Below are 57,671 nucleotides of genomic sequence, written 5' to 3' on the forward strand. Positions count from 1 at the left end.
GGACCGCGAGAACGTCGCGCACGGGCTCAAGCCGGTCGCCGTCCAGTACTACGACGACCAGGCGATGCGGCTCGTCGCGGTGCAGTCGGGCCGCGCCGACGCGGTATTCAGCGTGAACTCGGTGCTTGCATACCAGAGCGCGCAACAGGGCAAGACGCGGCTCGTCGGCGCGATCAGCGGCGGCTGGCCGCGCACCGCCGACATCGCGGTCGCGACGCGCAAGGGCAGCGGCCTCGCCGAGCCGGTGACGATCGCGCTGAACGGGCTGATCCGCAACGGCCTGTACCAGCGGATCCTCGAGCGCTGGAGCCTCGGCTCCGAGGCGATCGACCAGGCGCGCACCAATCCGCCGGGCCTGCCGAAGTCCTGACCCGCCGCGCGCCATCGTCAACGTCATCCGCAGGATTCGCCGCCCATCATGTCTTACTCGCTATCGTTGCTGGACAAGAGCCCGATCGCCGACGGCACGCGCGCAGCCGACGCGCTGCGCTTCACCGTCGCGCTCGCGCAGCGCGCCGAACAGCTCGGCTACCGCCGCTTCTGGGTCGCCGAGCATCACGGCGCGCCCGGGTTCGCCAGCTCCGCGCCGGAGATCGTCGTCGCCCACCTGCTCGCGCATACGTCGCGCATCCGCGTCGGCTCCGGCGGCGTGATGCTGCAGCACTACAGCCCGTTCAAGGTCGCCGAGACCTTCAAGCTGCTCGCGTCGCTCGCGCCCGGCCGCGTCGATCTGGGCGTCGGCAAGGCGCCCGGCGGGCTGCCGCTGACGACCCGCGCGCTGCAGTGGTTCCACGACCGCGCGAAAAAGCCCGGCTTCGCCGGCCAGCTCGCGGAGCTCGACGCGTTCCTCGGCTGGGGCGTCGCCGAGGACCACCCGCTCGCGGGCGCGGTCGCGACGCCGGTGCCGCCGCAGCCGCCGCAGCGGATCCTGCTCGGCGGCTCGCCGGACAGCGCCGGGCTCGCCGCGCGCCAGGGCTGGCGCTTCTGCTACGCGGGGCATTTCAACGGCGACGAAGCCCATATCGAGCGTTCGCTCGACGCGTATCGCAACGCCGGCGGCGTGAAGCCGCTCGTCGCGCTGTATGCGGTCGCCGCGCCGACCCGCGAAGACGCCGAACGGCTGATCGGGCCGCTGCGGATCTTCAAGCTGCAATTGGCGAGCGGCCAGAGCTTCAACCTCGCCAGCGCGCAGGCGGCGGCCGAGTTCGCGCGGCAAAGCGGCGCGACCGACTACCGGATCGACGAGCTGCGCCCGGCCGTGCTCGCCGACACGCCCGAGCGCGTGCATCGCGCGCTCGACGCGCTGAGCCGGCGGCTCGACGTCGACGAGTTCGTCGTCGATTCGCCGCTGACCGACTATGCGGCGCGGCTCGCGTCGGTCGAATGGCTCGGCGGCGCGCTCGCGGCTACGCCCGTGGGCGACGCCGATGCCGATGCGGTTGCCGCAGGCTTTCCCCCTTCTTACTGACATCCACCCTGACCCGCCCATGACCAGACGATCCATCACCTTCGGCCTGATGCTGCAAGGCGCAGGCAGCCACATGAATGCGTGGCGGCATCCGAGCAACCCGCCGGACGCGAGCATCAACCTCGACTTCGTCACGCGCATCGCACGCAAGGCCGAGGACCACGGCGTCGCGTTCGCGTTCGTCGCGGACGGCCTCTACATCAACGAGAAGTCGATCCCGCACTTCCTGAACCGCTTCGAGCCGCTGACGGTGCTGTCCGCGCTCGCCACCGCGACGAAGAAGATCGGGCTCGCGGGCACGATCTCGACGTCGTACAGCGAGCCGTTCACGGTCGCGCGCCAGCTCGCGTCGCTCGACGCGATCAGCGGCGGCCGCGCCGGCTGGAACGTCGTGACCACGCCGCTCGAAGGCACCGCGAAGAATTTCGGCAAGGCGCATCCCGATCACGCACTGCGCTACGAGATCGCCGACGAGTACCTGGGCGTCGTGCAGGGGCTGTGGGACAGCTGGGACGACGACGCGTTCGTGCGCGACCGCGCGACCGGGCAGTTCTTCGCGCGCGACAAGCTCCACACGCTCGACCACCACGGCCGCTTCTTCCAGGTCGCGGGGCCGCTCAACATCCAGCGCTCGCCGCAGGGGCAGCCGGTGATCTTCCAGGCCGGGTCGTCCGACACCGGGATCGCGCTCGCGGGCAAGTACGCGGACGCGGTGTTCACGCATTCGCCGTCGCTCGACGACACGCGCGCGTTCACGCAGCGCGTGAAGCAGAGCGCGGTCGAGCACGGCCGCCGCGCCGACGACGTGAAGGTGTTCCCGGGCATCGGGCCGATCGTCGGGCGCACGGCCGCCGAGGCCGAGGAAAAATACCAGGCGATCCGCAACCTGCTGACGATCGACGAGGCGCTCGCGTTCCTCGGCCGCTTCTTCGATCACCACGACTTCTCGCAATACCCGCTCGACGCGCCGTTCCCCGAGCTCGGCGAGATCGGCCGCAACAGCTTCCGCTCGACCACCGACCGGATCAAGGCCGATGCGAAGCAGCACGGGTGGACGCTGCGCGAAACCGCGCTCGAGGTCGCGACGCCGCGGCCGAACTTCATCGGCACCGCCGAGCACGTCGCCGACGAGCTGATCCGCTGGATCGACGCGGGCGCCGCCGACGGCTTCATCCTCGGCTTCGCGGTGCAGGCGCAGGGCGTCGACGATTTCTTCGAGCTCGTGGTGCCGGTGCTGGAGGCGCGCGGCCGCTATCGCCGCGACCTCCCCGGCAGCACGCTGCGCGATCACCTCGGGCTGCCGCGCAAGGCGAGCCGCTATGCGGCGGCCGAGGCGGAGCGCGCCACCGTGGCCGACGCGCAGGCCTGACGACCATTCGGCCGGCCGCCGCCCGCGTGCGGTGCGCCGGCCGACAGACAGGCGGAACCACAGGAACCGTACGGAGCCCGTACCGATATGAGCGACACCACCCACCTCGGCGCGGCCGCGCCGCATCTTTCACCCCTTTCTCCCGCCGCGCGCGACGCAGGCACGCGCTTGCGGATCGTGCCTGCGCGGCATCGTTCGAGCGCGGCCGGCACCGCGCTCGCGCTGGCGCTGATCGCGCTCGTGCTGGCTTCGGTCATCGGCAACCCGCAATGGGGCTGGCCGGTGTTCGCCGACTGGTTCTTCGCGCCGCCGGTGCTGTCCGGGCTCGCGCGCACGCTGGCGCTGACGGCGCTCGGCGCGGTGTTCGGCCTCGTGCTGGGCGCGTTCGTCGCGCTGGCGCGGCTGTCGCGCTCGCGGCTGCTGTCGGCGAGCGCGTGGGCGTTCATCTGGCTGTTCCGCTCGATCCCGCTGATCGTGCTGCTGCTGATCCTGAACAACCTCGGCTACCTGTACGAGCACGTGCGGCTCGGCGTGCCGCTCACCGGCATCACGTTCGTCGACGTCGCGACGACCGACCTGATCAGCCCGTTCCTCGCGGCGGTGCTCGGCCTGACGCTGCACCATGCGGCGTTCTCCGCCGAAGTGATCCGCGGCGGCATCCTCTCGGTCGACCAGGGCCAGCTCGAGGCCGCGGCGGCGCTCGGCCTGCCGCGCGCGCACCAGACGACGCGCATCGTGCTGCCGCAGGCGATGCGCGCGATCCTGCCGACCGCGTTCAACGACCTGATCATGCTCGCGAAAGGCACGTCGATGGTGTACGTGCTCGCGATGCCCGAGCTGTTCTACACGGTGCAGGTGATCTACCGGCGCAATCTCGAGGTGATTCCGCTGCTGATGGTCGCGACCGTCTGGTATCTGATCATCCTCACGGTGCTGTCGGCGATCCAGGTGCAGGTCGAGCGGCACTACGCGCGCGGCGCGCTGCGCAACCCGCCGCCGTCCGCCCTCACCTTCGTGCTTGCTCGCGCCGGCGCGCTGTGGCGGCGGCTCGCGGCGCGCAAGCCCGCCGCGGCGGCGCCGGCCGCCACCGGGGCGGCCGCGCCGCAACAGGGCGGCGAGGTCGCGGTGCACGCGGTGTCGAAGCAGTTCGGCGCGCAGCGCGTGCTCGAGCGCGTATCGTTCGTCGCGCTGCGCGGCAGCGTGACGGTGATCGTCGGGCCGTCCGGCTCCGGCAAGTCGACGCTGCTGCGCACGATCAATCACCTCGAGCGCGTCGACGACGGCTTCATCGACATCGACGGCGAGCTGATCGGCTACCGCCGCGACGGCGACGTGCTCTACGAGCTGAAGGAGCGCGACGTGCTGAAGCGCCGCACCGAGGTCGGCATGGTGTTCCAGAACTTCAACCTGTTCCCGCACCTGACCGTGCTGGAGAACCTGATCGAGGCGCCGGTCGCCGTCGGCGGCGCGACCCGCGACGCCGCCGAGCGCACCGCGCGCGCGTTGCTCGCGCGCGTCGGGCTCGCGGACAAGGCCGACGCGTATCCGCGCCAGCTGTCCGGCGGCCAGCAGCAGCGCGTCGCGATCGCACGCGCGCTCGCGCTGCGGCCGAAGGTGCTGCTGTTCGACGAGCCGACGTCCGCGCTCGATCCGGAGCTCGTCAACGAGGTGCTCGACGTGATCAAGGAGCTCGCGCGCTCGGGCACGACGCTCGTGATCGTCACGCACGAAATCGGCTTCGCACGCGAAGTCGCGGACAACGTGCTGTTCATGGAAAGCGGACGCATCGTCGAGGCGGGGCCGCCCGCGATCGTGCTCGACCAGCCGACCCATCCGCGCACGCGCGAATTCCTGTCGCGGGTGCTGTGACGCCCGCCTTTTTCTCCGGACCAGCGAGATACATGCCGATGATCGACCGACGCCTGTTCCTCACCGCCGCCTTCGCCGCGACAGCCGGCCTGCCGTTGCGCACGGCGCTCGCCGCCACTGCGCTCGCGGATCTCGACCCGCGCCAGGCGGGCCGCGTGCGTGCGCCGCGCGATCCGGCCGCGATTCGCGCGGCGAGCGGCTACCGCTGGGTGCGCGACGGCGCGTTCACCGTCGCGATCTCGCCGCATGCGCCGCCGGTATCGACTTACGCGACGGACGCGCGCACCGTGGTCGGCGCGGACCCCGACTATGCGCAGCTCGTGGCCGACGCGTTCGGCCGCACGCTCGCGCTGGTGCCGATCGCGTGGGCCGACTGGCCGCTCGGGCTGAGCTCGGGCAAGTACGACGCGGTGATCTCGAACGTCGGCGTGACCGAGAAGCGCAAGGAGAAATACGATTTCACGACGTACCGGCTCGGGCTGCACGGCTTCTACGTGCGCACCGCGAGCCCGATCGTGAAGATCGCCGAACCGAAGGATGTTGCCGGGTTGCGCATCATCACGGGCGCGGGGACGAGCCAGGAGCGGATCCTGCTCGAATGGAGCCGCCGCAACGTCGAGCAGGGGCTCAGGCCGACCGAGCTGCAGTATTTCGACGACGACGCGGCCGCGCGCGTCGCGCTGCTGTCGGGGCGCGCCGACACCGAACTGAATCCGAATGCGTCGCTCGCGTACGAGGCCGCGCGTGACGGCAAGATCCGTCGAGTGGGTGTCGTGAACGCGGGCTGGCCGGCCAATGCGGACGTCGCGATCGCGACGCGCAAGGGCAGCGGCCTGGCCGATGCGTTGACGCTTGCCACCAATACGCTGATCGCCAATGGCCGGTACGGACAGGCGCTGGCACGCTGGGGATTGCAGAGCGAGGCGCTCGCGCGCGCGGAAACGAATCCGCCGGGGCTGCCGTCGTTTTGATTCGATGCGGCGGTGGGGCTGCCGTCGCATGCTACCGGCAGCGCGGGTAACGTGGCGCGGTTCGGGTTGCGCGTCTTCCGCGAAATTCGATCGATCGGCTTGTGCGCTTGATCGGCATATCGTCGAGCCGCGCTGCCGGCGGCTTCATGCGCATGCGCACTGCCACGCAGATCGCGATGCGCGGCGAATGCGCGCGAACCCTCACGATGAGATCGATGCGCACGCGGCGCTGCGCTGGCGCCGTTCACGGGTGATCGCCGGTCGCGGCGACATCGTCACCGCGCGGTGGCCGTCTGTTGCGCGGGGGCCGCAAACGCGCCCGCATACGAACGGTCGAGCAGCTTCGCGGTGTCGTACGGAGTCGGGATCACGCCGGCCTTGTGCAGGAAATCGGCGGTGTTCTGCGCGTCCTTCGCGGCGGCGGCGTCGACCGGGCCGACGCGCTGGTGCGCGTGGTCGAGCCAGCGGTAGGCGACGTCCGGTTCGAGCTTCGCGCGCTTGGCCCACAGGTCCGCGTATTCGCGCGGATGGCTGTCGACCCACTGGCGCGCGGCGACCACGCGCCGCAGGAAGTCGGTGATCTCCGCGCGCTTGCCGTCGACGGCCTGCTCGTTCGCCGCGACGAAGCTGAGCGCCGGCATCAGCCCCTGCGCGGTGACGACCGGCCGCGCGCCCTGCCGCAGCTCGAGCGTGCTGACGAACGGCTCCCACAGCGAAACGGCGTCGACCGAGCCGTTCGCGAGCGCGTTGGTCGCGTCGACCGGCATCAGGTACGCGTACTTGACCGCGTCGGCGCGCACGCCCGCGCGTTCGAGCGCGCGCAGCACGAGCTGCTGGCTCCACGCGCCGCGCCACACGGCGATCGTCTTGCCCTGCAGGTCGGCGACCGTGCGCACCGGCGAATTCTTCGGCACGAGGATCGCGACGCCGTCGAGGCTCTGGCGCGACACGGCGATCACCTTGACCGGCGCGCCGCGCGCGGCGAGCGTGAGCAGCGCGGAATCGCCGAGGAAGCCCACGTCGATCGCATTGCCGTTGAGGCTTTCGGCGACGGGCGCGGCCGCCTGGAAGTGCTTCCACTCGATCGTGTACGGCAGGCCCTTGAGCACGCCGGACGCCTCCATCGACGCCTGGATGTTGAAGTAGTTCTGTTCACCGACGTGCAGCGTGACGGTGTCCTTCGCGATGCCCGGCTGCGCGGCGAGCGCCAGCACGAGCGCCGTGACGATTCGGCTCGACAACGTGATTTTCTCCGGTAGTTGACTGGCGTGCGCATCGCAGCAGCGCCGGATAGCGCATCGAACGAAGCACACGGCGCACGCCATGAAACCGTCGACGATACGTCGATCGCCGGCATCGAACAAACGCAATATTCTGCTATCGAAAGGCGCAAATCTTCGATGGCAGGACGGCGCGCATGCCGATGTTGCAACGCGCCACGGGAAAGCCGTTCGAGGACATCCTCGACAGATATTTCGTACGCGAAATACACCGAGAACTATATTTCGCATGCAAATTACCTTTCTGAACGAGGACGGACATGACATCGGAACCCATCGCGTTTTCCGCCGCCGACGGCTACCCGTTGCGCGGCACGCTGTGGCAGCCGGCCGCCGAGCCGTCCGCGCTGGTGCTGATCCATCCGGCGACCGCCGTGCCGGAGCGGCTGTATGCGGGCTTCGCGCGCTACCTGACCGAGCGGGGCTTCGCGGCGCTGACCTACGACTATCGCGGGATCGGTTCATCGCGGCCCGCGCGGCTCACCAAACTGCAGGCCCGCATGCGCGACTGGATCGAACTCGACGTCGGCGCGGCCATCGCGTGGGCGCGCGACACGCACCGCGCAGTGCCGCTGCTCGCGGTCGGCCACAGCGTCGGCGGCCACGCGATCGGCCTGTCGGCCGGGTCGCGCCACCTGCGGGCGGCGGTGATGGTCGCGTCGCACGCGGGCAGCACGCGGCTGATCGCGCGCGCCGCCGAACGGCTGAAGGTGCGGCTGATCCTGCGCGTGCTCGGGCCGCTGACGTCCACGCTGCTCGGCTACGTGCCGGGCAGGCGGCTCGGGCTCGGCGAAGACCTGCCGGCCGGCGTGTTCCGCGAATGGAGCGGCTGGACGACGCTGCCGCGCTACTTCTTCGACGACCCGACGCTCGGCGCGGCCGAGCGGTTCGCGAAGCAACGGCTGCCGATTCTCGCGCTCGGTTTCGACGACGACCCATGGGCGAACCCGACGGCCATCGACCTGCTGGTAAGCTACCTGACGCACGCGGCGGTCGAGCGCCGCCAGATCGATCCGCGCGCCACCGGCAGCGGGCCGGTCGGGCACATGGGCTTCTTCCGCAGCCGGCCCGGCGCGGTGCTGTGGCCGGGCGTCGCGGACTGGCTCGCACAGGCGCTCGACCGGCCGCGCGATGCGGACCGCGCCGCCCCCTCCTCCACGCCAGCAGGAAACCGAGCTTGAGCGACGAACGACGACTGTTTTTGCTGTTGAGCATTGGCCAGCGGCGCGCGCAGCGCTGGGTCGACCGCAAGGCGGAAACCGATACGCACGCGAGCGCCGCGCAGGCCGGCGTGCTGTTCCATCTCGCGAAACACGACGGCGCGCTCGTCGGCGAAGTCGGCGCGGCGCTGCAACTGGCGCCGTCCGCGATGACGGGCCTCGCCGATCGCATGGCGAAGGCCGGGCTGCTCACGCGCCACCGCGATTCGGACGACGGGCGCGCGACCCGCCTGTTCCTCACCGACGACGGCCACGCCGCGCTGAAGAAGGCGCGCGTGCTGCTGCGCGAGCTGAACACGAAGCTGTGCGACGGGTTTTCCGACGACGAGCTCGATGTGGTCGCACGCTGGCTGCGCACGCTGCAGGCGCGCTTTCCGGCGGATCGCTGAACGCGAAGCAATTCCCGCAGCGATTCCGATTCGCGCTTCGATTCGGCTTTCCACTCGCGATACGGCGAATGTTCCCGCCGCCGCTCCGCCGTGTTCCCTGCAATTTTTTCTGCCCCCACGCATGCGATTCCGGCAACGCTTGCCGGCTACGCTCTGTTACAAAAAATCGCCTGCTTTCCGGGGTTTTGTTGGCCTACATTGCTTCCACCTCACGGCAATCGTCGAATGAGACGCACAGCGGCCGCGACAGCAACAAGAATCACAAGGAGTCTTGACCGATGCGCTGGCGGAACCCAGCGAAGGCGGATTGCGATGGCAGAAGCGGCGTACTGTCCGGCACGCACCGGCGCGAGATCCGAAGCGTCGACGCGCTGCGTTGAAGTCCAGGCGCACGCCCCGCGCGACGACGCGCGAGGCCGCAGCCTGTCAGGCCACTGCTTCCGCACGTCAACGAGGAGCAGTCCATGCGACGCATTACCCTGCCTCACCCGCTCGTTACCCGGCTGACCATTGCAGCCGCGCTCGCGTTCACGGCCGCCGCGCACGCGGAGCCCGTGCGCGTGTCCGGCCCGAGCCCGTTCGCCGCCTGCACGGCCGGCGGCCCCGGCACCGTGTACGTGAATGCCGAAGTCGAGCCGTGGCTCGCGGTCAATCCGGCCCGTCCGACCAACATGATCGGCGTCTGGCAGCAGGACCGCTGGTCGAACGGCGGCGCGCACGGCCTCGTCGCGGGCTACACGTTCGACGGCGGCGCGACCTGGGCGCGGACGCCGCAGCCGTTCAGCGCGTGCGCGCCGGGCGGGCTGCCCTACGAGCGCGCGTCCGATCCGTGGGTGTCGTTCGGTCCGGACGGCACCGCGTACTCGGTATCGATCTCGTTCAACCAGTCGAACAACAGCAACGCGGTCGGGGCGTCCGTGTCGACCGACGGCGGCCAGACGTGGAGCAGCCCGGCGCTGCTGATCGCCGACAACGAGCCGACGACGCAGTTCTTCAACGACAAGGAATCGGTGACCGCGAACCCGGTGAAGGCCGGCACCGCGTACGCGGTGTGGGATCGTCTCGAGCTGCCGAACGGCAATCCGTACGCGAACCTGCACACGCAGGCATTCCGCGGGCCGACGCTGTTCTCGAAGACGGTCGACGGCGGCAAGACGTGGAGCAAGGCGCGGGTCATCGTCCATGTGCCGTCGCGGCAGCAGACGATCGGCAACCAGATCGTCGTCGATCCGAAGAGCGGCACGCTCTACAACTTCTTCAACCTGATCCAGCCGCCGTTCAGCAAGGCCGCCGGCAAGGTCGCGTTCATCAAGTCGACCGACGACGGCGCGACGTGGACGCAGCCGCAGGTGATCGCCGGGTTGCAGACGGTCGGCGTGACCGATCCGAATACCGGCGAGCCGGTGCGCACCGGCGACATCATTCCCGAGCCCGCGATCGACCCGGCGTCGGGGCAGCTCTACGTGGTCTGGCAGGACAGCCGCTTCAACGGCGGCCACTACGACGAGATCGCGCTGTCGACGTCGACCGACGGCGGCGCGACCTGGAGCGCGCCGCTGCAGGTCAACACACCGACCGGCCGCGCGGCGTTCAACCCGTCGGTGCGCGTCAACGAAACAGGCGCGGTGATGGTCACCCACTACGACTTTCGCGACCTGCCGGCCGGCGATACGACGACGCTGCCGACCGGCTTCTGGCGCAAGATCTCGCTTGACGGCGGCCGCACGTTCGTCGCCGAGCGGCGCGTCGGCGGGCCGTTCGACCTGAAGGTCGCGCCGAATGCGGAGGGCTTCTTCATCGGCGACTACCAGGGCCTCGACGTGGGGCCGTCGTCGTCGTTCCATCCGTTCTTCGTGCAGACCAACTCCGGCAATCTCGCGAACCGCACGGACGTGTTCTTCGCGCCGTGATGCGCACGTAAGCGCAGCGCAGCCGCGACGTTTCGCGCGTCGCGGCTGCGCATCCGACGCTGGCGCGTCAATGCATGTCGGTCAGCACGACGCGGCCGTCGATCTTCCCTTCGCGCAAACGGGTGAAGATGTCGTTGATGTTGCCGAGCCGCTCGCGGTGGATGTGCGCGCGCACGAGTCCGTCCGCCGCGAAGTCGAGCGACTCCTGCAGGTCGCGCCGCGTGCCGACGATCGAGCCGCGCACCGTGATGCCGTTCAGCACGGTCGAGAAGATCGGCAGCGGGAAATCGCCCGGCGGCAGCCCGTTCAACGCGACCGTGCCGCCACGCCGCACCATCCCGAGCGCCTGCGCGAACGCGCTTCTCGACACCGCCGTGACGAGCACGCCGTGCGCGCCGCCGATTTCCTTCTGGAGAACCGCGGCCGGATCGGCGCTCGACGCGTCGACGGCCAGCTCCGCGCCGAGCTGCTTCGCGAGCGCGAGCTTGTCCGGCGCGATGTCGATCGCCGCGACGTGCAGCCCCATCGCGCGCGCATACTGCACGGCGACGTGCCCGAGGCCGCCGATTCCGGAGATCGCGATCCATTGGCCGGGGCGCGTATCGGTGACGCGAATCCCCTTGTAGACCGTCACGCCCGCGCACAGGATCGGCGCGATTTCGTCGAACGCGACCTGCGCCGGCAGGTGGCCGACGTAGTCCGGATCGGCGAGCACGTATTCCGCATAGCTGCCGTTCACCGAATAGCCGGTGTTCTGCTGCCCGTGGCACAGCGTCTCCCAGCCCGAGTAGCAGTGCTCGCAATGCCCGCAGGCCGTATACAGCCACGGCACGCCGACCCGGTCGCCCTCGCGCACGTGCGTGACGCCCGCGCCGACCGCCGCGACCACGCCCACCCCTTCGTGGCCCGGAATGAACGGCAGCGACGGCTTGACGGGCCAGTCGCCGTCGGCCGCATGCAGGTCGGTATGGCAGACGCCGGACGCCTTGATGTTGACGAGGATCTGGCCCGGGCCCGGCGTCGGCACCGGCACTTCCTCGATGCGCAACGGTTCGCCGAAGGCATGCACTACGGCGGCTTTCATGGTCTGCGTCATGCCCTGCTCCTGTCTGGTCGATGACCGGGCCAGTATCCGGGCTCGAGACCGCAACGACTTGATACGTATCAACGCTACGGGAAACGCACGCGATTGCGGCCGGTTCGCAGCGCGCCGTCGTGTGCAGCGCGGCCGTGCGCACGCTCGCAGCACCGCCTCGGGCCGTTGGCCGGCGTCGCCGATGAAGCGGTACGTCGGCGCATGGGCGGCATCGTCCCGGTTTTAATCAGAAATGATATAACGTATCATCTTCGATGCTTGTCCGTCGTCATGGTGCGTTATCGACACGGCCGGGCGCCGCCGGATCGGATCCGCAGCGGGTCGGTGCGCGTGCACGATGCAACAATATATCGTTTCGATGTGTGCTCGCCGGGCTGACATTCCGATCCGATTTCTACACAACTTCCAATGTCTTCACCGATCATGCGCGACCTTCGCCGTCTACCGCTTCGCCGGCTTCAGCCCGTCTCTCTGATGCTGTTCGCCGCCGTCACGCCCGCCCATGCGGCCGACCCGCCTGCCACGTCGCCGCCCGCGCCGCTCGCGCCGATCTTCGTGACCGCGAACCCGCTCGGCGACACCGACCCGATCGCCGCCACCACGCAGTTGAGCGGCGACGCGCTGACGCGCCGTCAGGCCGATTCGCTCGGCGAGACGCTGAACGGCCTGCCCGGCGTATCGACGACGACCTACGGCCCGATGGTCGGCCGCCCGATCATCCGCGGCATGGACGGCGACCGGATCCGTCTGCTGCAGAACGGCGTCGCCGCCTACGACGCGTCGTCGCTGTCGTTCGACCACGCGGTGCCGCAGGACCCGCTGACGATCGAGCGCGTCGAGATCGTGCGCGGCCCGGCCGCGCTGCTGTACGGCGGCAACGCGGTCGGCGGCGTCGTCAACACGATCGACAACCGCATCCCGCGCGACGCGATCGAAGGCGTGACGGGCGCAGTCGATGCGCGCTACGGCGGCGCGAACGCGGTGCGCGCGGGCGCCGCGCAGGTCGAGGGCGGCAATGGCCGCTTCGCGTTCCACGTCGATGCGTTCGATCGCGAGACGAGCAAGCTGCGAATTCCCGGCTACGCGCGCAGCGACGCACAGCGCGCGCTCGACGGCCCGGACCGGCCGCAGCCGTACGGCAGCGTGCCGAACAGCGACGGACGCGCGCACGGCGGCTCGGTCGGCGCGTCGTACACGTGGGCGGACGGCTTCACCGGGCTGTCGTACAGCGGCTACGAATCGAACTACGGCTCGGTCGCCGCAGACGACGTGCGCCTGAAGATGCGCCAGGAGCGCCTCGCGCTCGCGTCCGAAGTGCGCAACCTGAGCGGGCCGTTCTCGCAGTTGAAGTTCGATTTCGCATACACCGACTACCGGCACAAGGAGGTCGACCATGGCGAAACCGCGACGATGTTCCGCAATCGCGGCTACGAGGCGCGCATCGAGGCCCGCCACCGCAAGATCGGCCCATTCGAGGGGGCGCTCGGCGTGCAGTTCGGCCAGAACCGCTTCTCGGCACTCGGCGACGAAACGCTCGTGCCGAGCACGCGCACGACGAGCGTCGCGCTGTTCGGGCTCGAGGAGTGGAAGGTGTCGGACGCGCTGAAGCTGAGCGTCGGCGGCCGCTACGAGCACGTCAAGCTGCAGCCCGACCCGGCCGGCGCCGAGAAATTCGCCGGCGCGCAGCCGCGCGACGTCAACGCGGGCAGCGTGTCCGCCGGCGCGCTGTTCTCGCTGACGCCGGTGTGGTCGGTCGCGGCGAACGTCGCGTACACCGAGCGCGCACCGACGTTCTACGAGCTGTATTCGAACGGTCCGCACGACGCGACCGGCCAGTTCCTGATCGGCAACCCGAACGCGTCGAAGGAAAAGGCGGTGTCGACCGACCTGTCGCTGCGCTACGCGAGCGGACCGAACCGCGGCAGCGTCGGCGTGTTCTACAACCGCTTCTCGAACTACCTGACCGAGTTCAATACGGGCCGCATCGTCGACAGCGACGGCGACCCGATCGCGCCGGGCACGGACGGCGCACTGTCCGAGGCAGTCTATCGCGGCGTGCGCGCGGAGTTCTACGGCGTCGAGCTCGACGGCAAGTGGCGTGCGTTCGCGCGGCGCGGCCACACGGTCGACCTCGAGCTGACCGCCGACTATACGCATGCGCGCAACGTCGACACCGGCCAGCCGCTGCCGCGCATCGCGCCGCTGCGCACGACGCTCGCGGCCGACTACGGCTACGGGCCGTTCGGCGCGCGCGCGCAGGTCACGCACGCATGGGCGCAGCATCGCGTGCCGGACAACGACCTGCCGACCGCCGGCTACACGTCGCTCGGCGTGATGCTGACCTACAAGTTCCGCGTCGGCGCGACGCGCTGGCTCGCGTATCTGCGCGGCGACAACCTGACGAACCAGGACATCCGCTACGCGAGCTCGGTGGTGCGCGACTTCGCGCCGGAAGGCGGCCGCAGCGTGATGGCAGGCTTGCGGACGACGTTCTGACGTTCTGACGTTCTGACGTTCTGACGTTCTGACTGCCGACCGGTCCGCGACGCAGGTCGCGGGCCGGTCGGCGGCGGGAAACTGCGCGTTCGCGCGTCTCGCGCACTGAGTGCGTGGTCACGAGGTCCGGACGCACACCACCGACAGCGGGCTCACGCTGACCGAAGTCCGACAGGCGCACCAGCATCCGCAGGATCAACTCGCCAGCTGAAGGACACGATGGCGAGCGCGGCTGACACGACCGATCGCGCACGTGAACGCGTCGCCGAGATCGTGTGGAGCGCGGCCGACTACGAATCCGTCGAGCGCGACATCGTCGAACTCGCGCACGGGCCGGCAAGCAAGCAAGCCGAAGCGAGCGCCGATATCGACGACTTCTGAAGACAGTTGCTCGCGCAACTTGTTCGCGCGGAAGATGCAGATGCAACCTGCACGTACGAGCGCGGGATCGTGATCGCGCAGGCGTGCATCGACCGCTACGCAACCGAGTACAACTTGGCACCGGCCATCGGCTCAATCGCGGTCGCGATTCAGCGACGCACGAACAGCGCTTGCGCGTTTTTATCGGCTCGATGCGCAATTTTTATTCCCGAAGATCCGATACGGCACACGACGCGTATTGCGACCGCGCGCCATTCCGTTCAACCCGGACGCGCACTTTTAAATCAGGCGAATGACGAGTATGCTTAAAAAGCACTCCACGTTCGGACGGCGAATCGCAGCCCCTGATTCCCTGCCGATCGTACCGCGGCCCCATCGCGCCTCGCGTCGGTGGCGGCGTCCGCCTCGCGCCCTGGCCGCACGAACCTTCCCCAACCATTCGCAGGAGAGCTGGTGAGCCGTCTCGTCGTCGTTTCCAATCGCATCGCAGATCCACGTAAAGCCGCTGCAGGCGGCCTCGCCGTCGCCGTGCGCGACAGCCTGCAGGAAACGGGCGGCGTATGGTTCGGCTGGAGCGGCAGGTTGCGCGGCGAGGACGACCATCCGGGCCGCGGCGACGACGTGCAGATCCAGAACGTCGGCGGCATTCAGCTCGCGACGATCGACCTCGATCCGCAAGACTACGACGCGTACTACCTCGGCTATTCGAACAACGTGCTGTGGCCGGTGTTTCACTACCGGCTCGACCTCGCGCAATTCGACCGACGTTTCGCGGACGGCTATCGCCGCGTCAACCAGCTCTTTGCGCGCAAGCTCTACCCGCTGCTGCGCGCCGACGATGTCGTGTGGGTGCACGACTATCAGCTGATTCCGCTCGCGGCCGAGTTGCGCGCGATCGGCTGCACGAACCCGATCGGCTTCTTCCTGCACATTCCGATGCCGCCGCCGCCGATCATGGCGGCGATCCCGGAGCACGAATGGCTGATGCGCTCGCTGTTCGCGTACGACCTCGTCGGCTTCCAGACGGAAAGCGACCTGCTGCACTTCGAGCACTACGTCGAGGCGGAAGCCGGCGCGGCGCGCCTGCCGGACGGCCGGCTGCGCGCCTTCGGCCGCACGTTGTCGGCGGGCGCGTTTCCGATCGGCATCAACGTCGACGAGTTCGCGTCGCTCGCGGGCGACCGCGACGGCATCGCGATGTTCGAACGGATGCGCGACGAGTATTCGCGTCGCCAACTGCTCGTCGGCGTCGACCGCCTCGATTACACGAAGGGCCTGCCGCAGCGCGTGCACGCGTTCCGACAACTGCTCGAGCAGTATCCGGAGAACCGCAATCGCGCGACGCTGATCCAGATCGCCGCGCCGAGCCGCGAGGACCTCGGCGCCTACGACGACCTGCGGCGCGAAATGGACAGCCTGTGCGGCGCGATCAACGGCGACTACGGCGAGCTCGAATGGATGCCGATGCGCTACATCCATCGCACGGTCGCGCGCCGGCGGCTGCCGGGCCTCTATCGCGCGAGCCGCGTCGCACTCGTCACGCCGCTGCGCGACGGGATGAATCTCGTCGCGAAGGAATTCCTCGCCGCGCAGGACAACACCGATCCGGGCGTGCTCGTGCTGTCGCGCTTCGCGGGCGCGGCCGAGCAACTGAAGGAAGCGCTGCTCGTCAATCCGTACGACACGCAAGGCACCGCGCAGGCGATCCAGCGCGCGCTCACGATGCCGATCGACGAGCGCCGGCAGCGCCACGCGGCGCTGATGGCGACCGTGCGCAAGTATGACGTGCACTGGTGGCGCACGCGCTTTCTCGACGCGCTGACCGAAGCGGCCGAAGTTGCGGCGGCGGCTGCGTCCTGATTTGCGTTCGCGGGTACGCCGTTATGCGACGTGGGTAGCGCATGCGCTTTCTTGATACGCCGACCGAAGCGATCGAAGTCTATGCGGCCGCTGCGTCCTGACTGACGATCGCGGGCGAGGTGCGATTGCGCATCGCATCGCATCGCATCGCATCGCATCGCATCGCATCGCATCGTTCGCGCGCGACAGCACCGACGCCGCGAACGTTCCGCCGTGATCCGCAATTCTGCGTAGTCCGGTCCTGTCGAAGGCGTTTCTTCAGATCGTATCGATCAGTCGCATCGCGCATCCGGCCGCGCACGCGTGCGCGCCATTCGCAAAACGCGAGCAGCCACGCAGACAAAAATGCCACCGCGCCCGCATCTCGCCACGTCGCTCAATCGGATGAATGACGCAGCGCACCACAAGCGGATGTTGCTCGCACGAACCGCCCTGCCACCCCACCACCCTCGATTCCCGCCCCCGCGCCCATCGTCGCGCATAGCTCCGACAAATCCCTTTCATCGCCCCAGCCGACCGCGCTATAGTCGCGTGCATGACATTTTCGTGACAGCGCGAAGCTTACCGCCGTGAGCCCGCACGACGCCGGCTCTCGTGCACCTGCGCGCGCGCCAGCACGCACCACCCAGCGCGCCCCACATCGAACGACCATCGCCCATCCGAGGAGCACACGACGTGAACGACACCCCCGCCCGGCCCGACGACCTTCCCGACGATCCCGACCGCCGCCGCATGCTCGGCGGCATCGCCGCGCTCGGTGCGGGCGTCGCGCTAGGCGGCTGCGAGATCACGTCGGGACGTGCGCCGCGCACGGCCGCCGACCTGCAGCTCGACGAAACACTGCGCCGACACGTGCGCAACATCGTCGTGATCTACGCGGAAAACCGCAGCTTCGCGAACCTGTACGGCGATTTCCCCGGCGTGCAGCATCCGCTCGCCGCGGTGCCGCCCGCGCAGGCGCGCCAGCTCGACCGCGACGGCAAGACCCCGCTGCCGGTCCTGCCGAAGATCTGGGGCGGCCTCGTGCCGCAGGCGCAGGAAGTCGACGGCACGCGCTACATGATCGCCGAGCAGGACATCCAGAAGCTGCCGAACGCGCCGTTCCTGATCCGCGACGCGCACGGCAAGCCGCTGCCGAACAGCGTGATCACGCGCGACCTGTGGCACCGCTTCTACCAGAACCAGATGCAGATCAACGCGGGCCGCAACGACCAGTTCGCCGCGTGGGCCGATTCCGGCGGCCTCGTGATGGGGCATTACCGCAATTCGGCCGACACGCTGCGGCTGTGGAATCTCGCGCAGCAGTACACGCTGTGCGACAACTTCTTCATGGCTGCGTTCGGCGGCTCGTGGCTCAACCACATGTACCTGATCGGCGCGCAGCCGCCGCTGTATCCGGATGCGCACAAGCATCCACAGGCGGCGAAGCTGCTGTCGGCGGTCGAAGGCGACGACCCGGCCGGCACGCGCCTGAAGCTGGCCGCCGATTCGCCGGCGTCCGCGCTCGACGGCCCGCCGAAGTTCGCGCGCGACGGCGCGCTGACGCCCGACGGCTACGGCGTGAACACGATGGCGCCGCCGTACCAGCCGAGCTACGTGCCGCCGCCCGCGGGCGGCAACGCCGCGTACGCCGATCCGGACGACCATCGCGTGCTGCCGCCGCAGGGCTACGCGACGATCGGAGACCGCCTGTCGGACAAGGGCATCGACTGGGCGTGGTACAGCGGCGCATGGCAATACGCCCTCGAGCACCGCGACACCGGCGACGTGCCCGACTTCCAGTATCACCACCAGCCGTTCAACTACTTCGTCAAGTACGCGCCGGGCACCGAAGCGCGCCGCCGGCATCTGCGCGACGCGGGCCTCGGCGACGAGCCGTCGACCAACCGCCTGCTCGCGGACATCGATGCGGGCCGCCTGCCCGCGGTCACGTTCTACAAGCCGCAGGGCAACCTGAACATGCATGCGGGCTACGCGGACATCGCGTCGGGCGACCGGCACATCGCGACCGTGATCGAGCACATCCGGCGCGGCCCGCAGTGGGCGAACACGGTGATCATCATGACGCACGACGAGAACGGCGGCTGGTGGGACCCGGTCGCGCCGCCGCTCGGCGACCGCTGGGGGCCGGGCTCGCGGATTCCGGCGCTGGTGATCGCGCCGTTCGCGAAGAAGGGCTACGTCGACCATACGCTGTACGACACGAACTCGATCCTGCGCTTCATCAGCCGGGTGCACGGGCTCGCGCCGCTCGATGGCGTGGTCGCGCGCAACCAGGCGTTCGCCGCGCGCGGCCAGACGCCGCCGGGGGATCTGACGAACGCGCTCGATCTCGGCTGACGCGCGTGCGCTGACCGCGCGCGCAAAAAATCCCGCGTCGGCACCGGTGGCCGACGCGGGACCTTGTCCGCGATTGCGCCGGACGGGCCGGCGCGACGCGCGATGCGTTACGCGCCGATGCGCTGTTCGATCCGCTTCATCGTATCGAGCAGCGCGGCCGGCAGGCGGAGCTTCAGCTTGTCGAACAGCTCCGCATGCAGCTTCAATTCGTCGCGCCACTCGGTGGTATTCATCGACGTGACCGTGTCGAACTGCGCGCGCGTGAAGTCCAGTCCGTCCCAGTGCAGGTCGTCGTAGGCCGGCGACACGCCGAATGCATGCTCGGCGCCGCCGCCTTGCCCTTCGAGACGATCGAGCATCCATTTCAGCACGCGCATGTTCTCGCCGAAACCCGGCCACACGAATGTGCCGTCCTCGCCCTTGCGGAACCAGTTCACGCAGTAGATCTTCGGCAGCGTCGCGCCGCTCGCGGCGAGCCGTTCGCCCAGCATCAGCCAGTGGCCGAAATAATCGCTCATGTTATAGCCGCAGAACGGCAGCATCGCGAACGGATCGCGCCGCACGATGCCCTGCTGGCCGGCCGCCGCCGCGGTCGTCTCCGAACCCATCGTCGCGGCCATGTACACGCCTTCGATCCAGTCGCGCGCCTCGGTGACGAGCGGCACGGTCGTCGAGCGGCGGCCGCCGAAGATGAACGCATCGATCGGCACGCCGGCCGGGTCCTCCCAGTCCGCGTCGATCGACGGGCATTGCGCGGCCGGCGCCGTGAAGCGCGAGTTCGGATGCGCGGCCTTGCGGCCGGTTTCCTTGGCCGTTTCCGGCGTCCACGGGTTGCCTTGCCAGTCGGTCAGCTTCGCGGGCGGCGTGTCGGTCAGCCCCTCCCACCACACGTCGCCGTCTTCGGTCAGCGCGACGTTCGTGAAGATCACGTTTTCCTTCAGCGTCGAGATCGCGTTCGGGTTGGTCTTCACGCCGGTGCCCGGCGCGACGCCGAAGAAGCCGGCCTCGGGATTGATCGCGTAAAGCCGGCCGTCGCGGCCGGGTTTGATCCACGCGATGTCGTCGCCGATCGTCGTGACCTGCCAGCCGTCGAAGCCCTTCGGCGGAATCAGCATCGCGAAGTTGGTCTTGCCGCAGGCCGACGGGAACGCGGCCGCGACGTGATACTTCTTGCCGGCCGGCGACGTCACGCCGAGGATCAGCATGTGCTCGGCGAGCCAGCCCTGGTCGCGGCCCATCGTCGACGCGATGCGCAGCGCGAAGCACTTCTTGCCGAGCAGCGCGTTGCCGCCGTAGCCGGAGCCGAAGCTCCAGATCTCGCGCGTTTCCGGGAAGTGCACGATGTACTTGACCGGGTTGCACGGCCACGGCACGTCTTTCTGGCCCGCCTCGAGCGGATGGCCCACGCTGTGCACGCACGGCACGTACTCGCCATCCTCGCCGAGCACGTCGTACACGTCGCGGCCCATGCGCGTCATGATCCGCATGTTCACCGCGACGTACGGGCTGTCGGACAGCTCGACGCCGACGTGCGCGATCGGCGAGCCGAGCGGGCCCATCGAGAACGGCACGACGTACAGCGTGCGGCCGCGCATCGCGCCGCGGAACAGCCCGTCGAGCGTCGCGCGCATTTCGTCGGGCGGGGTCCAGTTGTTGGTCGGTCCGGCGTCGTCGCGCGACGCGCTGCAGATGAACGTGCGGTCTTCGACCCGCGCGACGTCCGACGGATCGGACTGCGCAAGAAACGAGTTGGGACGCTTCGCGGGATTGAGCCGCTTGAGCGTCCCCTGTTCGACCATCGCGTTGCACAGTGCGTCGTACTCGGCTTGCGAGCCGTCGCACCACACGACACGTTCGGGTTCGGTGAGCTCCGCGATGCGCGTCACCCATTCGATCAGCTTGCGATGTTTGACGAATGCCGGAGGAGCGATCAGCGGGCCGTGCGTCGCTTCGGCCAATGAGTTTTGCGACATCGGGGTGTCTCCAGATTATTGGACGGGGATACAGGATGCGGGGCGAGCCCGCGAGATCGGGATTGCGGTGGGCGTGCAGACTGAAGCGACACGCATCGCGGCATCGACGCGCGAGCGGAGCGCGCGTCGATGCCGCGATGCGGGCGAGAGTATGTGAACTATCTGAACGATCGCGTGAGTGTACGAACGCGAGTTTCGCCATGCATGCAACCTGACGTACAACTACATGATGGCCAGCATACCATCGCCGATATTGCGCGGGCGTTGCGTTGCAACAAGAAACAACCGTGACGATGGGTCGGGCATGTCGCTTGCGGACGGGTTGTTTTACTGGTTCGCTGCATGCTCCGCGCGGACGAAACGGCCCGGCGCTTTGCAGTGCAAGGGTTGCGCGCCAGCGGCAATTTTGGTCGGCGCCTCGCGTGGCCCACGTACGCAAGCGCACGTTGCGCGGATCCGTGTTTTCGCTACTCAGGCAAACCCTGAATTAGGTTGCGTACACAAACATCTGTTGCGAGCGCGCTGCCTACGCACCGCTCAAAACCGCGCTTTCTGCAATTCGGGCGAACACGTGCGACGGCCGCTACGACGGTGAGCTGCGACTGCCTCACGACCGAGCGCGACTGAAAAAAAACGCCAACCCGTGAACAACGGGTTGGCGTCGTGTGCCGCGGCTATGACGATTACGAGAACTGGTTCATGGTGTTGTCCTTACCCGCCGCCTTCAGCGCCGCTTCGCCGCTGAAGTATTCCTTGTGGTCGTCGCCGATGTCCGAGCCGGACATGTTCTGGTGCTTGACGCACGCGATGCCCTGACGGATTTCCTTGCGCTGCACGCCGGCCACATAACCCAGCATGCCCTGGTCGCCGAAGTATTCCTTCGCCAGGTTGTCGGTCGACAGCGCGGCGGTGTGGTACGTCGGCAGCGTGATCAGGTGGTGGAAGATGCCCGCTTCGCGCGACGCGTCGGCCTGGAACGTGCGGATCTTCTCGTCGGCGAGCTTCGCCAGTTCGGAATCGTCGTATTCCACGCTCATCAGTTGCGCGCGGTCGTATGCCGACACATCCTTGCCCGCGGCCTTCATCGCGTCATACGCCTGCTGGCGGAAATTCAGCGTCCAGTTGAACGACGGGCTGTTGTTGTACACCAGCTTGGCGTTCGGGATGACCTTGCGAATCTCGCTGACCATGCCGCCGATCTGCGCGATATGCGGCTTTTCGGTTTCGATCCACAGCAGGTCGGCGCCGTTTTGCAGCGACGTGATGCAATCCAGCACGCAGCGCGCTTCGCCCGTGCCGGCGCGGAACTGGAACAGGTTGCTGGGCAGGCGCTTCGGACGCAGCAGCTTGCCGTCGCGCTTGATGACGACGTCACCGTTGCCCAGTTGGTCGGCCGACAGCTCTTCGCAATCGAGGAAGGCGTTGTATTGGTCGCCCAGGTCGCCCGGCGCGTTGGTCACGGCGATCTGCTTGGTCAGGCCGGCGCCCAGCGAGTCGGTACGGGCCACGATGATGCCGTCGTCCACGCCCAGCTCCAGGAACGCGTAGCGGATCGCGCGAATCTTGGCCAGGAAGTCCTCGTGCGGCACGGTGACCTTGCCGTCCTGGTGGCCGCACTGCTTCTCGTCGGACACCTGGTTTTCGATCTGGATGCAGCATGCACCCGCTTCGATGAACTGCTTGGCCAGCAGGTACGTGGCTTCCGCGTTGCCGAAACCCGCGTCGATGTCGGCGATGATCGGCACGACGTGGGTGACGTGGTTGTCGATCTTTTCCTGGATGGCGGCCTTCGCGGCAGGGCCAACGGCTGCGTCCAGCTCGCGGAACAGGCCGCCCAGTTCACGGGCGTCGGCCTGGCGCAGGAACGTGTACAGCTCGCGGATCAGCGCGCTGACGGAGGTCTTTTCGTGCATCGACTGGTCCGGCAGCGGGCCGAACTCGGAGCGCAGCGCGGCCACCATCCAGCCGGACAGGTAAAGGTAGCGGCGCTCGGTGCTGTTGAAGTGCTTCTTGATGGAGATCATCTTCTGCTGGCCGATGAAGCCGTGCCAGCAACCCAGCGACTGGGTGTACTTCGACGGGTCGGCATCGTAGGCGGCCATGTCGGCGCGCATGATCTTGGCGGTGTACCTGGCGATGTCCAGACCCGTCTTGAACTTGTTCTGGGCACGCATGCGAGCGGCGTACTCGGGATTGATCGCATCCCACGCGCTGCCGTGGGTCTCTTTCAAGCCAGCAACTGCCTTGATGTCGTCTTGATACTGGGCCATGTCTATCTCCTGGAAACGAAGCGCATTTGAGTAAAGGGTTCAGCGTGCCCGCTTCGTCTGTCGAAGCGAACTGCATGGACTTAATAGTACCGCTGCACGGCGCGCTTTCGGCCAACTCTTATATAAGACATAAGATATAAATTTCTGTTAATTTTCAATGAGATAGGTCCGAGTTTTTGCGATGCAAAACACTTTTTCAAGGCACGGAAAGACAGGCGGCACGAAAGCGCCCACGCCATTTCGCAACATGAAATGGCCTTTCGGTACACGGTGCGCGCGCCTTGCCTGCCGTGCGCCCAACGCCCTTTTCTGTCTGCGGCGCGACAAAACGTCTATACTTGGATGATTCATCTATTTCGACCGCGCTACGCGCGCACTCTTACGGCCTGCCACGACATGACCGAATACCCCGTCTTCAACGGGCTGTGCGAGCTGCTGACCAGCAACGGTGCGCGGTTCCGCGTGCTCGAGCACCCCGCAGAGGGCAAATCCGACGTGATCGCCGCGATTCGCGGCACGCGTCCCGAACAGGGCGCGAAGGCGATGCTCTGCACGTTCAAGGATGGCGGCGATGCGACCGCGCTGGCAGTGATCCCCGGTCATCTGAAGATCGACTTCCGCAAGGTCGCCGACGCGCTCGGCCGTCGCAAGGCGACGCTGGCGCCGCCGGAGCGCGCGGCCGCCGTCACCGGCTGCGTGATGGGCGCCGTGCCGCCGTTCGTGTTTGACGCGAGCGTGACGCTCGTCGTCGATCCGGCGCTGGTCGAACGCAACGACGCGATCGCGTTCAACGCCGGACGCCTCGACCGCTCGATCGTGCTCGACGCGTCCGATTACGTGCGGATCGCCCGACCGCTGCTCGCCGACATCACGCGTCCCGAGACCACCGACGCACCTGCGCTCGAAGCCGCGCGATGAACCGTTCCCGCCCGACGCCGCAGCTGGAACAGGCATCGCTGATCGAACAGGTGCTGCGCATCGCCGAAGGGCTCGGCGCGATGTTCGCGCCGTTCACCGAGGTCGTCGTGCACGACCTGCGCTCGCCGAAGCATGCGATTCTCGCCATCCACAACAACCTGTCCGGGCGCGAGGTTGGTGACCCCGCGACGGAACTCGGCCTCGCCCGCATCGCGGACGACAGCTACCCGCAAGTGCTCGCGAACTATGCGAATCGGTTCAGCGACGGGCGCCAGGCCAAGAGCACGTCGATCGGCATCAAGGATTCGAGCGGCCATTACGTGGCCGCGCTGTGCCTGAACGCGGACGTCACGCTGTTCCGCGGCTTCCAGGGGATGCTGAACCAGTTCTGCAGCGTCGAAGGCGCGCCGGTCGCCGACACGCTCGATCCGGCCGGCGCCGACGCGATCCGGCAGCGCATCGATGCGTTCGCGACGCGTCTCGCGTCCACGCCGCGCGAACTGAAGACCGACCAGCGGCGCGAGCTGATGCAGATGCTGAAGGCAGACGGCTTTCTCGAGGTGCGCCGCGCGATGGAAATCGTCGCGCAACACCTGGGCGTCTCGCGCGCGACCGTGTACAACGATGCAAAATGACGGGCACGCCCGCCCCGATGATCGCCCTATCGACGAGAGCCACCGATGACCAATCCGACCCTTCCCACCTACGACGACGTCGCGGCCGCCGCCGCGCGCCTGCAGGGCCACGCGCACCGCACGCCCGTGATGACGTCGAGCACGCTCGACGACGCGCTCGGCGCGCAAGTGTTCTTCAAGTGCGAGAATTTTCAGCGCATGGGCGCCTTCAAGTTTCGGGGCGCCTTCAACGCGCTGTCGCGCTTCGACGCCACGCAGCGCCGCAACGGCGTCGTCACCTTCTCGTCGGGTAACCACGCGCAGGCGATCGCGCTGTCGGCGCGCATGCTCGGCATCCCGGCAACGATCGTGATGCCGCAGGACGCGCCGGCCGCGAAGATGGCCGCCACGCGCGGCTACGGCGGCAACGTCGTGACCTACGACCGCTATACGGAAGACCGCGAGCAGATCGGCCGCGAGCTGGCGGAGAAGCACGGGCTCACGCTGATTCCGCCTTACGACCACCCGGACGTGCTCGCCGGACAAGGGACTGCCGCGAAGGAGCTGTTCGACGAAGTGGGCGCGCTCGATGCGCTGTTCGTCCCGATGGGCGGCGGCGGGCTGCTCTCCGGCACCGCGCTCGCGACGCGTGCGCTGTCGCCGCAAGCGAAGCTGTACGGCGTCGAGCCCGAAGCCGGCAACGACGGCCAGCAATCGTTCCGCAGCGGCGCGATCGTGCACATCGACACGCCGCGCACGATCGCCGACGGCGCGCAGACGCAGCATCTGGGCAACCTGACGTTCCAGATCCTGCGGCGCGACGTCGACGACATCCTGACAGCGACCGACGCCGAACTGGTCGACAGCATGCGGTTCTTCGCAACCCGGATGAAGCTCATCGTCGAGCCGACCGGCTGCCTGTCGCTCGCGGCCGCACGCAAGATGAAGGACGAACTCGCGGGCAAGCGCGTCGGTATCATCATCAGCGGCGGCAATATCGACCTCGCGAACTTCGCCGCACTGGTTTCCAGTCCCGCCGCATGAAATCGCCGGGGGCGCGCGCCGGCGGCTGCGGCGCGCGCTCCCGGCGCAACACCCCACCGCCTCGTTCGAACGACGAGGACGCGCGCGTTCCAGCCTCATATCGCCCCGCCACGGCCAGCCGCTTTCGTCAGATGTGAAATACGCTCCGTTGCGCCCGCGACACGCCATCCGCGAGCATTCGACGCGCGGTGACGTTTTTTCGCACCCCTGCGCGATTCGACGATTGACGTGCCGGCGTGCTCGCCCTTACGCTTGCGCACCGATGGTTCCCGGAGACGGGATCAAAAGGGAACGCAGCAGAGGCCGAGCCTCCAATCTGCGGCTGCCCCCGCAACTGTAAGCGGCGAATCCGCGCCACCACGCGCCACTGGGAAACCGGGAAGGCCGGCGCGGATGACGACCCGCAAGCCAGGAGACCTGCCATCGACCCGAGGTCCAGCAGCCGCACCGGGCGGGGTGTCCCGATGCGCCGGCACCGCCGTTGGCGGTCGCCCCGTTGCATGGACGGCCCCGACCTCTGAACGCTTCGCATGTTCATTCTTACCGCCCTCGCTTCCGCGCCGGAAGCATCGCGCCGCTGCACCGCCTGCGTGCGCGGCGCCGGCTCGCGCGCACGCCGCATCTGCAACACGACCACGCTCGCCGCATCATGAATCTTCGCCACCTTCTCGCCACGTCCGCCGCATCGGCGCTGCTCTGCCCGCTCGCGCACGCGGCCGGCGACACGGCGCCTGCCGAAGCGTCGCCGCCCGCGGCCGGCACGGAGCTGCCGACCATCGCCGTGACCGACACGCGGCGCCTGCCCGAGTCGTTCGACCAGCGCTATGCGACGACGCAGGTGCTCACGCGCGCCGACCTCGAGCGGCTGTCGCCCAGCGAGCCGAGCATCACGCAGGCGCTCGCGACGCTGCCCGGTGTGACGGTGTCGTCCAACGGCGGCCCCGGCTCGTCCGCGTCGGTCAGCATCCGCGGCTCGTCGGCGAGCCAGGTCGCGGTGTTCATCGACGGCATCCCGATCGGCTCGCCGACCACCGGCATCGCGCCGTGGGCTGACCTGCCGACCGAAGCGTTCGAGCGCGTCGAGGTGATCTCCGGGCCGGCCGCCGCGTCGTTCGGCGCGAACGCGATGGGCGGCGTCGTGCAGCTGTTCACGCGCCGCGCCGCGGGTCAGCCGAACCAGACGAGCGTGTCGTTCGGCGGCGGCTCGAACAAGACCTTCGATACGCAGCTGCGCACGTCCGGCACCGTGCCGTCCACCGGCCCGCTCGCCGCGCTCGGCGGCCTCACCTACTCGCTCGGCCTGCACGACTACAACACCGCCGGCATCGACGCCACGCAGCCAGTGCTGCCGTACCACGAGGCCGGACGCAATCCGTATCACGCGCAGGATCTCGATGCGCGTCTCGGCTATGCACGCGGCAACTGGTCGGTCTCGACGTTCGCGCTGTATCACCGCTCCGACCTGTCCTACGACAACGCAGGCTTCGCGAATCGCCAACTCGACCATCAGCTGACGACCGGCGTCGCGTTCCATCTCGACATCACGCGCGACACGCAGTTCGCGCAGTCGTTCGGTTATGCGAGCGACCGGCAGTTCCTGTATGCGAACGATCCGACCATCCCGACCGACCAGATCGATTCGCAGCGCATCAGCGTGTCGACGTCGCTCACGCATCAGGAGCACGGCTTCCGGCTGTTCGGGCTGCCGCTGTCGGGCGAGACGAAGCTGGCCTACGACTTCACGCGCGAGCAGGCGTTCCTGCCTGCCGACCTGCCGGACGGCATACCGACGCGCAACGACTCGGCGTTTTCGCTGCATCAGTCGGCGACGCTCGGCAGCGTGACGATGTTCGTCGCGGGCCGGCACGAGATCATCATGGGCAAGGCGGTGAACACGGGTAACGTCGCGCTGTCGTGGGCGATCACGCCGGTGTATGCGGCGCGCGTCTCGTACGGCAATGCGTTCCGCCTGCCGTCGTTCAACGACCTGTACTACCCCGGTTACGGCAATCCGAACCTGAACCCCGAACGCAGCGATTCGGTCGAGGCGGCGCTCGATGCGAATACGGCATACGGCACGTTCAGCGCTGCGATTTACGACACGCGCGTCAACAACCTGATCGCGTACAACCCGGCGACGTTCTCGCCGATGAACATCGGCCGCGCGCATATCCGCGGCATCGACCTGTCGTACAAGGGGACGATCGGCCGGTCGACGCCGGTCAGCATCGCGGTGGGCATCCTGAATCCGCAGGACGTGACCAACGAAAGCTGGCTGAGCCGCCGGCCGCGCCAGACCTTCAGCGCGAGCGTCGACCACACGTGGGACGAATTGCGCCTGCATGCGTTGAGTACCGGCGCCACGCTTAGCTACGGCGGCACGACGTTCGACGACCCGGCCAACACGACCTATCTGCCGTCGTACCTGAGCGTGAACCTGCGCGCGTCGTACAAGGTCAACGCGCATCTGACGGTGTCGGCCACGTTGTCGAACCTGTTCGACCGCCAGTACATGACCGCCTACGGCTACAACACGTTGGGCCGCACTGCGTTCGGCAAGATCAGCTATACGTTCTGATCGCGCCGGGTACGGCACTGGCCCGCGCGGGCGGTGCCGCATCGAGTCCTCGTGCATACGCGGTCGCGCCGCGATGCGCGTCACGCCCCTGCGACGCCACGCACGCCTGCGATCAGCTGGATCGCGCCAAATCCCGCGATCACGACCGCGGACACGCGCGCGAGTGCGTACATGAGCGCCGGCGGCATCCTGGTGCGCAGCGCGGCGCTCGTGCCGCTCAGGCACAGCCACCACGCCGCCGAACCGACGAACACGCCGCCCACCATCATCGCGACCGTCGCGCGCATTCCGCTGTCGTGCGCGCCGGCCAGCGGGCCGAGCGCCGCGAAGATTCCGACGAACGACAGGATCGTCATCGGGTTGGACAGCGTCAGGCCGAAGGTCGTGACGAAATCGCGCAGCGCGGTCGTGCGCGGCAGTTCGGCGCGCGCGGCCGGCGCAGGCGCTCCCTGCCGCGCGATGGTCCAGGCCAGCCACATGAGAAACGCGCCGCCGCCGATCTTCAGCACGACGGTCAGCATCGGAAACGCGGTGACGACGCCGGCCACACCGAGCGCGCCGAGCAGTCCGTAGAGCGCGTCGGCGCATGCGGCGCCCAGGCCCGTCGCGAACCCCGCTTGAAAGCCCCGGCTCAGGCTGCGCTGGATGCACAGCATGCCGATCGGGCCGACCGGCAGCGCGATCGACAACCCGATCACGACGGACTTGATGAACAGCATGACCGGCTCCCGGCGATGTGTGATGACTGGAGAAAGCATCGTATGGAAAATCCGATCGCCGCTGAAGCCGGTTTTTAAGGAAAAATGGCGCTTTCACCTTAAAAACTCCGACGCGATGGACGAACTCGACTGGAAGCTGATCGCGCTGCTGCAGGCCAACGGCCGCATCAGCTATACGGAACTCGCGCGGCAGGTTCACCTGTCCGTGCCGGCGGTGACGGAGCGCGTGAAGCGTCTCGAGTCGACCGGTGTGATCGGCGGCTACACGGCGCGCATCGATCCGGCCGCCGCCGGCTATCCGGTCAGCGCGCTGATCGGCATCACCGTGCCGCAGCCGGCGAAGGCGAAATTCCTGAAGCTGCTGGAGACGATCCCCGAAGTGGTCGAGTGCCATCACGTGACCGGCGCCGACTCGTACGTGATGCGCTTCGTCGCGGTCAGCATGGCGCATCTCGAACAGTTGATCGAGCGCGTCAATCTGTATGGGGAAACGCGCACGTCGATCGTGATGTCGACGCCGTTGCCGGCGCGCGGGCTCGCGCGGCCGGCCGTCGCGAGCGATTTTCCGGCGAGGCGGTGAAGCGGTTTCGGCAGGCGTGGGGGAACGTGGGGGCAAGTCGCGCGATGTGAGCTGTGAGATGCGAGAGGCATCGCGCCCACAGCGGCCGCCCGTGCATCGGCGTTTCATCGCAACGCGCGCAGCGCGTCGCCAACGCCCGCCGCGCGCCTCACACCAGCAGCGTCGCGATCGCCCACCCGATCAACACCGCCCCGAGCGCGCGGCCGATGCGCTCGCCGCCGGGCAGGTTCTTCTCCACGAAGACGATGAGCGACAACGCGGCGATCCAGACGAGATTCATCACGCCGCCGACGAACAGAAGCGCCATCAGCAGCCAGCAGCAGCCGACGCAATACGCGCCGTGACGCATGCCGAGCACGAACACGCCCCACATCCCCGGCCGCCAGTGGGTCGCAAGAAAGCGTACGGGCGAGCGGCATTGCCGCAAGCACGCGCGCTTGAGCGGCGAGAACTGATACGCGCCGGCCAGCGCCAGCACGATCGCCGAGAGCGCGGCGCTCTTCGACCACAGCATCAGGCCGGAGATCAACCCGGCCGGCTGCAACAGCATCTGCAGCGTCGCCGCTGCGACCGAGAACGCGAACCACGCGGCGAGATAGCCGGCCAACAGGCACGCGGACGACCACGCCGAGCCGTCCCGCCGCCCGCCGCTTTGCCGCAGCACGCGCCGGTACAGCAGGATGAGCGGCGCAGCACCGGGCGTCATCATCGCGATCATCATCGTCCACCACATGACGATCACGGTCGCCAACGACGGGTCCATGCGGCCGATGCCGCCGGCCAGTCGATGCGGAAACAATGCGACCGCCGTCATGTCGAGCGCCGACATGCCCATTCCCGCGCCTGTCCACAGATAGCTCCAGCAGGCGGCGACGAGCGCGGCCATGCCGAGCAGCGTGACCACGCGCTCGCGCCCGAATAGCTCGTCGACCGGGATCATGCGCTGGCGCGATGCCGGACCACCCCGTGGTTGTTCAGATGCAGCCGCGCGAACTGCGCATAGCTGCGCTCGAGGTCCAGCGCGATGTTTCCGCGCGAACGGCTGGTGCCGGAGCCGATCTCGGCCAGTTCGTATTCGAAGCCGTGCGGCAGGTCGATCCGGGCGCGATGTTCGGCGCCCGTCACCGGATTGCGGATCGGTTCCCCGACGACGTCGAAAACGCCTTCGACATGAATCCGGCCGCGTCGGGCGTCAACGTCCACGTCGAAGTCGATCTTCGCGAAGATCGGATCGAACGCGTGCTCGAGCGTCGACGCGAATACCGAGAACATCGTGGCGAACGGTTCGGTGTCCTGCCCCGTCATGATTTTCAGAACGGCGTCGCGCTGCGCCGGGCTGGCCCGTTCGTCGACGATCGGCTGGCAGCGGCCGCGCCCTTCGTGAATCGGCCCCGGCCACTGAAATACGACCGCGATGCGCACGCCGTCGAGCCGCACGTCGCCGTAATGACCGCTGCCGATCGAAATCGCGCCCATCGCTTCGCAAAAGCCGTTGGTCGGCGGCGCGCTGAACTGGCAAGGGCAACCGTATGAGCAATTGCAGTTCATCAGTTCGGTGCCTTGAATTTCCCAGGGCGTCATGGCTCACCTCGCGCGGTCGACGGTACGTGATGCTTCGAATCTAGTGCACCGGATAGGCGAAAGCAAAGGACGCGCGAGCCGCACCGCAGCACCGGCCCGACGACGGACGCGCAGCGCGACACATACGTGCCCGGATGCGCCTCGGATACCTGCGCGCCATGTCCGACGAATGCCGACGCCCGGCTGCAACGTCGCGAATGCGGGCACCGCGCGGCGTTCCCGGTTCATACTGTCACGCTGTCGACGATCGTCCGACCGTCGCCGTCCAGGATGCCGTCATGCGCTTGCAAAGTGCGTTGCTGTTTCTCATCGGCACCCTGCTCACCGCGGGCGGCTACGGAGCGACCTTCCTGCTGTCGATGCGGTTTCACGAGATGGGCGGCAGCGATCTCGACACCGGCGCGGCGCTCGCCGCCGCGACCGTCGGCACCTTCGCCGGCCTCGCGGTAGTCGGCTGGTGTGCGCGCCTGCTCGGCGCCGCGCGGCTCGCCGCGCTGTGCGCGCTGTGCATCGGCGCGGGCGTCGCGGGCTTCGCGCTGGTCGGGCGTGCGCCGTACATCGATCTTCCGTCCGGGTTCCTGGTCGGCTTCGGCTGGGGCGCGTTTCACCTCGCCGCACCGATGATGCTGGTCGAGCGGATCGCCGGCGCGGCCCGAACCGAATGGTTCTTTCGGTCGGCGACGTTCCAGATGACCGGCGTCGGCGCAGCGCCGGCTTTCGCGGCATATGCAATGCGCGCACTCCACTGGTCGATCGACGACACGCTCTATGCGGTGGGCGCGCTGTGCGTGCTCGGCGCGCTGCTGCTCGAAGCATTCGGACGCCTGCATCCTCGGCCGCCCGCCGCCGTACGCGGCGGCCGTTGGGTACGCGAACTTCGCGCGATATCGCGCACGCGCGCTGCCGCGCCGATCGCGATGATCGCGCTCGGCACCTGCGTGTTCGCCGGCCTGATGACGTTCCAGATGTCGCTGATGCCGGACCCGCACGCGCGCGCCGGCACATTCTTCAGCGTTTATACGATGGCGGTGTTGACCGCGCGCTGGCTGCTCGGGCGTTGGGCCCGTCACGCAAACGCCGACACCGCGACGAAGAGCCTCCTCGCGATGATGCTGCTCGGTGCGCTCGCGATGTTCGGCGCATCCGCTCACCCGTCGCTCCAGTCGCTCGCCGCGGGGCTGCTCGGCGCGGGATATGGTCTTGCGTATCCGGTGATTCAGGCGCAGGCGCTGGAAGGATGCGCGGCCGAGCAACAGCACGGCGTGCTGACGTGGTTCGTCGCCGCGTACTTCGTCGGCACGTTCGGCTTTCCGTCGATCGGCGGCTGGGTGATGGTTCACGCGGGCAAAGGCGTGTTGCTGATGCTGATCTCGAGCTGCGCGCTCGCCGCGCTGTCGCTCGCGATTCTGCACGACCGGCCGGTCTCGGCGCGCCCGCAGTGAGCGGCCGGAGGACGCGCCGGTTAACCGGCTTTCCTCCGCGCGCGTGCGACGGCGAGCCACGCCATCGCCGCGCCGGCGGTCCATGCGCAGGTCAGCAGCAGGTCGACGTTCATCATCCGTTCGAAGTTCGAGTCGTTCTCGAAGCTGCAACGGCGGCTGCCAAGAAATTCGATGCAACCGCTGACAATCCACTGAACGTGCATGAACACGTGATAAATGGCGAAGGCCGAAGCGATGACGGCGACGCGCAGACGTAAGGTCGTTTTCATTCGGCGCCGGAGGCGGTGGCTGATCTGACGACGATCTTATGACAGCGGCGTCGCGGCTGGCAATCGATCGGAGACGGACGTCTCGATCCGCGTGCACCGCGGCCGTTCGCCATCGGCATATACCCCGAGACGATCTTCGCTCGAACGCGCGAGAACTCGGCAACGGTAATGGACGCGTGGCGCGACGCCCTCTCGCAGCATTGCCGGCAGCCGTGGAAATCGAAGTCGATGCACCGTTTCCCTGGCGCGCGATGCTGCCATGCAGCGACGTGCGGCGGGCACGCGGTTTGCCCGGGCGTGCACACCGTTTTCACGCGCTCCGCACCGGCCTGCTGACACCATGCTGGCAGCAGGCGGTCGCTACGCTCACGTGATTTCCCGTCGAGGAAGGCCCCATGCCCGATACCGGAAAACGCACCGCTGCTGCCGGCCGCGTTGCCACGCGCCGCGGCGTGACGCTCGTGACCCTGTGCATCGCCGTGCTGGTGGCGCAGGTCGATACGGCCGTCGTCAATCTCGCGACGCGCGCGATCGGCGCGTATTTCCACGCGGGCGTCGGCGCGCTGCAATGGGTCGTCGACAGCTACAACCTCACCTACGCGGTGCTGCTGTTGAGCGGCGGGCTGCTGGCCGACCTTTACGGTCGGCGGCGGATCTTCATCGCGGGCGCGGCGGTGTTTAGCGTCGCGTCGCTGTTGTGCGCGCTCGCACCGTCGGTCGCGGTGCTGATCGCCGCGCGTGCGCTGGCCGGCGTCGGCGCTGCGCTGCTGCTGCCGGCGTCGCTCGCGATCGTTCGCGTCGTGTGGCGCGGTCCGGTGGAGCGCGGCCGCGCGCTGGGCGTATGGGCCGCCTGCAACGGCGTGGCGATGGCGATCGGCCCGACCCTCGGCGGCGTGCTGATCCGACATTTCGGATGGCGCAGCATCTTCTTCGTGGTCGTGCCGCTGAGCGTCGCGGCGATTCTGCTCGCGATTCGCGCCGTGCCCGAGTCGTCGGATTCGCGCGGCCGGCACTTCGACGGCGGCGCGCAAGTGACGGGTGCGCTCGCGCTGGGCTCGCTCGCGTATGCGGCGATCGTGTTTCGCGATGCGCGGATCGGCAGCACGATCGCGGGCTGTGTCGCGATCGCGTCGTTCATCGGCTTCGTCGCGATCGAACGGCGCCACGGCGACGCCGCGCTGGTGCCGCTCGACCTGTTCCGCGCCGGTGCGTTTCGCGGCGCGATCGCCGCGACCACCGGAATGACGTTCGGCATGTACGGCGTACTGTTTCTGCTGCCGTTGATGTGGCAGAGCACCGGCCGCCTCGATTCGACCGGGGCCGGTCTCGCGCTGCTGCCGATGGCGCTGGTGTTCGTCGCCGTGTCGCCGTGCTCGGGGCGCTTGTCGGAACGCATCGGCACACGGACGACGACGGCAGGCGGCGTCGCGGTGATCGCATGCGGGCTCGCGGCGATCGGCGCGTCGGCCGCGTCGCCGCAGCTGCTCGGCGCCGAAATCGGCCTGGCGCTGACAGGGCTCGGGATGGGGATCGCGACAGGCCCGCTGATGACCGTCGCCGTGGGTGCGGTGGACGCGGCGCGCTCGGGCACCGCGAGTGCGCTCGTCAACGTCGCGCGGATGACCGGCGCGACGCTCGGGATCGCGGTGCTCGGCACGCTGTTCGCGGTCGCGCATGGCGGCGTCGCAGGCTTGCGCGTGGCGATGCTGGTCGGCGCCGCGGTGCAGCTTGCGGGCGCGGCCGGATCGGCAATTGCTGTGCGGGGTGTGGAGCGGGCGGCGTGATGCCGTGGAGCGCGTTACGGAGGGTCGCGGCGCCGCTATGGCGTGCAGCGCGACCGCGCATGCCGATGAGTGTACGGGGCGACGTCCGCGCGCGGAGCAGCGCGCGACCTGCGGCCCACTACGGCCCACATACGGCCACACGCGGGCATTCGATCGGGTGCACGACGCGAATCGCGCGGCTCGTCCCGCTGCCCGCCTGCGGCCCGGTGGCCCGGCCGCTAGTCGCGACCGGACGTAATTGCGGTCGGAGCAGCGTGGCGCGCCCGACCGTTACGACTTAGCGGCGCGCTTGACCGGCGCGCGGCGGACGCGGCGAATTCGCGTCCTTGTGCCGGAAATTGATGCGCCCCTTCGTCAGGTCGTAGACCGACAACTCCAGCGTCACGCGGTCGCCCGCGAGAATGCGGATATGGTTCTTGCGCATGCGGCCCGACGCATATGCGCCGACCACCACGCCATTTTCCAGCGTGACGCGATACTTGCTGTCCGGCAGTACTTCGTCCACGATTCCGTCCAATTCCAGCAGTTCTTCTTTTGCCAAACCAATTCCTCCAGACAAGATGATTGACCGCGACGGCTGCGCGTTCGTCGGCGCCGTACCCGGTAACGGGACGGCAGCCGGCGGATGCCGGGATTCCAGTCGTTCGGACGGGCGACGCGCCCGTCCTGCAAGCAGAGCCCGGTGCGATGCGATGATCGGGCGGTCGATGGCGGTGATGCGAGCAGCACCGCGCGAAGTCAGGACCGCGCCGCGTGCAGCGTGGCGACGGTCTACTCGGGTTGCAGCACGGCCGCTCGCGACGCGGCGAACGCATCGCGAGGGCATTGGATCGCACGTCGTATCGACATGCGAAGGATGAAGGAAGCACACGACCGATGCATCGCGCGATTTCGCGATGCATCGGTCGTGTGCGTCGAATGCGCAGCACGCCGGCGCGAGCCGGCGTCCGTGCGCGATCCGTGGCGCGGCGGCCGCCCTGGGGCGACCGCTGCCGATACGGCTTACAGCGGCGTGATGTTCGATGCCTGCAGGCCCTTCGGGCCGCGCTTCACTTCGTAGCTGACCTTCTGATTTTCGGCGAGGGTCTTGAAACCCGTGCCGCGAATCTCGGAAAAGTGCGCGAACAGGTCATCGCCGCCCTTGTCGGGCGTGATGAAGCCAAAACCCTTGGTTTCGTTGAACCACTTGACGGTACCGGTATCCATAAATACTTCCTTAAAACAAATGAAAAGACATGCGCCCGTGACGGGCACAGAAAGAATCAAAGAGGGAGAGACCAACGTGCACCGCACGACATCGCGCGGCCAATGATGAGCAATCGAGCTTCTTGAAAACTTCGGCCTCAGACACTACGCGGTAGTGAGCGATACGTCAAGCTCTTTCGGTGAGACCGGCGGGCGAGACGCGTGCTTGCGCGTTGCCCGACAGGCGTCGGCCGCGTGGTGACGCGGGGTACGCGCCTCGCTTTTCGGTGGCAGCGGCGTGCGGGCCCGGGCCGAACGCGCGACGCAACCGCGGCGACTCGCGATCCCGCGCGCGCTGCGCTCGCATCGGCCGCGCGACCACATCGCATCGATTACACTCGTGCCACCCGATGCGCGCCGAATCCGAGCGGCACGCACCGGGCGTCGAGCTTCCCGGGTCTCATAACCACAACAGGAGCCACCATGCGCCGCCCGCTTCGTTCGGTCTTGCCCTGCATCGCCGCCGCCGCGACGTTCGCCGCCACGCCCGTTTCATCGCCCGCCTGCACGCGGGTCGTGTATCTGGGTGCGGACGACGACGTCATCACGGCCCGCTCGATGGACTGGAAACAGGACATCGCCACGAACCTCTACATCCTGCCGCGCGGCATCGAGCGCAGCGGCGAGGCCGGGCCGAACTCGCTGAAATGGGTGGCCCGATACGGCAGCGTCGTCGCGACGGGCTACGACGTGTCGACCACCGACGGGATGAACGAGAAGGGGCTCGCGGCCGAGTTGCTCTGGCTCGTCGAATCGAAATACCCGGCGTTCGACCGGAATTCCAAACCGGGCCTGACCATTGCGGCATGGGCGCAGTACGTGCTCGACAACTTCGCGACCGTTGCCGAAGCGGTCAGCGCGCTCGAGAAGGAGCCGTTCACGATCGTCACCGACAACGTCCCTGGAGAACAGCGGCTCGCCACCCTGCACCTGTCGATGTCGGACGCCACCGGCGACAGCGCGATCGTCGAGTACATCGACGGCCGGCAGGTCATCCATCACGGCCGGCAGTATCAGGTCATGACGAACTCGCCGACGTTCGATGCGCAGCTCGCGCTGAACGCCTACTGGAAGCAGATCGGCGGCACGGTCTGGTTACCGGGGACCAATCGCGCGGCCGACCGGTTTGCGCGCGCGTCGTTTTACATCGACGCGATACCCAAGAGCGAAGATCCGGGCATCGCACTCGCGAGCGTGTTCAGCGTGATCCGCAACGTGTCGGTCCCGTACGGCATCACGACACCGGACGAGCCGAACATCTCGTCGACGCGGTGGCGCACCGTTGCCGACCACAAGCGCATGCTCTATTTCTTCGAATCGGCGCTGACGCCGAACACCTTCTGGATCGATCTCAAGAAAGTCGACTTCGCCGCCGGTGCGCCGGTCAAGCGCCTCGACCTCGGCAAAGAGCAGCGCAATACGTTCAGTGGGGAGGTTTCCGCCGCGTTCCGTCCGGCCAGGCCGTTTCCGTTTCTCGGGCTCGGCGCCGCGCAGGCGCGCTGACACCGCGTCGCACGCGGCTCGACACGGGCGGCATGGTCCATGGCTACCCGCGATGGGCTCGCTCACAATACGCGCGAACGGTAACGGCCCGCGTCGGCTCCGTGCTGAGCGCAGCGCTTCGGTTGTGAAGAATCCGCTTTCCGCGCGCGTGCGCCAGCTTCCTCGAAGCGCGCCGACCCGCTGCGTGCAGCGCCATGCGCCACCCGCAGCGGGCCTCCCCGGCACGACATCCCGCAAGCAAGCTTGCTGTTTGACGGAGCGAACCTGTAGCCCGTTCATGTCGCCGATACGACGCAACCTGCGTCCGACACGAACCGCCGCGATCCTGCGGCTCGATCCGATACCCCGATATTTCGATGTCGTTTTGCGCCGCTCCCGCGATTCGTCGTTGCCATCTGTCGCGGTGTCGAGCGGCACGGGCATCATCGCAAGGCACGTGCCAGGCGGCGCAGACCGTTGCGGCGCAAGCATCGCCGTTGAACGTAGGCTGTCGTTCGGCAGCGCAGCCGATGGAAATGTTGCAGGAACGCATCCGTTTCCGGCCAGTCACGGGCGGCGGCGCGGTGCAGCGGCCGTGGCTCGTACTGCAACGCGCGAAGACAAGCTCGCGCGGCAGCATTCGTCGGGGAAAAGCGTTTCATCGATGTGACAACGGGCGATGGCTCGGGGCGAAGCGGAAACGAATCGCGCGGACGATGCGCACGCAACCAGTCTGCGGGAAACGAATCGGCATGCACGGGTACGCATCCGGTGCCAGGCCCGCCCGTCGGAGCGACGCAGATCCGGCATTGCCGAAGTGAGGCTGCGGGTCGGGCTTGCGCGTCCGACGCCCGTTCGCGCCCGCGCACGTCGTGCGCTCTACGCCGGCCGGCCCGCAACCGCGCGGCGGCGGCCGGCGACATTCGGATCGTCCACCACCGCGCATGCCGCGAACCGCACGGCGCGATCGACCAGCATCCACCCAGCGCTCATGTGCACCGCATGATCGCCGCGGCTTTCCGGCGCCGTCCGGAATCGGTACCATCGTGGTCTCGTCAACCGGCGCACGCGCCGACGCGCCCGCCGCGGCCGCGCCAACCTGCGCGTCGCCGGCCATCGCTCGCCCAATTCCTTCATGTCCCGCGAACCCTCACACCCCGCCCTGCTCTGGATCGTCGCATCCGCGTTCTTCATGCAGACGCTCGACACGACGATCGTCAACACCGCGCTGCCTTCGATTGCGCAAAGCCTGCACGCGTCGCCGCTCGCGATGCAGCCGGTGGTGGTCGTCTATACGCTGACGATGGCGATGCTCACGCCCGCGTCCGGCTGGCTCGCCGACCGCTTCGGCACGCGCCGCGTGTTCTCGGTCGCGATCCTGATGTTCTCGCTCGCATCGGTCGCCTGCGCCGCGTCGCACTCGCTCGGCCAGCTCGTGCTCGCACGCGCCGTGCAAGGCGTCGGCGGCTCGATGCTGCTGCCGATCGGCAGGCTGTCGGTCCTGCGCGGCGTGCCCGGCGAACAGTACGTGTCGGCGCTCGCGTTCGTGTCGATCGGCGGGCAGCTCGGCCCGATCTTCGGGCCGACGCTGGGCGGCTGGCTCACGCAGGCGATCTCATGGCACTGGGTGTTCATCGTCAACGTACCGGTCGGCATGCTCGGTTTCGTCATGGTGCAGCGCTTTCTGCCGCACGATCGGGCGGCCCGACCGCCGCGCTTCGACTTCGCCGGCTGCGCACTGCTGTCGGCCGCGATGATCCTGCTGTCGCTCGCGGTCGATCCGCCGATGGCCGCACACCGCGCCGCGTGGGCCGCCGGCCTTGCCGCGCTCGGCGCGGCGAGCGCGCTCGCCTATCTGCCGCACGCGCGCCGCCGCGTGCAGCCGCTGTTCCGGCTCGGCCTGTTCCGCGAGCCGAACTTCGGCGCGGGGCTGCTCGGCAACCTGCTGTGCCGGATCGGCTCGAGCGCGGTGCCGTTCATGCTGCCGCTGCTGATGCAGGTGCAGCTCGGCTACACGCCGACGCGTTCGGGCCTGATGCTGCTGCCCGCCGCGATCGCGGGCGTGCTCGCGAAGAACCGGATCGCGCCGCTCGTGAAGCGCTACGGCTACCCGGCGTTCCTCGTCGTCAACACGGTGATCATCGGCGTGACCATCGCCGGGTTCGCGCTCGTGTCCGGCCAGTCGTCGCCGCTGCTGGAAGGCGCGCTGCTCGTCGTGTTCGGCGCGGCCAACTCGATGCAGTTCGCGGCGATGAACAGCGTGACGCTCAAGGATCTGTCGCACGCGGACGCCGCCAGCGGCAACAGCCTGTTCACGATGATGCAGATGCTCGCGATGGGGCTCGGCGTGTCGATCGGCGGCGCGCTCGTGAACCTGTTCGCGCGGCAATCGGGCGCGATGGCGAGCGGTTTCATGCTGTCGTTCGTCTGCATGGGCACGGTTACGCTGCTGTCGTCGGTCGTGTTCCGTCGCATCGACGCCGGCGCGTCGCCGACGCCCGCCGCATCGCGGCCGTCCGCGTGAGCGACGGCGCGGCTGAGTCGTGCCGCAAATGGTCAGCGGCGCAGCCGGCTTCGGCGTCGCAAGACGTCGGTTCGCACGACGATCTGGCCGCCTATCGCGCGTTCCGGCTCGCCCCCGAGCCAAAGCGAGCGCAGCCGTTCATCGCACGCCAGAACGTAATGAAATTGACGGCTTAATGAAAGGCGTCGCAGCACCGTCCATCTGCGGAAGTGACCGAATCGACCGACGCGACCGCACCGCCGTCCAACGCTGCAAGCAGGAAAACTGATCGCGACACCGCCGTTGAACCTCCGGCGACCGGCACGCGCGACGCTGCCATCCGAAGCATCCCGTCCACGTGTCGAAAGTCGTCTGTCACACCGCGGCAAAACTGCGCTTCGACAATGCGTGGCACCGGATTCCCGCTCGTTTCCGGCCGCTCCTCCGGGCGTGCATGCGCACGGCCGGACGGTTCCGCCTTGCGCGTGTCATCCAACGAAAATCCGATCATGTCGAACCAGGACACCTTCACCGCCGAGTCGAACGAATCGAACGCGTCGAACGAGCCGGCCGCTTCCGTGTCGCGCCGCGGCTTCCTGAAACTCGCCGGCGTGTCCGGCCTCGCGACCGCGGCGGGCGGCCTCGGCGCTGCACGCGCGGCCGCCGCGACGCCGGACGGCACGCCCGAGCAGATCCACCTGACGTGGGGCGACGACCCGGCATCGGAAGTCGTGATCTCGTGGGCGTCGCTCGCGCCGGCGGTCAATCCGCGCGCGCGGATCAGCGCCGACGGCGAGCATCCGCGCGTCGTGCACGGCGTGCAGCGCCTGTATACGGACGGCCTCAACGGCGAGACGGTGTTCACCTATCACGCGCGCGTGCACGGCCTCAAGCCGGGCACCCGCTACCAGTACGTGCTCACGGCCGACAACGACGGCAACGCCGCGCAGCCGTTCACCGCGAGCTTCACGACCGCGCCGCGCGGCCGCGCGCCGTTCCGCTTCACGAGCTACGGCGATCTCGCGACGCCGAACGGCGCATGGGTGCTGTCGTCGCCGCAAAGCCGCTACGCGGTGCAGGCGGTCGAGCAATTCCAGCCGCTGTTCCACCTGCTGAACGGCGACCTGTGCTACGCGAACCTGAACCCGGCGCACCAGCCCGAGGTGTGGCGCGACTTCGGCAACAACAACCAGACGTCGGCCGCGAATCGCCCGTGGATGCCGTGCCCCGGCAACCACGAAGTCGAGTTCAACAACGGCCCGCAAGGCTTCGATTCGTATCTCGCGCGCTACGAGCTGCCCGGGAACGGCACGCACTTTCCGGGCCGCTGGTACAGCTTCCGCGTGAGCTCGGTGCTGTTCATCTCGCTCGACGCGGACGACGTGGTCTACCAGGACGCGGGCGCGTTCGTCGCCGGCCCGAACCCGCTCGCGCCCGCGGCGAGCACCGGCCATCCGCCGATCGAGCCGGGCACGTCGTTCTACATCCGCGGCTACAGCCGCGGCGAGCAGACCCGCTGGCTCGAACGCACGCTGCACCACGCGTCGAAGGACGACGGCATCGACTGGATCGTCGTGCAGATGCACCAGGACGCGCTGAGCTCGTCGAAGACCGGCAACGGCTCGGACAAGGGCATCCGCGAAGCGTGGCTGCCGCTGTTCGACCGCTACGGCGTCGATCTCGTGCTATGCGGCCACGATCACGACTACGAGCGCAGCTACCCGGTGCGCGGCTGCAATCACCGCGCGGGCATCGACGCCGCGACGGGCGAAGTGGTCGACACGCTGCAGCCGCGTCCGGTCGTGGCGGCCGATCCGGCGCGCGCGACGTTCGACACGAGCCACGGGACGATCCACCTGATCCTCGGCGGCGGCGGCACCAGCGCGCCGCTCGACGTGTACGGCGAAAACCCCGCGACGGGCTTCGCGCAGGCGAAGGTGTTCACCAGGCCGAACCGGCCGGTGCCGGGCGCGGCGCCGAACACGTTCGTGCGCAAGCCGGCCGACGCGCTCGAGGACGCGATCTGGTCCGCGCGCCGCGATACGGGCACCGGCTACGGGATCGCGGTGTTCGACCACGATCCGGGCACGCCGGGCGGCGACACGACGATCACGATGCGCTACTACCATGCGCCGGGCGCGGACCAGCAGCCGACCGCGCAGTACGAGCTGTTCGAGACGATCGTGATGAGCAAGAAGCGCCGCGAGCATTGATCCGGTGGCCGCACGCCGCGCAGCGCGGCGCTGCGGCCTCGCGCCGACGCTGCGGACGGTCGCGCGGCATACGCGCGATGACTCATCGGCACGGCGTGACGATCCGCGCGATGCCGATCGTCACGCACCGTGCCGCGCGCTAGTTGCGCGATTCGACCGCGATACGCACGGCGAGGCCGGCCAGCACGGTGCCCATCAGCCAGCGTTGCGTGCGCGCCCACAGCGGCCGGCCGGCGAGGAAGCCGGCGATCGAGCCGGCCATGCAGGCAATCAGCGCGTTGATGCTGACGCTCACCGTGATCTGCACGCAGCCCAGCGCCAGCGATTGCGCGAGCACACTGCCGTATGCGGGCGAAATGAACTGCGGCAGCAGCGATAGGTACATCACCGCGATCTTGGGGTTCGCCAGGTTCGTGACGAAGCCCATTGCGAAGAGTCGCGCGCCGCTGTCGTGCGGCAGTTGCCGGACCTCGAACGCGGAGCGACCGCCGGGCCGCAGCGCCTGCCACGCGAGATACAGCAGGTATGCGGCGCCGCAGAAACGCAGCGCGTCATACGCGTACGGCACCGTCAGCAACAGCGCGGTGATGCCGAATGCCGCGCAGAACATGTAGAACACGAAGCCCAGCGCGACGCCGCCGAGCGACACGAGCCCGGCGCGGCGGCCCTGGCAGATCGAGCGCGAGATGAGGTACAGCATGTTCGGGCCGGGCGTGAGCGCCATGCCGAGCGATACGAGTCCAAACGCAATCAGGGTGGGCAGCGTCGGCACGGCGGGCTCCTTGCGCGATATCGGGTGACGGGTGAACGTCGAACAATGTAGTGCATGTCGGCCTGCGTCGGCATGAATAAACTGCAAGCCTCTGATGAGCAGTCTGCATCGCGCGGGCCGGCGCCCTACTTCGCCTTCTTCGCCCGCGTACGGACGGTCTTCCCGGTCCTGGCACGCTGCGCGTCGACCAGCCCCACGAATTCGTCGACGACCGCGTTGCCGGCCGCCTTCCACGCCAAGCGCACGGACCGGTGCAGCCGCGGCGACAGCTCGAGCACGCGACCGCCGAAGCGCGAGTACGTGAGCGTGATGCGCGGAACGATCGAGACGCCCATCCCGGCTTCCGCCATCGACAGGATCGTGCGCATCTCGACCACGTTGAACGCCGCGCGCAGCGACGCGCCGTTGCGCGCGAAGTAATCCGCGATCACCGGCCCGCAGCCGGCCTTCGAGAAGATGAAGGGCAGCGCGGCGAGCCGCTTCGGCGACACGCTGTGGCGGCCTTCGAACAGGTCGGGCGCCGTCACCGCGACGAACTCCTCGTCGAGCAGCGGCAGCGTGTTCGGGAACGTCTTCGCGCCGGCGACCACGCCGATGTCGGCCGTCCCATCGTCGATCCAGCCTTCGACCTCCGCATCGGTGCCTTCGAGCAGCACCGCGGTCACGCCCGCGTGCGCGGCTTTCAACGCCTCCAGCGCCGGCACGACGAAGGCAAGCGACACGCTCGGCAGCGACGCGACCACCAGCCGGCCTTCGAGCTTGCCGCGCGACAGCGCGAACTGCTGGCGCAGCGTATGCGCGTCGCGGACGACGTTCTGCACGTACGGCCACAGGCGTTCGCCGGAAGCGGTCAGCACGACCGGCTGGCGGTCGCGCAACAACAGCTTGACGCCGGTGAGGTCCTCGAGCTCGGTCAGCGCGTGGCTGATCGCGGACTGACTGCGGCTGAGCCGCTCGGCCGCGGCCGTCAGCGAACCGAGTTCGACGACGGCCGCCAGCGCCTGCAACTGCGCAAGCGTCATCTGGTTTCCTTGTTTCGATGCGTGAACCGTCTGCATGATACGGTTGATTCGCATGAACCGGATCGAAGCGGCGCTGCAGCATGTGCGCGATGCCGGCGCGGCTCGGGTAACATGCGGCGTCGCATCGGGCCGCGCGCTGCAACAGCACGGCCCGGCTCGATCCGACAACCCGACAACACGACAACACGACAACCGCGTGCACGCGCGCACGCGTCGGCAATCGACATGAATCTGACGGAAGGTGTGCTGGTATCCGCCCTGCACGGGCTCTCGCTGCCCGATCTGGCCGGCATCGCGGTTGCGCTGCTGCTGGGCGGCATGGTCAAGGGCATCACGGGCATCGGCGTGCCGCTGGTGGCGATGCCGATCCTCAGCCAGTTCCTGCCGATTCGCGATGCGGTGCTGCTGCTGTCGATGCCGATCATTCTGGGCAACATCCCGCAGGCGCTGGAAGGCGGCCAACTGCTGGCCACCGCGCGCAAGATCGCCGCGCCGATCGTCGGCACGGTACTCGGCAACATCGTCGGCGTCGTCATCCTGCTGGCGATGAACGCGCGTCACGCGCAGGCCGCATCGGGCCTGCTGCTGATCGTCGCCGCCGCGCTGATGCTGAGCGCGCCGAAGCTGACGCTGCCGCCCGCATGGCAACGGCCGGTCGGCTTCGTGCTGGGTTTCGGCGCCGCGCTGATGGAGAGCATCGCGTCGGTGCCCGGCCCGCTGCTCGCCACGTACCTCATTTCGGCGGGCGCGACCGGCCGCGCGTTCACGAAGCAGATCGCGATCATCCTCGTCGTGTCGATCGTCACGCTGATCACGACGTTCAGCGGCGCCGCGCATGCGAGCGGCGCGGACCTCGCGATCTCGACCGCGGCCAGCGTTCCCGCGATCGCCGGCATGTGGCTCGTCCGGCCGCTGCGCGACAGGATGTCGCCGCGCGTGTTTCGCACGGTCGTCCTGCTGTTCGTGCTGGCCGCCGCCGCGCAGATGATCTGGAAATCGGCCGTGCTGCGGCCTGCCGCTGCGCCGACGGCTCATGCCGATCGCGCGCGCGTCGACGGAAAATGACGGCCGCCGCGCGCCGCGCGGTTCATTGGATCGCCGCACGCGCGAGATCCGGATTGCCGCGCTACCGCCATCCGGCCTCGATCCGCAAGACGCGTTAGACTGTCCGCCATGGACACATGCCGTTATTGCCAGAGAATCCGCGACGAATGGGACTGCCACGGGGACGAATGCCGCCGGGCAATCGCGAAGGCGCTGCGCCGGCAGCGCGCGGGCCTGCCGATGGTGGCCGACCGCATCCGCAACGAGCTCCCTTCCGGCGCCCCCACCCAGCAGGTGATCGCCGTGCTGTCGCGCCAGCGCCTGCGGGCGCGCCGCGGCAACGAGGAGCGCCGCGAGCGCAAGGAAATCGACGACGCCGACAGCGTCTGAAACGGGCCGCTGGCCTCCGCCGTCCACCGTCGACCCGCGTGGGATGCATGCGGGGACGAATCCCGTTTCGCCTTCGTTTGCGCCCGCGATTATTGCCCTCACCAAAAGAATCTTTCGCCGAAACTCACGTTTACCCTGAATCCTCCGACGCCTACGATGTACTCAACCGCTTACGACATGGTGTCGAACGCGGAAAGCCAAACAAACATCGGAGGTCATCATGAAATCGCTCATCACCGCAGTCGTTGCCGCCACCGCCCTGTCCGCCTCGTTCGGCGCATTCGCGCAAAGCACCGTGACCCGTGCGCAAGTGCGCAACGAACTGGTCCAGCTCGAGCAAGCCGGCTACAAGCCGAGCGTGGCGAGCCCGCACTACCCGGACGACATCCTGGCCGCGCAAGCCCGCGTACATGCGGTCGACGACAGCGGCTACGGCGCACAGCCGGCTGCGGTAGTCGAAGGCGGCGCACCGGCGGCAGTCAAGGTGCGCCCGGCACACGACTCGGTCTACTTCGGCCACTAAGCGTGCCGCCGCGCGCATCGCGCGGCCGACGCAGATCCGGCGAGCCCGTCGCGAGACGGGCTCGCGCCGTTTCATCGTCGGGCTTCCACTGCCCGGGGACCGCGCTCAGCAGCCGTCCTCGGCCGCCGCGCGCTGCGCGCCGTCGGCGGCGCCTCCGCTGCCCAGCAAGGTCTGATACCGCACGCATGCGCTCTGCGCCGACGCCTTCGCCGCGTACATCGCGGCATCCGCCTTGACCAGCAGTTCCTCGGCCGACGCACCGTCGACCGGATACTCGCTGACGCCGATGCTCGCGCCCACCGCCATGCGCCGCTCGCCAAACTCCAGCTCCTCGGCCATCACGCTCTGGATGCGCGACGCGATGTCGCCGACCAGCTCCGGCGAGCGCACCCCGGTGATCAGCACGATGAACTCGTCGCCGCCGAGCCGCGCGGCCATGTCGCCGCTGCGCAGCACCAGGTTCAGGCGCTTCGCGACCGCGACGAGCGTGCGGTCGCCGGCCGAATGCCCGAGCTGATCGTTGATCTGCTTGAAGCGGTCGAGATCGACGAACATCACCGCGAGCCCTTCGTTCGTCAACGCCGCGTGGCGGATCGCGCCGTCGAGCCGCTCCATGAACAGCATCCGGTTCGGCAGGCCCGTGAGCATGTCGTGCCCGGCGAGATGGGTAAGCTCCTGCTGCTTCGCGCGCAGCATCGTCACCTGCATGCGAATCTCGACGCGCATGCAGTCGAAGCAGCGCGCGAGAATGCCGATCTCGTCCGAACGCCCGACCGGCAGCCGCTCGGCCGCGGGATCGTCGAACACGTGCATCGCCGCGCGCGCGAGCGCCTGCAGCGGCCGCGTGATCGCGCGCGCGAACAGGATCGCCAGGATCACCGCGAGCACGCTCGAGATCAGCACCATCCGCACGATCCGCTCGCCGAGCATGCCGGCCGGCGCCAGCACGTCGGCGAGCGGGCGCGAGGCGCCCAGCACGACGAAGCGGTTGCCTTCGGCGTTGCCGAACGGCGTGCGCACGAACGCCGCCATCTCGCCCGGCAGCGTGTCGGGCTCGGCGAGCCCGTCGAGCGTCACGTTCGTGCGCACCCCGCCGAACAGCAGCCGCGTGACTGGGAAGCTGTCCTGCATCAGCACGCGCCGCCCGCGATCGAAGCCGAAGGTCTGCGACGGATCGGGATGCACGATGAAGTCGCCCCACTCGTTCGCCATGTACACCGCGTAGTCCTGCGGCAGGTCGCGCTCGAGCCGCGCAAACACGCGCGTCAGGTCGATGTCGATCACGAGCGCGCCGACCGTCGCGCCGAGCGCATCGACGACCGGCGTGCCGACGCGCAGGATCGGCTGCCCTTCGGCGGCGTGCGAGCCGATCTCGTGATTGATCGCGATCGGCGACAGGTAGACGTGGCCCGGCGCCGTCGCGAGCGTGTCGAAGACGTATGAAAACTGGCCCTTCTCCTGAAACATCGTCTCCGGCAACACGACCACGCCGTGCGCGTCGCGGTCGACGCGAAGCCGCTCCAGCCCGAAATCCGTGCGCGCGATCAGCCGGATCTGCAGATACTCGGGATGGTTGCGCATGAAACTGTAGTACACCTGCTCGAGCCGCGTGCGCGGCGCGCGGTCGGGGTCCGTGCCGAGCGCGACGCGCGCGGACGAAGGCAGCTGCGCGAGCACCAGCGCGTCGTCGGCGACGTCGCCGAGCGCGGCGGTAAAGCGCTGCCCCAGCAGATGCGTCGACATCAGCAGGCTGTGCTGCGCCTCCTGCACGAGCATCGCGCGATTCGCGCGGTACGTGTAATAGCCGGTCGCGCCGGACGCGACGACGCCGATGCACGCAAGCAGCACCGACAGCTTCGACGTGAGGCCGAGCTTGATCATTTGTCGAAACGCTCCGGCCGGTCGCCCGACACGATGCGGCTCCACAGCGCTTCGCGGCGCGCGATGTTCTCGACAGGCTGGATCCACACCAGATGCTGCCGGCCCGCGTCGAGGCCCGGCGGCGGCGTGAGGGTATTCGCGAGCCCCTGGCGCTGCGTGAGCAGCGAGCCGATCGCCGGCTCGAGCATGTAGTTGATCCATGCGAGCGCCAGCTCCGGATGCTCGACGCCGCGCGTCATCGCCCAGCAGTCGAGCCACGCGAGCGCGCCTTCGTCCGGAATCACGTAGCCGACGTCCGCGCCGGCGCGGCGCAGCAGTTCGACCTGCTGCGTGCCGTAGTTGCCGAACATCAGCGCCGCGCGATGCAGGACGAACAGCGCGGTCGCCTCCTCGGGCAGCGTGTAGTAGGTGAGCAGGTTGCGGCGCAGGTCGATCAGCTTGCGCGCGACGATGCGCGTCTGCGCCGGCGACAGGTGGAACGGATCGGCATAGCCGAGCGCCAGCGCGGTGAACGAGAAATTGTGCTGCGCGCTGTTGAAGTCGAGCACCTTGCCGCGATAGCGCGGGTTCCACAGCTCGAGCATCGAATGCGGCGCGACCGGAATCTGCTTGCGGTCGTAGATCAGCCCCATCGACGAATACGTGAACGGAATCGCATAAGCGAAGCCGTTGCTGACGAGCCCGCCGATCGTGTCGAGCTGCTGGAAGTTCGGCAGCTGCAGCCGCCGGTTCGGTATCCGCGACAGGTCGAGCGGCGCGAGCAGGTTGTCGCCCGCATAGCGCTGGATCTCCGCGGTGTTCGCCGCGAGCACGTCATAAGGCGGCGGCGACGCGCGGTGCATGTGGCTCCACAGCGCCTCGTCCGAATCGACGAAGGTCACTTCGACGCGCGCATGGAATTGCGTCTCGAAGGCATTGACGACGTCGTTGTCCGCGTAACCCGGCCACGCGAGCACACGCAGCACGTTGTCGCCGGCCGCTTCGGCCGAGGCCGCGGATGCGCGAGCGCCCGGCACGCACAGCAGCGCCGTGACGAACAGCCGGCACACGACCCGGCTCGCGTGCAGACGCACGTGCTGACCCACGCCGATTCCCCTGATCAATCGGTCCCCGCCCGCGTTCCCCGAATGCATCCGACTGTCCTTTTTAGAGTCGATGCCTATCGTGCCACAAGACCATAAAAACAATGCGTATGCAATCGGAACAAGCCGTACGCAAGCGGTGTGCAGTCGGGCTTCGCGGGAACGACGGACGCGGCTGCGCGCGCGCTTTCCTTTTCCGGCCGCGCATCGGACAATGGCGCGCCGATGCCGCGCCGCGTCGGCGCACCTGCACGGCGACACCCTGCCCGCGCCCGTACCGATGAAACGCTACGAAACCCTCGCCCACACGATCGCCGACGAGATCCGCAACGGCAACCTCGCGGTCGGCACGCGCCTGCCGTCGCTGCGCCAGATCATCGCGCAGCACGGCGTCAGCCAGTCGACGGTGTTTCGCGCGTATTACCTGCTCGAACAGTGGGGGCTGATCCGTGCACGCGAGCGCTCCGGCTACTACGTCGCGCCGGGCGCCAGCCCGAGCGCGAAGCGGCGCGCGCCCCGCGCCGCCGCGACGCGCAAGGTCGACATCAGCGACCTCGTGTTCTCGGTGCTCGACGCCGCGACGCAGCCCGGCATCGTGCCGCTGGGCTCCGCGTTTCCGGCGCCGCAGCTGTTTCCGCTGCCGCGCCTCGCGAAGTCGATCGCGCAGGCGACGCGCCTCGTCAGCCCGTGGAACACGGTGGTCGACCTGCCGCCCGGCAACGAGCAGCTGCGCCGGCAGATCGCGATGCGCTATCTCGCGATGGGCGTGTCGCAGCCGGTCGACGAGATCGTCGTCACGAACGGCGCGCTCGAAGCGCTGAACCTGTGCCTGATGGCCGTCACGCGGCCCGGCGACGCGGTGGCCGTCGAAGCACCAGGCTTCTACGCGGCGCTGCAGGCGATCGAGCGGCTCGACCTGCGGGCAGTCGAGATTCCGGTCGACCCGCGCACCGGGCTCGACCTCGTCGTGCTCGAGAACGCGCTCGACCGGCATGACGTGCGCGCATGCTGGTTCATGACGAATTTCCAGAATCCGACCGGCGTCACGCTGCCGGCGGAGAAGAAGCGCGCGCTCGTCGAGCTGCTCGCGGCGCGCGACGTGCCGCTGATCGAGGACGACGTCTATGGCGAGCTGCACTTCGGCCCCGACTATCCGCTGCCCGCGCGCGCGTTCGACAGGCATGGCCTCGTGATGCACTGCAGCTCGTTCTCGAAGACGCTCGCGCCCGGCTACAGGATCGGCTGGGCCGCGGCGGGCCGCTACGCGGAGAAGGTGCAGCGGCTCAAGCTGATGACGACGCTGTCGGCCAGCATTCCCGCGCAGGCCGGCATCGCGAACTATCTCGAGCACGGCGGCTACGACCGCCATCTGCGCAAGCTGCGCGGCGCGCTGCAAGGGCAGCTCGACCGGATGGACGACGCGCTGCGGCGCTGGCTGCCCGAGGGCGTCGAATGGGTGCGGCCCGACGGCGGGTATTTTCTGTGGCTCGAATTTCCGCAGGCGATCGATGCGATGGAGCTGCATCGGCAGGCGATCGCGCGCGGGATCAGCTTCGCGCCGGGGCCGCTGTTTTCCGCGGCGCACGGATTCGAGCGCTGCGTGCGCGTGAATTTCGGCCATCCGTGGAGCCGCGAGATCGAGCGCGCGATCCGCGTGCTCGGCGAGCTCGTCGCCGAACCGTCGGTGCGCAAGGCCGGCTGAGCGTCACGCGCACGCAGTGCAGGCGGCGCACGTACGCGGTGCGGTGCGGTGCAAGCCCTTCGCTCCCTCGACGCGTGAGCACGGCGGCCACCCCGCCCACCAATGAAAACGGGCGACCCTCAGGCCGCCCGTTCCGCGCATCCTGCGTGCCGCGCCCGCCGCGACGCGGGCGCCGCCGATCAGCGCGCCGGCACCGGCTTGCCGAACCCGCCGAGGATCTTCTTCTCGAGCGCGACATAGTCGCGGCCGAAGTGATGCTCGCCGCCGGTCTTGATCACGTCGGCGCCGGTATTGACGAGCACCGGGCACATCGTTTCCTTCTCCTGCTCGCCGTAGAAGCACTGCACGATGCCCGGCGGCACCTTCGCGATCTCCGGCGCGACCTTCAGCGCCTTGTCGCTCGCCGGCATCCCGAGCCAGCCCGTCACGCGAATCTGGAAGTCCGCGGCCGGCGCGAAGCCGAGCAGCGACATCACCGACACCTTGTCGCGCAGCGCGGCCGGCAGCCGGTTGTACGCGAACGGCATCACGTCCGCGCCGAACGAGTAGCCGACCAGCGCGACGCTCGTCGCGTTCCAGCGCGCCATGTAGGTGCGCATCACGCGCGCGAGATCGCGGCTCGTCTGCGCGGGCGGCTTCTCGCTCCAGAAATAGCGCAGCGCGTCGATGCCGACGACCGACACGCCGTCGCGCTGCAGCGCCTCGGCGATCGTCTTGTCGAGATCGCGCCAGCCGCCGTCGCCGGAAATCACGATCGCGAGCAGGTTGCTGCCGCCCTTGGCCGGCAGCTCGATCAGCGGCAGGTCCGACACGTCGAGCTCGTCGGCCGTCCCGTCGCGCAGATGCGGCTTCACGAGCGCGACGAGCTTCGCGGCATCGCCCGCCGCCGCGGTTTCGACGAAGCCCGGCATCGCGCGGCGCACGATCGTCGGATCGGGCGGGCACGGCTTGAAGCGCGGATCGAGCTTCGGCGCCGGCTCGACCGACACCATGCCGGCAATCGTGTTCTCCGGCGCCATCGACAGGATCTGCTTCGCGATCGCGCCGCCCTGCCCGACACCCGCGACGATCGGCGCGTAATACCGCGACGACTGCGCGAGCCGTTCAAGCTGGTGGCTGACCGCCTCGGCGTCGCCGTCGAGATGGTGGCAAGTCTCCTGCTTCGCGGCCAGGTTCGCCGCGTACCGCTCGGCATCCACGCCGACCGTCATCGCGCCGGCCTTCGCGAGCGCGTCGGCGGCCTGCTGGTCGGCCGCGCTCCAGCCGCTGCCTTGCGAGAACATCACGACGAAGCCGCGCATCGCGCCATTCGGCTTCGTCACCGTGACCGGCCCGTAGCGCCCGCCGGACACGGTCTGCACCTTCACCGCCGCCGGCTGCGTCGCGAACGCGCCGCCGGCCAGCATCATTCCCGCGCAGGCGACCACCGCCCGCGCGATTCCCTTCTTCAGCATCATGAACGCCGACCTCCAGCCAGCAAAGACAGATCCGCCAGCGTGACGAACACGCCGACCGAGCCCGAAGCCGCGAGATAACGCGGCTCCCAATGCGGCTCGAACTTGCTCTTGAACGCGCGCAAGCCGCGGAAATTGTAGAAACGGCCGCCGAAGCGCCACACCATCAGCCCGACCCGGTGCCACGGCGACGGCATCTTCGCCGCGCCCATCCCCGAGAACGGCGCGATGCCGAGGCTCAGCTTGCGGAAGCCCGCTTCCTTCAGGTGCAGCGCGAGCTGCGTGAACAGGTATTCCATCGCGTACGGCGACGCTTCGGGCAGATGGCGCATCACGCCGACCGTCGCCTCGGTGTTGAGATCGGTCGTCATGAACGTGACGAACGCGATCGGCTTGTCGGCCTGGCGCACCAGCATCACCGACTGCGTCGCGAGATAGCCGTCATGGAACGCCGCGACCGAGAAGCTCTTCTCGCGCGCGTCGCGGCTGTCGAGCCAGCCGTCGGAAATCCCGCGCAGCGCGGGCAGCGCGGCCGGCACGTCGTTCGGCGCGATCACTTCGACGGCGAGCGCATCCTTGTCGCCGCGGCGCAGTGCATAGCGCAGGTGCGAGCGGTGCGAACCCTTCAGGTCGAATTCGTCGAGCGCGACGTGCGCTTCCTCGCCGAGCTTCATCAGCGTGAGCCCCGCGTCGAGATACAGCGGCAGCGCGTTCGCGCGCACCTGGTAGAACGCCGCGCGGCCGCCGTGCTGGTGCGCGAGCGCGATGAACTTGCCGATCAGCGCCGGCCATTCGCTGCGCGGGCCGACCGGGTCGTGCAGCGCGGCCCACGTGCGGCCGTGCTTCGCGTACATCAGGAACGCCTCGCGCGACTCCGAGAACAGGAAGCTCTTGTCGCCCATCAGCGCGAGGCCGGCATCGCTGCATTCCTGCGCGCGGATGATCCGCTCGGCGTCGAGCAGGTCCTGCGGCGCCGGCTTCACGAAACGGCCCGCCGCCGGCCGCAGCATCTGCCACAGCGCGAACATCGCGACGAACACGCCCGCGGCGAGCGTCGCGCGCAGCGCCCGCGGCGCGCGCGCGTCGAACGAGAAGTGCGACCACAGCTCGCGCGTGTACGGCACGTCGCGGAACGCGAAGCACAGCACCCACACCGCGAGCATCAGCACCATCGCGACCGACACGAACCAGCCGATCGTGAAGCGCTCCGCGAACAGCGACGAATGGCGCTTGAAGCGCCGGCGGCTGACGAGCAGCAGCACCAGCAGCGTGCCGAGCACGCCGGCCTCGACGAACGCGAGCCCCTTCGCGAGCGACAGCGCGAGGCTCGCGAGCGTCAGCGCGAAGGTCATCCACCATGCGGCGTCGAGCCGGCGCAGCAGCCCGCGCGCGACGAACAGCAGCGCGACGCCGAGCACACTGCAGATCACCTGCGAGCCTTCGAGCACCCACAGCGGCACGATGCCGCGCAGGATCGCGATCCGGTGCCAGAACGCCGGCGTCGCGCCCGAGATCACGAGCATCGTGCCGGTGGCGAACGTCACGAGGCTGAGGAACAGCGGCGCGAGCTGCGACACGCGCGCGGCCTGCCGCGTCACGAGGCGCCGGCGCAGCGCGCGGCCCTCGAAGCCCGCGAGCAGGCCGGCCGACAGCACGAACGGCACGCCGAAGTAGATCGCGCGATATGCGATCAGCGCGGCGACCATCTCGTGCGCCGGCACGTCGTGGCCGAGCGTGAAGACCATCGCCGCCTCGAACACGCCGATCCCGCCCGGCGTATGGCCGATCATGCCGAGCAGCAGCGCGGCCGCGTAAATCGTGATGAAGCTCGCGAAGCCGACCGGCGCGGCGGGCAGCAGCACCCACAGCGTCAGGCCGGCCGCGACCACGTCGAGCACCGCGTAGACGACCTGCGCGACGAGATCGCGCCGCGCCGGGACGTCGAACGCGAGCCATTTGAAGCGGGGCTCGACCGGACGCGCGACGCGCCCGCACGCGGCGACCAGCGCCGCCATCACCGCGAGCAGCGCGGCGCCGCCCCAGGTGAGCGCGCCGGGCGCGACGTGCAGCATGCCGGCCAGCGTCCGCGGCTCGCAGACCATGCCGACCGCGGTCATCAGCACCAGCGCGAGCGCGAGCGTGCCGCTCGTGAACACCGTCATGCGGCCGATCTGGGCGGGCGTGACGCCGGACACGCCATAGACCCGCGCGCGCACCGCGCCGCCCGTCAGCGCGCCGAAGCCGGTCGCGTTGCCGAGCGCCGAACCGGCGATCGCGGCGGTCCACAGCGCCGCGCGCGGCACCTTGGCCGCGATGTAGCGCAGGCCGACCGCGTCGCGGGCGACGAGCGCGAGATAGCTGAGGGCCGTCGCGCCGAGCGACGCGCCCCATTCGGCGGCCGACATGTGGCGCAGCTGGCGGATCACCGACCGGTAATCGACGGACGCCGACAGGTGCTGGAAGACCACGATCAACAGCAGCCCGATGCCGAGCGCAAGCAGCGGCGACAGCGCGCGCTCGTTGCGCAGCAGTGCCGAGACGCGGCCGAACATTGCCGCGGCACGGCTGGGTGAGCCAGGGTGGCGGGAAGACATAGGTTGTTCAGTGGTGGTGCATAGCAAGTCGCGGCGCGGGACGGCCGGGCGGCGACGAATCTGGCTGGTTGTTCTGCATGGGCGGTCCGCCTGAGACGATGGCAGGCGACGCCTGGGTCAGAAATTACGAGTATACGGAATTTACATTACAGAATGTTTCGATTTGGCGTCGGGCGGGTTGGACACGCCGCGCGCATCAAAAATCCGTAAAAAGAATGCGCGCTGCGAATCATACCGGGAAGCGGCGGGGGTTTTCATCAGGAGAATACCGGGAGGGGTGTGCGGCGGGAGATTCTTGCCGGCGGCTGGGTCCGCGAGCGGCGTCGGTGCGGCGACGCGGCCGGCGGAAAACGGGGCGCGAAGCGCTCGGCACGACGCAGCGCGTATTCGGCGCCAGCCGGCGCACCCTTCAGCGCAGGCGGCCGACGCCGACGGTCACGTCGAAGCGGCTCGCATGACCGACGGCGCTCGACGTGGCCGCCGCGGATGGAGAAGCGCGACGGCCGCCCCACCCGCTCAATACACGTCCCGCACGTAACGCCGCTCCTTCGCCAGCCGCGCGACATACTCGCCCGCCTTGTCGTCCGACATCCCGCCGTGCGCGGCGACCACCGCCTTCAGCGCCGCGTCGACGTCCTTCGCCATCCGCGCGGCGTCGCCGCACACGTAGAAGTGCGCGCCCTCCTCCAGCCACGCGAACAGTTCCGCGCCGTGCTCGCGCATCCGGTCCTGCACGTAGACCTTCTCCGCCTGGTCGCGCGAGAACGCGAGATCGAGCCGCGTCAGGAAGCCGCTGTCGCGCATCGCGGTCAGCTCGTCGCGGTAATAGAAATCGGTCTGCGCGTGCTGCTCGCCGAAGAACAGCCAGTTGCGGCCGCGCGCGCCGCGCGCCTGGCGCTCGTGCAGGAAGCCGCGGAACGGCGCGATGCCGGTGCCGGGGCCGACCATCACGATCGGCGCGTCGCCGCTCGCCGGCGGCCGGAAATGCGCGGACTTCTGCACGAACACCGGCACGCGGCCGTCTTCCGCGCGATCCGCGAGGAACGTCGACGCGACGCCCTTGCGCGCGCGCCGGCCGTTGTGGAAGCGCACCGCGGACACCGTCAGGTGGATCTCGTCGCGATGCGCCTTCGGGCTCGACGCGATCGAGTACAGGCGCGGCTGCATGCGCTTGAGCATGCCGACGAGCTCCGCGCCCGACAGCTCGACCGGGTATTCGTGCAGCACGTCGGCAAGCTGCTGCCCCCACAGCCAGTGCTTCAGGTCGGCCTTGCGCTCGTCGGCGAGCAGCGCGTTGAGCGCGCCGTTCGCGCTGCGCGCGGCGATGAACGCGAGCGTGTCCGGATGCGGACGCGTGATGTCGAAGTGGCGCGCGAGCGCGTCGCCGAGCCGCACTTCGCCGACGCCGCCGACCGTCACCGGCGTGTCGGCCTTCAGCGCGGTGAGGTCGAGCAGCTCGTCCACCAGCGCCGGGCAGTTGGTCGGCCACACGCCGAGCGCGTCGCCGGCTTCGTATTCGAGGTTCGCGCCCTCGGTCGACAGCGACACGTAGCGCGTGTCCTTCGCCGCGCCCGCGTGATTCAGCCGCAGGTTCGCGACGAGCCGCGACGGCGCCGGATGCGCCTTGGTCGGCAGCGCGCCCGACGGGATCATGCCTTCCGCCGGCACCGCGTGCAGCACCGCGTCCTCCTCCTTGATGCGCGCGACGACGCGCTCGAGCCAGCGGTCGGCGTCGGCCTGGAATTCGACGTCGCAATCGACGCGCGGCGACAGCCGCTTCGCGCCCAGCTCGGCGAACCGAGCGTCGAGCCGGCGGCCGTGGCCGCAGAACTGGTCGTAGTTGCGGTCGCCGAACGCGAGCACCGCGAAGTGCACGCCGTCGAGGCGCGCTGCGCCGTCAGAGCGCAGCGCGTCCCAGAACTCGCTGCCGTTGTCGGGCGGATCGCCGTCGCCGAACGTGCTCGTCATCAGCAGCACGTATTGCGCCTTCGCGAGCGACGCGAGCGGGTAGTCGGACATGCAGGTCGTGCGGATCTCGAAGCCCGCGTTCATCAGCTGCGTCGCGTAATCCTCGGTCAGCGATTCGATGTTGCCGGTCTGCGACGCCCACAGCAGCACGACCTTCGGCCGCGTGCGCACGATCCGCACGCCGCCCGGCGCGGCCGCATCGGCCGGCAGCGCGGGCGCCGCGCGTTCCGTCGCGGGTGCGGGCGCCGAGCGGCTGAACAGCCCGGCGAGCATCCCGTCGAGCCAGCGGCGCGTCGGCGCGGCGAGCGGCGCGCTCGCCGGCAGCACGGGCACGCCGCCCGCGCGGCGGCCCGCGCCGCTCCGCATGCCGCTGACGAAGCCCGCGACGTACTGGCGCTCCGCGTCGGAGAGCGCCGGCGGCGCGAGATCGGCCACGCCGAGCGCCGCCGCGAAAGTGTCGAGGTCTGCCATGTCGGATTCCTGTGAAGCCGCGAGCGATACCGGCGCAGCCTGAGCATCGGCTGCGGCGGCTGCGTGGGCGGCATCGGCTGCGGCCGCATCGAGGCGCGCCGTGTCGTCGTCGGCGGGCGCGAACGCGTTGGTGTCCGCGCGCGTCAATGCGACCGCGCAGTATTTCAGTTCAGGTTGCTGCGAAACCGGGTCGATCGCGTCGCTCGTGACCGCGTTGATGCACAGATCGTCGCCGTACACGTCGTTCCAGTGCATCGGCGCGAAGCAGTTGCCGGGCTGCACGCGGTCCGTCACGACCGCCGGCAGCACCGCGCGCCCGCGCCGCGAGCGGATCTCGACGCTGTCTTGCGCGGCGATGCCGAGCGTGCGCGCGTCGTCCGGATGAATTTCGACGAACGGGCGCGGGTTCAGCTTGTTGAGCATCGCGACCTTGCCCGTCTTCGTCATCGTGTGCCACTGGTGCTGCAGCCGCCCGGTGTTCAGCACGATCGGGAATTCGCGGGCGGGCAGCTCGGCGGGCGCGGCGTGCGGCCGCGCGAAGAACCGTGCCTTGCCCGACGTGGTCGGAAACGCGAGGCGCGGCACGCCGCCGTCCGCCGCCGTGCGCAGCGTCTGGCTCACGCCGTCGTTCAGGTAGCGAACCGGATTGCGATCCTGCGCCGCGCCCGGCGCGCACGGCCACTGCAGCGGCGCATCGGCGAGCGCCGCATGGCTCGCGCCGCGCAGGTCGTAGCCGGTCGCCGGATTCGAGAAGCCGACGATCTCGTCGAACACGTCGGCGGCCGACGCGTAGTCGAACGCGTCGCCGAACCCCATCGCGCGCGCGACCCCGGCGACGATCCGCCAGTCCGGCAGCGCGTCGCCGGGCGGCTCGATCGCCTGCCGCATCAGCGTCAGGTTGCGC

47 protein-coding genes and 1 riboswitch (2 of these 48 only partly in view) are annotated in these 57,671 nt (G+C 68.8%); of the genes, 29 read left to right on the top strand and 18 right to left on the bottom strand.

Translation table 11 applies throughout. The features are described 5' to 3' along the window. From WJ35_RS24885 to WJ35_RS24905, 5 genes are all read left to right on the top strand, one after another. A protein-coding gene (locus WJ35_RS24885) for an ABC transporter substrate-binding protein (RefSeq protein ID WP_069240236.1) crosses the window boundary here: on the top strand, positions 1-370 show its 3' portion. Its footprint begins 572 nt before the window's first position; only the last 370 of its 942 coding nucleotides appear in the window; its start codon lies beyond the left edge, outside the window; the stop codon is at positions 368-370. A 48-nt stretch (positions 371-418) separates the two neighbouring features. After that, positions 419-1,468, top strand: a complete 1,050-nt coding sequence (locus tag WJ35_RS24890) for an LLM class flavin-dependent oxidoreductase (RefSeq protein ID WP_060234255.1) — start codon at positions 419-421, stop codon at positions 1,466-1,468. Positions 1,469-1,487: 19 nt separating this feature from the next. Beyond that, a complete protein-coding gene (locus tag WJ35_RS24895) occupies positions 1,488-2,837 on the top strand; it encodes an LLM class flavin-dependent oxidoreductase (RefSeq protein ID WP_060234254.1) in 1,350 nt (449 codons plus the stop codon). A gap of 87 nt (positions 2,838-2,924) precedes the next feature. Beyond that, positions 2,925-4,706: an amino acid ABC transporter permease/ATP-binding protein gene (locus WJ35_RS32605; RefSeq protein WP_080434888.1), complete on the top strand. Its 1,782-nt coding sequence runs from the start codon at positions 2,925-2,927 to the stop codon at positions 4,704-4,706. Positions 4,707-4,744: 38 nt separating this feature from the next. Continuing rightward, complete coding sequence (locus tag WJ35_RS24905) at positions 4,745-5,677, top strand: ABC transporter substrate-binding protein (RefSeq protein WP_069240626.1); 933 nt, start codon at positions 4,745-4,747, stop codon at positions 5,675-5,677. A gap of 275 nt (positions 5,678-5,952) precedes the next feature. On the opposite strand, the gene WJ35_RS24910 is transcribed toward WJ35_RS24905, so the two are convergent. Further along, positions 5,953-6,918 (bottom strand): ABC transporter substrate-binding protein, encoded by a 966-nt coding sequence (locus tag WJ35_RS24910; protein ID WP_080484426.1) that lies wholly within the window; start codon positions 6,916-6,918, stop codon positions 5,953-5,955. A 299-nt stretch (positions 6,919-7,217) separates the two neighbouring features. On the opposite strand from WJ35_RS24910, the gene WJ35_RS24915 reads away from it, so the two are divergent. From WJ35_RS24915 to WJ35_RS24925, 3 genes are all read left to right on the top strand, one after another. Continuing rightward, positions 7,218-8,138, top strand: a complete 921-nt coding sequence (locus WJ35_RS24915) for an alpha/beta fold hydrolase (protein ID WP_069240237.1) — start codon at positions 7,218-7,220, stop codon at positions 8,136-8,138. After that, entirely contained in the window at positions 8,135-8,566 is a 432-nt protein-coding gene (locus WJ35_RS24920) for a MarR family winged helix-turn-helix transcriptional regulator (RefSeq protein ID WP_060234250.1), read from the top strand. The genes WJ35_RS24915 and WJ35_RS24920 overlap by 4 nt, the downstream gene beginning before the upstream one ends. A gap of 464 nt (positions 8,567-9,030) precedes the next feature. Beyond that, the gene (locus tag WJ35_RS24925) at positions 9,031-10,476 is read left to right on the top strand and encodes a sialidase family protein (RefSeq protein WP_060234249.1); all 1,446 of its coding nucleotides are present in this window, start codon (positions 9,031-9,033) and stop codon (positions 10,474-10,476) included. 67 nt (positions 10,477-10,543) lie between these two features. Here the strand turns inward: WJ35_RS24925 and adhP are convergent, their stop codons facing one another. Then, positions 10,544-11,572 carry an alcohol dehydrogenase AdhP gene (gene adhP / locus WJ35_RS24930; RefSeq protein ID WP_069240238.1) on the bottom strand — a complete coding sequence of 343 codons (1,029 nt, stop codon included), beginning with the start codon at positions 11,570-11,572 and terminating at the stop codon, positions 10,544-10,546. Between the two features lie 474 nt (positions 11,573-12,046). On the opposite strand from adhP, the gene WJ35_RS24935 reads away from it, so the two are divergent. The 5 genes from WJ35_RS24935 (at position 12,047) to WJ35_RS24945 (ending at position 18,649) form a co-directional block, all read left to right on the top strand. Continuing rightward, positions 12,047-14,068, top strand: coding sequence for a TonB-dependent receptor (locus WJ35_RS24935; RefSeq protein WP_069240239.1), 2,022 nt, complete (start codon positions 12,047-12,049; stop codon positions 14,066-14,068). Between the two features lie 219 nt (positions 14,069-14,287). Further along, complete coding sequence (locus WJ35_RS31600) at positions 14,288-14,449, top strand: hypothetical protein (protein ID WP_155121973.1); 162 nt, start codon at positions 14,288-14,290, stop codon at positions 14,447-14,449. Between the two features lie 6 nt (positions 14,450-14,455). Beyond that, positions 14,456-14,758, top strand: a complete 303-nt coding sequence (locus WJ35_RS31605) for a hypothetical protein (protein ID WP_124260086.1) — start codon at positions 14,456-14,458, stop codon at positions 14,756-14,758. A gap of 144 nt (positions 14,759-14,902) precedes the next feature. Then, a complete protein-coding gene (otsA, locus tag WJ35_RS24940) occupies positions 14,903-16,309 on the top strand; it encodes an alpha,alpha-trehalose-phosphate synthase (UDP-forming) (protein WP_069240240.1) in 1,407 nt (468 codons plus the stop codon). 675 nt (positions 16,310-16,984) lie between these two features. Next, positions 16,985-18,649 carry an acid phosphatase gene (locus tag WJ35_RS24945; protein WP_069240241.1) on the top strand — a complete coding sequence of 555 codons (1,665 nt, stop codon included), beginning with the start codon at positions 16,985-16,987 and terminating at the stop codon, positions 18,647-18,649. A gap of 107 nt (positions 18,650-18,756) precedes the next feature. Here WJ35_RS24945 and WJ35_RS24950 read toward each other — a convergent pair whose 3' ends face one another. Both WJ35_RS24950 and WJ35_RS24955 read right to left on the bottom strand, forming a co-directional pair. Continuing rightward, positions 18,757-20,622 (bottom strand): phosphoenolpyruvate carboxykinase (GTP), encoded by a 1,866-nt coding sequence (locus WJ35_RS24950; RefSeq protein ID WP_069240242.1) that lies wholly within the window; start codon positions 20,620-20,622, stop codon positions 18,757-18,759. Between the two features lie 683 nt (positions 20,623-21,305). After that, complete coding sequence (locus WJ35_RS24955) at positions 21,306-22,892, bottom strand: isocitrate lyase (RefSeq protein WP_010094051.1); 1,587 nt, start codon at positions 22,890-22,892, stop codon at positions 21,306-21,308. Positions 22,893-23,288: 396 nt separating this feature from the next. On the opposite strand from WJ35_RS24955, the gene WJ35_RS24960 reads away from it, so the two are divergent. The 4 genes from WJ35_RS24960 to WJ35_RS24975 all read left to right on the top strand — a co-directional run bounded on the left by WJ35_RS24960 (position 23,289) and on the right by WJ35_RS24975 (position 28,046). Further along, on the top strand, positions 23,289-23,810 hold the full coding sequence (locus WJ35_RS24960; RefSeq protein WP_011882281.1) for a YbaK/prolyl-tRNA synthetase associated domain-containing protein: 522 nt from the start codon (positions 23,289-23,291) through the stop codon (positions 23,808-23,810). Continuing rightward, positions 23,807-24,445: a helix-turn-helix transcriptional regulator gene (locus tag WJ35_RS24965; RefSeq protein ID WP_069240243.1), complete on the top strand. Its 639-nt coding sequence runs from the start codon at positions 23,807-23,809 to the stop codon at positions 24,443-24,445. Before WJ35_RS24960 ends, WJ35_RS24965 begins: the two co-directional genes overlap by 4 nt. Before the next feature lie 45 nt (positions 24,446-24,490). Beyond that, positions 24,491-25,468 carry a threo-3-hydroxy-L-aspartate ammonia-lyase gene (locus tag WJ35_RS24970; RefSeq protein ID WP_069240244.1) on the top strand — a complete coding sequence of 326 codons (978 nt, stop codon included), beginning with the start codon at positions 24,491-24,493 and terminating at the stop codon, positions 25,466-25,468. 246 nt (positions 25,469-25,714) lie between these two features. Continuing rightward, positions 25,715-25,908, top strand: a riboswitch (cobalamin riboswitch). A gap of 209 nt (positions 25,909-26,117) precedes the next feature. After that, positions 26,118-28,046, top strand: coding sequence for a TonB-dependent receptor domain-containing protein (locus WJ35_RS24975; RefSeq protein ID WP_059991578.1), 1,929 nt, complete (start codon positions 26,118-26,120; stop codon positions 28,044-28,046). A gap of 80 nt (positions 28,047-28,126) precedes the next feature. Here WJ35_RS24975 and WJ35_RS24980 read toward each other — a convergent pair whose 3' ends face one another. Then, positions 28,127-28,765, bottom strand: coding sequence for a LysE family translocator (locus tag WJ35_RS24980; protein WP_011882285.1), 639 nt, complete (start codon positions 28,763-28,765; stop codon positions 28,127-28,129). A 115-nt stretch (positions 28,766-28,880) separates the two neighbouring features. Between WJ35_RS24980 and WJ35_RS24985 the strand changes: the two genes are divergently transcribed. Next, entirely contained in the window at positions 28,881-29,345 is a 465-nt protein-coding gene (locus WJ35_RS24985; protein ID WP_034195093.1) for an Lrp/AsnC family transcriptional regulator, read from the top strand. 148 nt (positions 29,346-29,493) lie between these two features. Here the strand turns inward: WJ35_RS24985 and WJ35_RS24990 are convergent, their stop codons facing one another. Together WJ35_RS24990 and WJ35_RS24995 are read right to left on the bottom strand one after the other, a co-directional pair. Further along, positions 29,494-30,285: a DUF2182 domain-containing protein gene (locus tag WJ35_RS24990; RefSeq protein WP_069240245.1), complete on the bottom strand. Its 792-nt coding sequence runs from the start codon at positions 30,283-30,285 to the stop codon at positions 29,494-29,496. Further along, on the bottom strand, positions 30,282-30,926 hold the full coding sequence (locus WJ35_RS24995) for a DUF1326 domain-containing protein (protein WP_069240246.1): 645 nt from the start codon (positions 30,924-30,926) through the stop codon (positions 30,282-30,284). Before WJ35_RS24995 ends, WJ35_RS24990 begins: the two co-directional genes overlap by 4 nt. Before the next feature lie 278 nt (positions 30,927-31,204). Between WJ35_RS24995 and WJ35_RS25000 the strand changes: the two genes are divergently transcribed. Beyond that, positions 31,205-32,368 carry an MFS transporter gene (locus tag WJ35_RS25000; RefSeq protein ID WP_059738459.1) on the top strand — a complete coding sequence of 388 codons (1,164 nt, stop codon included), beginning with the start codon at positions 31,205-31,207 and terminating at the stop codon, positions 32,366-32,368. A gap of 20 nt (positions 32,369-32,388) precedes the next feature. On the opposite strand, the gene WJ35_RS25005 is transcribed toward WJ35_RS25000, so the two are convergent. After that, the gene (locus WJ35_RS25005) at positions 32,389-32,637 is read right to left on the bottom strand and encodes a hypothetical protein (protein ID WP_059738457.1); all 249 of its coding nucleotides are present in this window, start codon (positions 32,635-32,637) and stop codon (positions 32,389-32,391) included. A 395-nt stretch (positions 32,638-33,032) separates the two neighbouring features. Between WJ35_RS25005 and WJ35_RS25010 the strand changes: the two genes are divergently transcribed. Continuing rightward, the gene (locus WJ35_RS25010) at positions 33,033-34,421 is read left to right on the top strand and encodes an MFS transporter (protein ID WP_069240247.1); all 1,389 of its coding nucleotides are present in this window, start codon (positions 33,033-33,035) and stop codon (positions 34,419-34,421) included. Between the two features lie 277 nt (positions 34,422-34,698). Here WJ35_RS25010 and infA read toward each other — a convergent pair whose 3' ends face one another. Both infA and WJ35_RS25020 read right to left on the bottom strand, forming a co-directional pair. Beyond that, positions 34,699-34,962, bottom strand: a complete 264-nt coding sequence (infA, locus tag WJ35_RS25015) for a translation initiation factor IF-1 (RefSeq protein WP_011882303.1) — start codon at positions 34,960-34,962, stop codon at positions 34,699-34,701. Positions 34,963-35,423: 461 nt separating this feature from the next. After that, complete coding sequence (locus WJ35_RS25020) at positions 35,424-35,627, bottom strand: cold-shock protein (RefSeq protein ID WP_010089472.1); 204 nt, start codon at positions 35,625-35,627, stop codon at positions 35,424-35,426. Positions 35,628-36,089: 462 nt separating this feature from the next. On the opposite strand from WJ35_RS25020, the gene WJ35_RS25025 reads away from it, so the two are divergent. The 3 genes from WJ35_RS25025 to WJ35_RS25030 all read left to right on the top strand — a co-directional run bounded on the left by WJ35_RS25025 (position 36,090) and on the right by WJ35_RS25030 (position 39,672). Beyond that, the gene (locus WJ35_RS25025; RefSeq protein WP_059696255.1) at positions 36,090-37,169 is read left to right on the top strand and encodes a linear amide C-N hydrolase; all 1,080 of its coding nucleotides are present in this window, start codon (positions 36,090-36,092) and stop codon (positions 37,167-37,169) included. Between the two features lie 277 nt (positions 37,170-37,446). After that, entirely contained in the window at positions 37,447-37,818 is a 372-nt protein-coding gene (locus WJ35_RS31610; protein ID WP_124260087.1) for a hypothetical protein, read from the top strand. Between the two features lie 465 nt (positions 37,819-38,283). Continuing rightward, the gene (locus WJ35_RS25030) at positions 38,284-39,672 is read left to right on the top strand and encodes a DHA2 family efflux MFS transporter permease subunit (RefSeq protein ID WP_069240248.1); all 1,389 of its coding nucleotides are present in this window, start codon (positions 38,284-38,286) and stop codon (positions 39,670-39,672) included. 172 nt (positions 39,673-39,844) lie between these two features. Here WJ35_RS25030 and WJ35_RS31615 read toward each other — a convergent pair whose 3' ends face one another. Beyond that, the gene (locus tag WJ35_RS31615) at positions 39,845-40,177 is read right to left on the bottom strand and encodes a hypothetical protein (RefSeq protein ID WP_155121974.1); all 333 of its coding nucleotides are present in this window, start codon (positions 40,175-40,177) and stop codon (positions 39,845-39,847) included. Between WJ35_RS31615 and WJ35_RS25040 the strand changes: the two genes are divergently transcribed. Then, positions 40,161-41,864, top strand: a complete 1,704-nt coding sequence (locus tag WJ35_RS25040) for a purple acid phosphatase family protein (protein WP_069240250.1) — start codon at positions 40,161-40,163, stop codon at positions 41,862-41,864. The two genes, WJ35_RS31615 and WJ35_RS25040, sit on opposite strands and share 17 nt — an antisense overlap. Positions 41,865-42,003: 139 nt before the next feature. Here the strand turns inward: WJ35_RS25040 and WJ35_RS25045 are convergent, their stop codons facing one another. Together WJ35_RS25045 and WJ35_RS25050 are read right to left on the bottom strand one after the other, a co-directional pair. Continuing rightward, complete coding sequence (locus WJ35_RS25045; protein WP_045577947.1) at positions 42,004-42,636, bottom strand: LysE family translocator; 633 nt, start codon at positions 42,634-42,636, stop codon at positions 42,004-42,006. 125 nt (positions 42,637-42,761) lie between these two features. Beyond that, the gene (locus WJ35_RS25050; RefSeq protein ID WP_045577946.1) at positions 42,762-43,658 is read right to left on the bottom strand and encodes a LysR family transcriptional regulator; all 897 of its coding nucleotides are present in this window, start codon (positions 43,656-43,658) and stop codon (positions 42,762-42,764) included. A gap of 52 nt (positions 43,659-43,710) precedes the next feature. On the opposite strand from WJ35_RS25050, the gene WJ35_RS31620 reads away from it, so the two are divergent. The 4 genes from WJ35_RS31620 to WJ35_RS25065 all read left to right on the top strand — a co-directional run bounded on the left by WJ35_RS31620 (position 43,711) and on the right by WJ35_RS25065 (position 45,615). Next, positions 43,711-43,887 carry a hypothetical protein gene (locus WJ35_RS31620; protein WP_155121975.1) on the top strand — a complete coding sequence of 59 codons (177 nt, stop codon included), beginning with the start codon at positions 43,711-43,713 and terminating at the stop codon, positions 43,885-43,887. Then, on the top strand, positions 43,884-44,723 hold the full coding sequence (locus WJ35_RS25055; RefSeq protein WP_059991572.1) for a sulfite exporter TauE/SafE family protein: 840 nt from the start codon (positions 43,884-43,886) through the stop codon (positions 44,721-44,723). The genes WJ35_RS31620 and WJ35_RS25055 overlap by 4 nt, the downstream gene beginning before the upstream one ends. A 108-nt stretch (positions 44,724-44,831) precedes the next feature. Beyond that, the gene (locus WJ35_RS25060; protein ID WP_010094057.1) at positions 44,832-45,092 is read left to right on the top strand and encodes a hypothetical protein; all 261 of its coding nucleotides are present in this window, start codon (positions 44,832-44,834) and stop codon (positions 45,090-45,092) included. A gap of 220 nt (positions 45,093-45,312) precedes the next feature. Further along, complete coding sequence (locus WJ35_RS25065; protein WP_069240251.1) at positions 45,313-45,615, top strand: DUF4148 domain-containing protein; 303 nt, start codon at positions 45,313-45,315, stop codon at positions 45,613-45,615. A 105-nt stretch (positions 45,616-45,720) separates the two neighbouring features. Here the strand turns inward: WJ35_RS25065 and WJ35_RS25070 are convergent, their stop codons facing one another. After that, positions 45,721-47,496, bottom strand: a complete 1,776-nt coding sequence (locus WJ35_RS25070; RefSeq protein WP_069240252.1) for a diguanylate cyclase domain-containing protein — start codon at positions 47,494-47,496, stop codon at positions 45,721-45,723. Continuing rightward, complete coding sequence (locus tag WJ35_RS25075; protein ID WP_069240253.1) at positions 47,493-48,629, bottom strand: extracellular solute-binding protein; 1,137 nt, start codon at positions 48,627-48,629, stop codon at positions 47,493-47,495. The genes WJ35_RS25070 and WJ35_RS25075 overlap by 4 nt, the downstream gene beginning before the upstream one ends. 229 nt (positions 48,630-48,858) lie before the next feature. Between WJ35_RS25075 and WJ35_RS25080 the strand changes: the two genes are divergently transcribed. Then, positions 48,859-50,280: a PLP-dependent aminotransferase family protein gene (locus WJ35_RS25080; RefSeq protein WP_069240628.1), complete on the top strand. Its 1,422-nt coding sequence runs from the start codon at positions 48,859-48,861 to the stop codon at positions 50,278-50,280. A gap of 179 nt (positions 50,281-50,459) precedes the next feature. Here WJ35_RS25080 and WJ35_RS25085 read toward each other — a convergent pair whose 3' ends face one another. From WJ35_RS25085 to WJ35_RS25095, 3 genes are all read right to left on the bottom strand, one after another. Continuing rightward, entirely contained in the window at positions 50,460-51,737 is a 1,278-nt protein-coding gene (locus WJ35_RS25085; RefSeq protein ID WP_069240254.1) for a virulence factor family protein, read from the bottom strand. Further along, complete coding sequence (gene mprF, locus WJ35_RS25090) at positions 51,734-54,328, bottom strand: bifunctional lysylphosphatidylglycerol flippase/synthetase MprF (RefSeq protein WP_060236526.1); 2,595 nt, start codon at positions 54,326-54,328, stop codon at positions 51,734-51,736. The genes WJ35_RS25085 and mprF overlap by 4 nt, the downstream gene beginning before the upstream one ends. Before the next feature lie 516 nt (positions 54,329-54,844). Then, positions 54,845-57,671, bottom strand: the 3' portion of a protein-coding gene (locus WJ35_RS25095) for a bifunctional nitrate reductase/sulfite reductase flavoprotein subunit alpha (RefSeq protein ID WP_069240255.1). The gene runs 1,379 nt beyond the window's last position; the window shows 2,827 of its 4,206 coding nt (coding positions 1,380-4,206); its start codon lies beyond the right edge, outside the window; the stop codon is at positions 54,845-54,847.

Origin of the sequence: Burkholderia ubonensis, assembly GCF_001718695.1 — a bacterium.
GTDB lineage: Bacteria > Pseudomonadota > Gammaproteobacteria > Burkholderiales > Burkholderiaceae > Burkholderia > Burkholderia ubonensis_B.

Coding starts and splice junctions, on each gene's coding strand:
- WJ35_RS25020 (WP_010089472.1), bottom strand. CDS start 35,627: ATGGATACCGGTACCGTCAAGTGGTTCAACGAAACCAAGGGTTTTGGC.
- WJ35_RS25085 (WP_069240254.1), bottom strand. CDS start 51,737: ATGATGCTGAAGAAGGGAATCGCGCGGGCGGTGGTCGCCTGCGCGGGA.
- WJ35_RS25005 (WP_059738457.1), bottom strand. CDS start 32,637: ATGAAAACGACCTTACGTCTGCGCGTCGCCGTCATCGCTTCGGCCTTC.
- WJ35_RS25055 (WP_059991572.1), top strand. CDS start 43,884: ATGAATCTGACGGAAGGTGTGCTGGTATCCGCCCTGCACGGGCTCTCG.
- WJ35_RS24995 (WP_069240246.1), bottom strand. CDS start 30,926: ATGACGCCCTGGGAAATTCAAGGCACCGAACTGATGAACTGCAATTGC.
- WJ35_RS24960 (WP_011882281.1), top strand. CDS start 23,289: ATGACCGAATACCCCGTCTTCAACGGGCTGTGCGAGCTGCTGACCAGC.
- WJ35_RS25010 (WP_069240247.1), top strand. CDS start 33,033: ATGCCCGATACCGGAAAACGCACCGCTGCTGCCGGCCGCGTTGCCACG.
- WJ35_RS24975 (WP_059991578.1), top strand. CDS start 26,118: ATGAATCTTCGCCACCTTCTCGCCACGTCCGCCGCATCGGCGCTGCTC.
- WJ35_RS25025 (WP_059696255.1), top strand. CDS start 36,090: ATGCGCCGCCCGCTTCGTTCGGTCTTGCCCTGCATCGCCGCCGCCGCG.
- WJ35_RS24905 (WP_069240626.1), top strand. CDS start 4,745: ATGATCGACCGACGCCTGTTCCTCACCGCCGCCTTCGCCGCGACAGCC.
- WJ35_RS24965 (WP_069240243.1), top strand. CDS start 23,807: ATGAACCGTTCCCGCCCGACGCCGCAGCTGGAACAGGCATCGCTGATC.
- WJ35_RS31620 (WP_155121975.1), top strand. CDS start 43,711: ATGAACCGGATCGAAGCGGCGCTGCAGCATGTGCGCGATGCCGGCGCG.
- WJ35_RS24990 (WP_069240245.1), bottom strand. CDS start 30,285: ATGATCCCGGTCGACGAGCTATTCGGGCGCGAGCGCGTGGTCACGCTG.
- WJ35_RS24925 (WP_060234249.1), top strand. CDS start 9,031: ATGCGACGCATTACCCTGCCTCACCCGCTCGTTACCCGGCTGACCATT.
- WJ35_RS25030 (WP_069240248.1), top strand. CDS start 38,284: ATGTCCCGCGAACCCTCACACCCCGCCCTGCTCTGGATCGTCGCATCC.
- adhP (WP_069240238.1), bottom strand. CDS start 11,572: ATGACGCAGACCATGAAAGCCGCCGTAGTGCATGCCTTCGGCGAACCG.
- WJ35_RS24895 (WP_060234254.1), top strand. CDS start 1,488: ATGACCAGACGATCCATCACCTTCGGCCTGATGCTGCAAGGCGCAGGC.
- WJ35_RS31600 (WP_155121973.1), top strand. CDS start 14,288: ATGGCGAGCGCGGCTGACACGACCGATCGCGCACGTGAACGCGTCGCC.
- WJ35_RS25060 (WP_010094057.1), top strand. CDS start 44,832: ATGGACACATGCCGTTATTGCCAGAGAATCCGCGACGAATGGGACTGC.
- WJ35_RS25000 (WP_059738459.1), top strand. CDS start 31,205: ATGCGCTTGCAAAGTGCGTTGCTGTTTCTCATCGGCACCCTGCTCACC.
- WJ35_RS25050 (WP_045577946.1), bottom strand. CDS start 43,658: ATGACGCTTGCGCAGTTGCAGGCGCTGGCGGCCGTCGTCGAACTCGGT.
- WJ35_RS24980 (WP_011882285.1), bottom strand. CDS start 28,765: ATGCTGTTCATCAAGTCCGTCGTGATCGGGTTGTCGATCGCGCTGCCG.
- WJ35_RS32605 (WP_080434888.1), top strand. CDS start 2,925: ATGAGCGACACCACCCACCTCGGCGCGGCCGCGCCGCATCTTTCACCC.
- WJ35_RS31610 (WP_124260087.1), top strand. CDS start 37,447: ATGTCGCCGATACGACGCAACCTGCGTCCGACACGAACCGCCGCGATC.
- WJ35_RS24985 (WP_034195093.1), top strand. CDS start 28,881: ATGGACGAACTCGACTGGAAGCTGATCGCGCTGCTGCAGGCCAACGGC.
- WJ35_RS25070 (WP_069240252.1), bottom strand. CDS start 47,496: ATGATCAAGCTCGGCCTCACGTCGAAGCTGTCGGTGCTGCTTGCGTGC.
- WJ35_RS25075 (WP_069240253.1), bottom strand. CDS start 48,629: ATGCATTCGGGGAACGCGGGCGGGGACCGATTGATCAGGGGAATCGGC.
- WJ35_RS24915 (WP_069240237.1), top strand. CDS start 7,218: ATGACATCGGAACCCATCGCGTTTTCCGCCGCCGACGGCTACCCGTTG.
- mprF (WP_060236526.1), bottom strand. CDS start 54,328: ATGTCTTCCCGCCACCCTGGCTCACCCAGCCGTGCCGCGGCAATGTTC.
- WJ35_RS24955 (WP_010094051.1), bottom strand. CDS start 22,892: ATGGCCCAGTATCAAGACGACATCAAGGCAGTTGCTGGCTTGAAAGAG.
- WJ35_RS24950 (WP_069240242.1), bottom strand. CDS start 20,622: ATGTCGCAAAACTCATTGGCCGAAGCGACGCACGGCCCGCTGATCGCT.
- WJ35_RS25040 (WP_069240250.1), top strand. CDS start 40,161: ATGTCGAACCAGGACACCTTCACCGCCGAGTCGAACGAATCGAACGCG.
- WJ35_RS24890 (WP_060234255.1), top strand. CDS start 419: ATGTCTTACTCGCTATCGTTGCTGGACAAGAGCCCGATCGCCGACGGC.
- WJ35_RS25065 (WP_069240251.1), top strand. CDS start 45,313: ATGAAATCGCTCATCACCGCAGTCGTTGCCGCCACCGCCCTGTCCGCC.
- WJ35_RS24970 (WP_069240244.1), top strand. CDS start 24,491: ATGACCAATCCGACCCTTCCCACCTACGACGACGTCGCGGCCGCCGCC.
- WJ35_RS24935 (WP_069240239.1), top strand. CDS start 12,047: ATGCTGTTCGCCGCCGTCACGCCCGCCCATGCGGCCGACCCGCCTGCC.
- WJ35_RS25080 (WP_069240628.1), top strand. CDS start 48,859: ATGAAACGCTACGAAACCCTCGCCCACACGATCGCCGACGAGATCCGC.